Raw genomic sequence first — 57671 nt, 5'->3', positions numbered from 1 at the left:
AAGGGATCATACGTAGCAAGTTGGAATTGTATAATTTTTTAAAAAAAAAAAATAAATTAGTATTTATCAATGGAGATGATCCTATACAATTATCTAATAGTATAGGAATGAATAGATATATTTTTTCAGGAAAAAAAAAAAAGACGGATATAAATGTTGAATATTTATGGGAAAAAAATAGTATAAAATCTACTTTATATATTAAAAATGTAAAAATTATTTCTTCTTTAATAGGAAATTACAATTTATATAATATAGCTTCTGCTATAACTATTGGAACATATTTCAAAATTTCTTTAAAAAAAATGAAAGAAGCGATAGAAGAATACGTCCCCAATAATTATCGTTCTCAAATTTTAGTGAAAAAAAATATCCAAATTATTATAGATTGTTATAATGCAAATCCAACTAGTATGATAGAAGCTCTTATTTTTTTTAACAATATAAAAGGAAACAAAATGGTAATATTAGGAGATATGTTAGAATTAGGATCATTTTCCAATAGTGAACATGAAAAAATTATTTCTTTTATAAAAAAAAGTAATATAAGCATTGCTTTTTTAATTGGAAACATTTTTTTTAATACCAAAAATACTTCCTGTAAAATAAAAAAATTTATCTCAAAAAAAAATTTCGTTGAGTGGATTAAAAAATATTCTATTCAAAAAACGGATTATCTTCTCATTAAAGGATCAAGAAATATTGCATTAGAAAGTCTTATTTCCTTAATTTGATAGAAATTCTTTTTCTTGGTATATTGGATCTTAAAGATTAAATTTGTATACAATGATTTCATAAAATTTTTCTTCATGAAAGAAATTACCAAAGAAACTTATCTTAAGTGGTTTAAAGATATGTCTTTTTGGAGAAAGTTTGAGGACAAATGCCGTTCCCTATACTTAAAACAAAAAATTAGAGGATTTTTACATTTGTACAATGGACAAGAAGCAATTCCTGCTGGTTTAACCCATGCAATGGATTTATCTAAAGATAAAATAATAACCGCTTATAGATGTCATATCTTACCTATTTCTATGGGAGTGGATCCTAAAAGAATAATGGCTGAACTTTTAGGGAAAATAACAGGAACATCTCATGGGATGGGAGGGTCTATGCATATTTTTAGTAGAAAACATCGTTTTTATGGGGGACATGGAATTGTAGGGGGACAAATTCCATTAGGAGCTGGAATCGCTTTTGCCGATAAATATTTTAATAGAGAATCTGTAACTATCACTATTATGGGAGATGGTGCTGTAAGACAAGGATCTTTACATGAAACATTTAATATGGCTATGTTATGGAAACTTCCTGTTGTCTTTATATGTGAAAATAATAAATATGCTATGGGGACTTCCATAAAAAGAAGTAGTAATATAGAAGAAATTTATAAAATAGGAAAGGCATATGGAATGTATTCTTATCCTGTAGATGGAATGGATCCTGAAAAAATAGCACAAGCCGCTTCTATTGCTATAGAAAAAGCGAGAAAAGGAGAAGGTGCTACTTTTTTAGATATTAAAACATATAGATATAGGGGACATTCTATGTCTGATTCTGAATTATATCGTAACAAAGAAGAAGTTAATTGGTATAAAAAAAAAGATCCTATTTTAAAATTAAAAAATATGATTTTACAGAATCAATGGGAAACTGTAGAAAATTTGAATGTAATAGAACATGAAGTTAAAAAAAAAATAGAATGTTGTGTGGAATTCGCAGAACAATCAGATTTTCCTTCTGTAGAAAAAATGTATAATGTAGTTTATTATGAGAATAATTATCCTTTTTTAGATAAAGTTTAACTTTCATAAAAATATATTAAAATAATGGCAGAAATAATATATATGCCCCAATTAAGTGATACAATGAAAGAGGGGACTGTAATCAAATGGAACAAAAAAATAGGAGATAAAGTTTCAGAAGGCGATATTCTAGCTGAAATAGAAACCGATAAAGCTACTCAAGATTTTGAAATAGATGTTAGTGGAGTTTTGCTTTTTATTGGAATTAAAGAAGGGGAAACTACACGTGTTAATGATGTATTAGCGATCATAGGTTATGAAGGAGAAGATATAAATCATATTATTTCAGAATTACATAAAAATAAAGAAGAAAAAAATCAAAAAATATTTATCTCTCCTATAGCAAAAAAAATGGCTAAAAAAATAGGAATTTCTATAGAAAATGTTCAAGGAAGTGGAGAATATGGTAGAATTGTTAAAAAAGATATAGAATCTTATGAAAAAATTAACCTTAAGGAAAAGAAAGGAAAAAATCAAAAAACGATTGTTCATTCTTCCATCAGAAAAAAAATAGCAGAGCATTTAACTTATTCTAAATTTTCAGCTCCACATTATTATTTATTTAGTGAAATTTACGCGGATAAATTAATTGAATTTAGAAAAAATTTAAATCATAAACTTTCTTTAGAAGAAAAAATATCATTCAATGATATTATTATCAAAGCAGTAGCTCAATCTTTAAAAAAACATCCTGATATAAATGTATCATGGAACGATGAAAAAATCATAATACATCCACATATTCATATTGGAGTAGCTGTAGCTATACAAGATGGATTGATAGTTCCAGTTATTAAAAATGCAGATCAAAAATCATTATTACAAATTTCCAAAGAAATTAGAGATAAAGTATTACGTTCAAAATCGAAAAAAATACAACCGGAAGAAATAGAAAATAGTACTTTCACTGTTTCAAATTTAGGAATGTATGAAATAGAATCTTTTACTTCTATCATTAATACTCCCAATACATCCATATTATCTGTAGGATCTATTATGGTACGTCCTGTCGTAAAAAATTATAAAATTGAAATAGGAAATATAATGAAAATTACATTGTCTTGTGATCATAGAATTATAGATGGAGTTAAAGGAAGTCAATATATTCATTCTCTTAAAAATTTTTTAGAAGATCCTATTACCATATTATTTTAATTTTTATTAATTACTTTTTTTATCCATGATAAAAAAATAGGGGACATAAATATTAAAAAAGTTAATAAAGAAAATATTTTTTCTGAAAAAAAAAATAATACAAAATCAGGAACATATTTTTTTGAAAAAAAAATAAGTTTAATTCCAAGAATAATGATTACAAAAAAAGTAGAATGTTTTAATTCTGGAAATTTTTCCATTAATCGAACAAAAAATTGTAAAATCAATCTCATAGAAAAAATTCCTATACATACACCCAAAAAAATTAATATAAAATTATCAGATAATGCAACAGATGCAAAAATATTATCAATAGAAAAAGCTAAATCCATTATTTCTATAATAAAAACAACTTTCCAAAAAGAATCTTTTGTTTTTTCATTTTTTAAATTATTTGATATAAAATTTTTATTGAAAAAAAAATGTTTTAATCCTAAAAAAATCAAGTAAATTCCTCCTAATGGTTTCAACCACCATATTTTGATCAATATAGAAGCAAATAATAGACATAAACATCGAAAAAAATAAGCACCAATAATTCCATATTTTATGGCTCTTTTTCTATCTTCTTTTTTAAGATTCAGAATCATAGAAGATAACATGGCTGCATTATCTATAGATAAAATACTTTCTAATAAAAATAAATTTCCTATAATAGAAATAGATAGAATAGGATGATGAATAATTTGTATTATACATTTTTCAATATTCATTTTTAAAAGCTTTATAAAGCCATTAATTTACTATAAGTTCCCTTATTTGATATTAAAGTATCATGTTTTCCTTGTTCTATAATTTTTCCTTTTTCTAATACAATAATATGATCTGCATTTTGTATAATAGTAGAAGATAATTTATGTGCTATTACAAGAGATGTTCTATTTTTCATTATTTTATTTAATGCTTTTTGAATTGTAATTTCAGATTCTGTATCTAATGAAGAAGTTGCTTCATCTAAAATCATAATTGGAGGATCTTTAAATACAGCTCTAGCTATGCTAATTCTTTGTTTTTGACCTAAGGATAATTTATTTCCATTATATCCTATAATAGTATCATACCCTTTTGGAAGTTTTTCTATAAAACAATGTGCATTAGCAATTTCAGCTGCTTGTATTACAGAATTTATAGATACTTTTTTTTCTGATCCTAATGCTATATTATTAAAAATAGAATCATTAAAAAGAACTGGTTCTTGAGTAACAATTCCTAATAATTTTCTATAATCTTTAATTTTCAAATATTTAATGTTAATTCCATCTATAGTAATTTCTCCAGATGTAACATCATAAAATCTGGCTAATAAATTAGCAAGGGTAGATTTTCCACTGCCGGATCTCCCCACTAAAACTACAGTTTTTCCTTTTTTTAAAGAGAAACTTAAATCTTGAATTAAGATCAATTTATTATAAGTAAATGATACATTATGAAATAAAATTTCATTTTCGAAATGAAAAATGGATTTATATCTAAATTTTTCATTTGATGTACATTTGGTATTCAATATTTCTACAATACGTTCTGCAGCTGCTCTTCCTTTTTGAATATTAGATATAGAATTAACTAAACTTTTCGCGGGATTGATAATTTGAAAAAATAACCCTATGAAAGGAAAAAGTATTTCTGGCCCCATTCCTTTTTTTTCTAAAAAAAGTTTTCCTCCATACCAAATGATTAAAATCATTGTAATGGAACCAAAAAATTCACTCATAGGAGAAGCTAATTCTTTTTTTCTATTAACACGAGCAGAAAGTATTTTCTGATATTCAGATACTTGTTCAAAACGTTTTTGCATTTGATTTTCAGCACTGAAAATATTTATAATTTTAATAGAGTTTAAAGTTTCTTCTATAACAGAAAATAATTTTCCTAATTGGTTTTGAGCTCCTCTTGCATCTTTTTTTAAACTAATTCCTATAACAGATAAAAAAACCCCCATTAAAGGAACCAATAAAAAAGTAAATAAGGTAAGCTTATAACTAATTAAAAATAAGGTTAATAAATGAAAAATAAACATAATAGGAGAACTAATCAAATTAGCCAAAGAACTAACAATAGATATTTCTATTTCATTAATATCATTAGACAATCTAGATATTAAATCTCCATTTCTTTTATTTGAAAAAAAAATTATAGGTAAAGAAAGTATTTTTTTGTGAAAATCATTTCTAATATTTCTAACTATGGAAGTTTTTATTCCTATTAAGAAATATTCCGCTAAATATCGAAATATATTTCGAATTAAGAAAAGAAGAATAATGAAAAAACAAAATATAGCTAAAGTATTTATTTTTCCATATTTGAATAATGATATTTTTATATAGTCATGAAAATATTTTAAAATAAAATCAAAATATATATTGAAAGAATTAAAAAATGTCGTTTTATTTTTGTATTCAGAAGGTTCAAATAAAATACTTAATACAGGTGAAATAGATATTATGGATATAACTGAAAATAAAGAATATAAAAAATTGCATGATATGTTAATGATATAATAATATTTATAGGGCTTCGAATAAGCTAAAATTTTTTCAAGTGCATTCATTTAATTTTATTAATCCCAATAAAGATAGCTATAAAAATTTTTTAATTTATTAATAATATAATAATTTCATAAGAAAAATAAGATGCGTGTAAGAAACTTTTTTACGATTTTTGTAACTATAATATTGACTATAATTTGCTTATATTATATTACATCATCTAGCGTAGATTCTATAAAGAATAACAAAAAAACTTTAAATCTGGGATTAGACTTAAAAGGAGGAATCAGTATGATTTTAGATATTTCTGAAAAAGATTTATTAAAAAAATTTTCTGACAATTCTCAAAATTTTATTTTTTTAAAAGCATTGGAGAATACAGATAAGAAAAAAAAAGAAAATCCAAATACAGATTATTTATCATATTTTATAAATTCTTTTAATCAAGAAGTAAAAAATAAAAAATTAAATATCAGTTTATCCTCTTCAAATTTATTTGGAAATAAATCGAATAATGAATCCATTGATTCTAATAGTTCTGATTCAGAGGTAAAAAAATTTTTAAAAAAAAAAATAGAATCATCTATAATTTCCATTCAAAATATTTTGAGATCCAGAATAGATAGATTTGGGATTATACAACCCAATATCCAAAGAATCAAAAATTCAAATCGAATTTTAATTGAATTGTCTGGAATACAAAATGTAGATAGAATAAAAAATATTTTAGAAAAAAAAGCGGAATTACATTTTTTTGAAACTTTTAATGTTCAAGAAGTGATTCCATATTTTAATACAATAAATAAATTTTATCAAAAACATTATAAAATAAAAAAATCTTTTATAGATATTTTGAATATTCCACTTATTAAATCTTCAAATACAGTTGGATTAGTTCACATGAAATATAAAAAAATCATTTCCGATTTTTTAAATTCTACGGAAGCTATGAATTATTTACCATATCATTTACATAATACAAAATTTTTGTGGGGATATAAAAATTCAAATAATTTTTTACAATTATTTGCTATAAAAATAAGTGATGAAAAAACATCTCATTTTTTAAATGGAAATATGATAACTGATGCTTACAAAACTTTTGGACCTTTAAATGAAATATATATAAATATTAAAATGAATCAAGAAGGAACTAAAAAATGGAAAATATTCACAGAAAAAAATATAGGAAAAAACATTGCAATAGTACTTGATGATTTAGTATATGCAGTTCCTGTAGTAAAATCAGTTATTCCAAATGGAATGTCTCAAATATATGGACACTTTTCAATACAAGAATCTAATGATTTAATAAATGTATTAAATACAGGAGAATTACCAACCTCTGTAAAAATTATTCAAACAAACATAATTGGTTCTTACTTGGGAAAAGAATCTATTCGAAAAGGAATTATATCTTTTTTAATAGCTTTATTTTTTGTATTTATTTGGATGTTTTTTTATTATTCAATTCCAGGATTGTATGCTAATATTATTTTATTTTTCAATATTATATTTGTTTTTGGAATTCTTATTTCTATGAATGCAGTATTAACTTTTCCGGGTATTGCTGGAATTATACTTACATTAGCAATGTCTATGGACGCAAATATAATAATATACGAGAAAATCAAAGAAAATATAAAAAATAAAATTCATTTATCAACATCTATTAATAATAGTTATACTTTACAAGGAGCTTTATCTTCTATTATAGATGGACAAATTACCACTCTATTATGTGGAATTATTTTATTTTATTTTGGAATAGGGCCAATACGAGGATTTGCTACTACTTTGATTATTGGAATTATAATATCTATGTTTACTTCCATTTGTTTAGGAAGATTATTTTTAGAATGGCATTTTAGAAAATATAAAAAAATTTATTTTAAAACTTTTTTTCTGAATAAAATTCAAAATATGCAATATGATTTTTTATCTAAAAGAAAATGGGTTTATATGATTTCTTCTATTTTTATAATTGTGAGTATACTTTCTTTTTTTTTAAAAGGGTTTAATCTGGGATTAGATTTTGTAGGAGGACGTTCTTACATAATTCTTTTTGATCGTAAAGTAGTTCCTGAAAAAATTTCAGAAATTTTATCAAAAACATTTATGGAAAATGGAAAACCTACTTTTCCTAGGGTTCAAACATTTGGAGATAAAAATCAACTTAAAATAGTAACTAAATATAAAATACGGGAAGAAAATAACCAAGTGGACGAAGTAATTTTAAAAAAGATATTTATAGCTTTAAAAGCTTTTTTTCCTATAAATTTTGATAATTTTAAAAAAATAAAAAAAAATAAATCATTAGGTATTTTATCTGTAGAAAAAATAGGACCAACAGTAGTTATAGACATGATTTATAAAGCTTGTATTTCTATTGCAATTTCTTTAGTAGGAATTTTTATATATATCTTTATAAGATTCAAAAAATGGCAATTTGGATTAGGAGCAATAATCTCTTTAATTCATGATTCAATTATCGTACTTGGAATTTTTTCTTTTTTACACAAAAAATTTCCTATTTTGGAAATAGATCAAACTTTTATAGCTGCTTTATTAACAATAATAGGATATTCAATTAATGATACCGTAATAGTTTATGATAAAATTAGAAAAATTTCAAAAAAAACATCTTTTTTGATGAAAGAGATTATAAATAAAGGCATTTATAGTTCTCTCTCTAGAACCATAAATACTTCTTTTATTACTTTATTAGTAGTTTTAATTATTTTTCTATTTGGAGGAAAAGTTCTTCATAGTTTTATGTTGGCTCTATTCATTGGAATCAGTGTAGGTACTTATTCCTCTATATTTATTGCTCCATCCATAGTATATGATTGTTGTAAAAAAATATAAATGAAAAATTTATTATTTATTAGTATAGAAGAAAGCTTTTTTATCATTTTTATAGCCGTACTTGTTTTTGGTCCTAAAAAAATACCAGATATAGCTAGGGGATTAGGAGAAGGCATCCGATATTTAAGAGATGCAAAAATGAAAATTAAAAATGAAATTATTCGGAATAATAATAATGTAGATAAATCTATTAATAAAAAAGAAATTGACAAAGAAAAAAAAATAAAAAAATGCGTACCTACATATTCTATAAAACGGAATAAGTAATTTATATATTTTTTCTATAATATTTAATATTAGATTTTTCTATTAATACATTTCCTATTTTTTCTAAAACATTTTCTCTTAAACTAGCATTTAAAGATTCTATTTCAGAAGAAAAATAAGAAAGTTTTTTAGATGTGTTAAAACGTTTTAAGGTTCTTACAAAAAAAAGCCCCTTTTCTCCTAGTATTGGTTTAGAAGTCTTATATAATTTTGAAGAAAAAGCATATCCCACTACTTTAGGCTCTGTATGATTTTCAATCATCGACTGATAAAAATTAATTTTATAAGATTTATTTATTTTTTTAGAGAAACGAACAGCTATTTTTTCTAGATTTATATTTTTTTTTATTATATTATATAAATAACGATTTATTTTTTTCTTAAATAGAAAAGGAATTAGATTATTTTTTATTTCTTCAATGGGATATCCTTTTTTTTGAATGTTAGATAACAAAACCATAATATAATCTTTATTTGAAGTAGAAAAAATTTTTAAATCTCCCTTTTTTCTATTTTTTTCATAAGACCAATTAATGATTTCTTTGTCCAATTCAGTGTTTAAATCATGAATATTCCATTGATTACTCTTTATTTCTTTCAAAAAAAGAGTTTCATATCTTTTTTTTCTTGCATTATTAATAAATGTATTTAAACTTGAACTTTTATTTTCTTTCATAAATTGAACAACTTTTTGATAAAGGATTTCTTCCGTTTTTTTTGACGGAATCAATGTTTTAATTATTATGGCAAATTGATAAACTGGTTTTATATCTTTTATATTATCAATTCTTATAATATGGTATCCAAATTTAGTTTCAATTAAACCTATTGTTCCTTTTTTATTATTTAAAGAAAAAAAATCAAATGATCCTTTTCCTTTAAAAGTTTCATTTTGTTCTTCATATTTTAACCATCCTAAATTTCCTTTATTTTTTTTTGCATTGATAACATCGTCAGATTTTTCCACTATTAAAGAATTAAATCGATTAGGATTTTTTATAACAATATCATATATTTTTTTTGCTATTTTTTCAGCTTTTTCTTTAGTCCTATTTTTAGAAAAACGTATAGCTTCTTTATGAGAAATCAATATATGACTGGATAAAACAGAATTATATACCATTTTTTTCCCCGTTAATTTAGCCATAATATAAATATTATTATCTTTAACAGGACCGTACATACTTCCAATTTTATTGTTTTTTTCTACAAAATGTTGCAAAGTAATAGGAAGATTTTTTTTCAAATAAAAATTTGAATCAAAAGGTTTTTCAGATTGGTTAGAAACAATTATGGAATTGTGATTATAATTTTTAAATTTATTAAATAATTTTTTTATTTCAGAATTCATATTTTTTTCATCATCCAATGATGGATAAGAATGAAAAATTACAAAATTTAGGGTTCTTAAATTTTCTTTCTTATAAAGAAATTTATTTTTTTTAATAAAATTATAAATTTCATAATTTTTAATTTCACGGTATTTTTTTTCTATTTCTGAATAAGGAATAAATATATAATCAATTATGGAGAATTGATTTTTATCTTTATAATTCAATTGAGCTTCTATAAAAGATGTATTTAATCCATACATCAACATTTCTACATATTTTTTTGCAATAATTCTTTTTGGAATACTATTTTTTTCATAAAACCAAATATTTTTTTCTGCTTCTATTTTAGGATCTAAAGACGAAGGGATTTTTTCTAAATTTTTTAAATATGATCTAAATTTTTTCATATTCATTTTACCCTTTTCATTTTGAAAATCAATTATTTTACTGTATATAGATTGTTTTTCTATTGCTTTCCAAAAATCTTCTTTTGTACTTTGTATCCCTAATTTTTTTGCTTGTTGATTTAATACTTTTTCATGAACTAATAATTTCCAAGTATCATTTTTCAAATAATGATCCGGTTCATTTTCACGAAATCGTTTCAAAAATTGAAAACAATTAAGATATTCTTTTAAAGAAATATTATCTCCATTCACTTTTCCAATAATAGTGGAATTTTTAGTAAAAAATTTCAATATTATATTAGGGTCCAATATAAAAAATATCAAAGATATACTAATGAAAAAAAAAACTAACCATGTATTTTTTCTAATTTTTTCTAAAAAACTCATTTTAAAAAATTTTTTTTAAGAAAAACTTCTTCTATTTTATTTTTAGATACTTTTTTAATTTCAATATAAAAATTTTTGTTAATAACAATTTTTTCTCCATATTTTGGAATATCTCCTATATATGTTACAATTAAACCTCCTAAAGTTTCATATTTATCAGATTGAGGAAGATCTAAATTATATTTAGAATTAATAAAATCAATTTCTAAACGTGCAGAAAATAAAAATTCATTGTCATTTAATTTATTATCTAATAATAAATTTCCATCATGTTCATCCTTAATATCTCCAAGAAACTCTTCTAAAATATCTTCCATAGTTATCATTCCTGCAGTCCCTCCATATTCATCTAAAACTATAGCAATACTTCTTTTTTTTTTAATTAACAGATCCATAATTTCTCTTACAGGAGTTGTTACATATACTAATTCCACCGATCTAATTATAGATTCAATATTTTTTGGTTTTTTAAGTAATTCTAAATAATGAATATAACCTATAATGTTATCTATATTATTTTTATAAATTACGATTTTAGATAATCCACTTCCAGTCAAAATATTTTGAATTTTTTCTATAGAAGAAAAAACTAAATTAGAAGAAACAATCTCCTTTCTAGGAACCATACATTCTCGCGCTTTTTTTTCTGAAAAATCCAAAGCTTTATGAAAAATTTCAATTTCAGATTCGACAATATTTTTTCCTTTTAGATTTTTTTCTATATTTTCTGATAAAAAATAAATCAAATCTTCCTTATCAAAAATTTTTTTTTTATCATTTTCTTGTTCTCCTAAAATTTTTAGAAAAACATTAGAAATACAAATTATAGAGTTTGTAATAGGGGAAAATATTTTATATATCACATATGCAGGAACAATAAATAAACTCAACAATTCATTTGAATACACACTAAATATTATTTTTGGAACAAATTCTCCAATAATTAAAATAATAGTAGCAGAAAAAATGGTTTCTAAAAAAATCATCCATAAAGAATTATCCAAAAATTCTTTTGGAAAGATATATAAAAATATTTTTCCCATATAAATACCATATATAACTAAAGATATAGTATTTCCAATTACCATTGTAGTAATAAATTTTTTAGAATTACTAATACTTTTTGAAAGAAGTTTAGAATGAAAAGATCCTTTTTTATTTTCTTTTTCTAATTCTATTTGGAATAAACTAGAAGAAATTATAGCCATTTCCATTCCAGAAAAAAAAGCAGATACAAGTATGGTGATAAAAACTATACTAACATGAAAAATTATATTATTTAATTGGTAAAATTCCACTAATTTTTTTTAATCTAATTTTTTTTAAATCTTCAGAAGCATCAATTCCATTTATGGCATGTAATACAGTTCCATCTGAATTAGATATGATTGTTGTATATTTTTTATTAAAAATTTTTTTCTTTTTTCTATCCCAGAAAATTTCATCAGTTTTCAAAAAATATCCTGTATAACTCATAATTATTATATTTCCTTTGATGTGATAAAATATTTTATTAATTGATTTAACCCAATCCGCTTTAAGATAAGTGTATTTATTCGTTTTTTGATCATAAATAAATAAATTCAATCCATTTGGAAATAATGTATAAGAAGTATATTCTTTAATAACGGAAGAATAAATGATAAATTTTAATAAACCTTTTTCTTTATAGAAAATATTTGTTTTAACAAATATATTATGAGGTATTTCATTTCTATTTTTTATAGATTTTCTCTTATTTATTACAGATTCTCTATTCACACAAGAAAATATAATAAAAAATAACAAAAAAATATGATAATAGAATTTATTACTAATTATTTTATTGTACTTTTGTTTTTCTTTGGTATCTTAGCTCAGTAGGTAGAGCAAAGGACTGAAAATCCTTGTGTCCCCGGTTCGATTCCGGGAGGTACCACTCTTAATTTACTTTAGGCCTAATTCTTTTTTAACGGATTCAGTAATATCCTCACCTTTATTAACTAAAACACCTTTTCCGGGACTACAATCATCAACTCTTATAATATTTTTATCTTTATTGATTACTTTATGGATCGCATTCTCTATTTTCTTGTATATAGGATTTAATAGTTTATTTTGTTTTTTAGTTAAATCATCTGAAGCTATTTTTTGATAAGCATGAGCCTTTGCTTGTAAAATTTCTAATTCTTTTTTAAGAATTGGATTTTTATTTTTCTGAAATTTTTCCGCTTTTTTATGAAATTCTTTTGCTAATTTATTTAAAATATTTTCATGAATTTTACTAATTCTATCTAATTCTTTTTGAGCAGTAGAAAATTCTGGCATTTTTTCTATCAATCCCATACTATTAAGACAAACTATTTTATTATGACATTCTTTAATACATTCAGAATTCCTAGAATATGAATGATATCCAAATAAAAATAGAAATAATAAAAAATAAAAAATTGTATTTTTTCTCATATGATTTTTTTGTTTTTATTTGTGTTATTTTACAAATTTTTTCCTATTATAAAATGTGTTTTCCATTTTGATTTATTTAACCCATGAATTATATTATTATCTATAGGATATCCGAAATCCACTCCTAAAAAACCTATTGGTTCCCAAAATAAACGGAATCCAAATCCAAAAGATTTATTCATTCTTAATGGATTAAATTTTTGATAAGAATTACTAATATTTCCTCCTTCCATAAAACAAGTTGTCCAAATTTTTAAATTTGATAAATTTTTAATTAAATAACGTATTTCCAAAATAAATTTATCATAAATTCTCCCTCCATTATTGAATATTTGATCTTTATAAGAATATCCTCTTAATGGAATATGATCTTTATTATATAAATTTGATCCTGATAAACTATTATGGACTCCTCCCATATAAAATTTTTGATAGGAAAATAATTCTTTTTCATTATTGTATTGTCCTAAATAACCTAATTCTCCTCCTGTTTTTAGTATTATATTATCTACGATTTTATGATACCAAAATAAAATTATTTTTAATTTAAAATACTCCATCCACTCCTTATTTTTATTATTCGTAAAAATTACGGAATATGGAATAGTAAACATACTATTTAATTCTATTTCTGATCCTTGAAATGGAAAAATAAAATTGGGTTCTGTTGTTAATCTTTGTAATGAAATTAAATAACTTAGATCATTAAATCCATGTTTTTGATATGAATTAGAAAATATTTCTTTTTTATAAATAATTTTTTCGTAATCTACAGACGTCAAAATTTTAGAATAAGGATCCAAAAAAGTTAAATACTTATTAAAGTGAATAGAACCTCCTATTTTTTCTAAAAATTGTTTTTCTTCATTTTTGGGATTTTTATTATATTTTTGATGCAAAAAAGATAAATCCTCTTCGTTTTCAATTCTTTTTATCGAATATTGACTTTTAAAAGTAAAAGAAGTAGGATTTTTTCTTTCAAGCCAAGGCTCTGTAAAAGAAAAACCATAAGATATAAAATCTTTTCCCAACTGACTATGAATAGTGAGTTTCTGTCCGTCCCCTTGAGGAATAGGATTCCATGAACTCCAATTAAGAATATTTCTAATAGAAAAATTTCCGAAATTTAATTTAAAATTTCCAATAACTTTCTTAAAATTTTTTCCTCCAAAACCTCCATGAAATTGAAATTCATTAGTATTCTTTTCTACAACATGCCATTCTATATTTATCAATCCATTTTTTTTGTTGGGTTTAATTTCATAATATACCTTATCAAAAAGATTTAAATTATACAAATGTAATAAACTATACTTTATATTTTCTATAGAGAAAAGATCTCCAGGATAAGTTTTTAATTCTCTTCTAATAACATAATCTTTAGTAATTGAATTTCCTAATATAATAACTTGATTTATATAAACAGGTTGATTTTCTTTTATTTGTATTTCTAAATCTACTTTATGATATAAAATTTTTTTTTCTATAAAAGTAATATCAACAAATAAATAACCTGAATTTAAATAAGCATATAGAAGACTATTAGGATAAGAAGGATTTAAAATATTTTTTTCAATTCCAATTGGATTATATATGTCTCCCTTTTTGTACGAGAAAATTTTTTTCAAAAAATCTGTTTTTAATTTTTCATTTCCTAATATATGAACGTTTTCTAACGTATATTTTTCTCCTTCTATAATTTTAATCTTTATTCCATAATCTCCGGATTTTTTTTTCCATACAGAATCTAAAAATACTTGAATATCAATAAATCCCATAGATTTATATTTACGGATAATATTTTTTAAATATTTTTTTACATTTTCTTGAACAAAAAGGGGCTTTTTAATTATAGAAATTATAGATAATAAATTTTTATTATTTTGATTTATTAAACTAAGTAATTCTTTATTTTTAAGAATTTTATTTCCATCAAACAATATTTCTTCTATTTCAATTTTTTTTCCTTTATCTATATAAAAGTATAATACGTTTTTATTATTTTTTTTATCTTTTTTTATTTCATGTTTTATATTAATTTCATGATATCCATCTTTCATATAATATTCTTGTATATCATTTTTTATAGATTGAATTAAATCACCAGAAATTTTTTCTCCAATTTTAATTTTTCTTATTTTGGTAAATTGATCTTTTTTAATTCCTTCTACTTTTATTTCATGAATTTCTTCTAAATCATCTAACTCAAAAAATAAATCAATTTCATTTTTATATATATTTTTTCTGTAAATAGATATGTTTTTAAAAAGATTACTTTTCCACAATTTTTTTATGATATTATCCGTTGTTATTCCATACATATCAATTCTATCTCCTGTAGAAATCCCTGATAATTCAGAAATAAAACGATCGTCATATTTAGTTTTTCCTACAACATGTATTTTTTTTACAATAAAGAAAGTATCTTTATGAGTATAAAAATTATTATAATTACTAACAGTAGATGAATATGCTTGTTGAAATTGTATTATTATTAATAAATAAAAAATGCTGCTGATAAAAATATTTTTTTTCATGAAAAATTATTCTACGTTTCCAAAACGACGTTTTCTTTTTTGATAACTGATTATAGCCTCGAAAAAATCTTTTTTTCTAAAATCGGGCCATAAAATATTTGTAAAATATAACTCTGCATAAGCAGATTGCCAAAGTAAAAAATTACTAATACGTTGTTCTCCGCTTGTTCTAATAATTAAATCTACATCTGGTAAATCTTTAGTATACAAATGATTTTGAAAAAAAGAAGAATCTATATCTTTTTCCGAAAACAATCCATTACATACTTTTTTAGTAATATTTTTTGTTGCTCTTATAATTTCTTCTCTAGCTCCATAATTCAATGCTAAAATTAAAGTTCCAGATGTATTATATTTTGTTTTTTTCATGAAGAAAAATAGTTCTTCTTGAATCACTTTAGAAAATTTTTCTATTTTTCCTATAGTGATAATTTTAACATTTTTTTCATGAATTTCTTTTAAATGAATTTTTAAATTAGTTTGAAATAAATGCATTAAATTATCTATTTCTTTTTTTGGTCTATTCCAATTCTCTGAAGAAAATACATACAAAGTTATATAAGGAATTCCTAATTCTTTACATCCGTTAATCGTATCTCTTACAGATTGTATTGATTTTTCATGACCAAATGTTCTATTTTTTCCTCTTTTTTCAGCCCACCGACCATTACCATCCATAATAATAGCTACATGATGAGGAATATTATTGTAATCTATTTTTTCTAATAATTTTTTCATAGAAAATCATAAGTACACCTTTTATAATATAAATAAAAATAAAGATTTTTCATATTCAATTTCGTTGATCCATTCCCCATAAAAGTTTTTCTCTTAATGTTTTATAATATGTATTTTTTCCTTCTTGAAGGATATATATATAAAAAGGAGCTTTTCGAATATATAATTCATTTTCTTGATTCAAGGAAATTAATCTAGTATCCATAGATAAAGAATAAGACTTAACACGACTATGTATTTTTAAATAAACTTTTTGATCGTCTGATATGATTAATGGCCGTGAAAATAAATTATGTGGAGATATAGGAGTCAAAACAAAATTTTGATTTTCAGGGCTAATAATAGGACCTCCACAACTTAAAGAATATCCAGTAGAACCAGTAGGAGTAGAAATAATCAATCCATCTGCCCAATAAGAAGTTAAAAATTCATTATCTATATAAGCATCTATAGTGATCATAGAAACCATTTCTTTTCTAAGAATCACGATTTCATTTAATGCAAAATTAAAAAATTTCTGATGATTCGTTATAGAAGTTTCTAACGACAATAAACTTCTAGGCATTATATAAAATTTTCGATTAAAAATTTGATCTATTTTTTTTATAAAAACGTCTTTATTAAAAGTTGCTAAAAAACCTAAATTACCCGTATTAACTCCCACTATAGGAATTCCAGAATCTCTAATTAATGTTATAGCAGATAAAATCGTTCCGTCTCCTCCAAAAGTAAACATTAAACTAAAATTTTTAGTAGTTAATTCTTTATAATGAGAAAATACAGGAAAATCTAAATTTTTGAATTCTTCAAAAGAAGATAAAATGTTGAAAAACGATTTTTCAATATATATTTCTATTGAATTACTAGATGCATAGCCTATGAACTGATTAAAATATGATATATTTTTTTCACAAAATTTTTGTCCATACACGGCTACTTTCATTTGAAAATTTTCTTAAAATTATTAAAAATTACGAAATTAATTATTTCATTATATTAAATTTATACAAAGTTTTTTATTAAATTTGTGTTTGTTTTGAAAACAACAAAGCCTAAAATGAAGGAATCGTTATTTCCGGCAAAAATATTGTTATTTGGAGAATATGGAATTTTGAAGAATTATAGTGGACTTTCTATTCCTCATGATATTTACAAAGGGACTTTGAAAGTACATTCTGAATTCAATAAAGATATTTTATATTCTAATTATGAAATTAGAAAATTTTATAATTTTTTATCCATTTTAGAAAAAAAAAACAAATTCCAACAAAATTAGATTTAAATAAGTTACATAGAGATATACAAAAAGGAATATTTTTTCATTCAAATATTCCTAAAGGATATGGATTGGGAAGCTCTGGAGCATTAGTAGCTGCAATTTATGATAAATATGCAAAGCATAAAATAAAAGGATATTTAAAAAAACATATTATAGTATTAAAAAATATTTTTAGCAAAATGGAATCTTTTTTTCATGGAATAAGTTCTGGAATAGATCCTTTGATTTGCTATTTAAATAAACCTTTACTTATTCGATCTAAAACAGATATTTCTATAACAAAGATTCCTAATAATAATAAGGGAAAAGGAGCTATTTTCTTATTAAATTCTGGAATTCCTCGCAAAACTAATTCTATGATGAAATTTTTTTTAAAAAAATTAAAACATGATAAATTCAGAAAAATTTTTTTTGTAGAATTTATAAAATATAATGAAAAATGTATTGAAGCTTTTTTAAAAAAAGATTTTAAAATTTTGTTGAAAAATGTAAAACTTCTATCTACTTGGATTTTTAATCATTTTCGTCCCATGATTTCCAAAAATTTTTATAAAATATGGAAAGATGGTATATTTAATAACATGTATTATTTGAAGCTATGTGGTTCTGGAGGAGGAGGATTTTTTTTAGGTTTTACACAAAATTATGATTTATCTCAAAAAAAATTGAAAAAATACACCATAAAAGTACTTTTTCGTTTTTAATTCTTTTTTTTATGAAAATAAGATTAAATCATTACTTGTCCAATGCAGGAATTTCTTCTAGGAGAAAAGCAGATCAACTTATTCAATCTGGAGTAATAGAAGTAAATGGAAAACCTGTTTTTAAATTAGGCACGATTATTCATACTAATGATATTGTTAAATTTCATGGATCAAAAATTAAATCTAAAAATAAAATTTATATATTACTAAATAAACCTAAAGGTTTTATCACTACGACACGAGATCAATTCAACAGAAGAACAGTAATGAATTTAATTTCTTGTTTATCTGAATATAGAATTTTTCCTGTAGGAAGATTAGATTGTTCTACTACAGGAGTTTTACTTTTAACAAATGACGGATATATAGCTGAAAAATTAACTCATCCTAAATATCATATAAAAAAAATATATCATGTATCATTAAATAAGAATATTATAAATGAAGATTTAGATAAAATAAGAAAAGGAAAAATTTCTTTAAAAGAAGGAAAAGTTAAAGTCATTTTTATAAAAAAAAATGATAAAAATAAAATAGAAATAGGATTGTCTATAGGATGGAATAGAGTCATTAAACGAGTATTTAAAAAACTGAATTATAAAGTTATTCGATTAGACCGAATTAATTTTGGAGGGATAACCAAAAAAAATCTTAAAATAGGAAACTGGTGTTTCTTAAATAAAAAAGAAATAGAAAATATTACTAAATAGATATTTTTTTATGAAAAAAATCACCATTATTAATGGCCCTAACTTAAATCTTTTAGGAATAAGAGAACCTGAGTTATATGGAAATGAAAATTTTTTAGATTATTTTAATAAATTAAAAATAAAACTACATTCTAATAATATAGAAATTGATTATTATCAAAACAATAGTGAAGGAAAAATTATAGATATTTTACATTCTATAGGATTTAAATCGGATGGGATTCTGTTAAATGCAGGAGCATATACTCACACTTCTATAGGAATTGCTGATGCTATAAAATCTATTTTATCTCCTGTTGTAGAAGTTCACATATCTAACATTTATTCTAGAGAATCTTTTAGAAAAAAATCGTTTATTTCTCCTGTTTGTAAGGGAACCATTTTTGGTTTTGGATTCAAGTCCTATGAATTGGGGATAATGAGTTTTTGTTTATAAGATTGATAAAAATCATTTAATTTTTTAATATGTTGAATAATGTTATCAATTCCATATTTATTTTTTACGGATACTTTAAACCATATAGGTATAGTAAAATCATTTTTTTTAATTGTATTAATATAAGAAGAAATATTTTCATCAATACATTTATGATTTCTTAATTTATCTGTTTTTGTGAAAACAATACAAAAATGGATCCTTGCATTGTTTAATTTTTGTATAAAATTTAAATCTATTTCTTGCATGATCAATCTACAGTCTATCAATAAAAATAAAAAAACGATGTTTTTTTTATGAAAAATATAATCTGTAATTAATTTTTGCGTTTCTTTTTTATTTTTTTTTATATAAAAAAATCCATAACCTGGTAAATCTACCAAATACCATTGATGATTTATTAAAAAATAATTAATACATTGTGTTCTTCCAGGAGAAGAAGAAACCCGGGCTATTTTTTTTTTAACTATACTATTGATTAAACTAGATTTTCCTACATTCGAACGTCCAACAAATGCATATTCAGGAAAGGAATGATGAATTGAAAACTGATTAATATTTTTATAACTTCCTTCAAATTTTACAGAAAAAATTTTCATGATTAAAATCAAATTTAGAAAGCCATTCCTCTAATATATTTATAAATATTTCAGGATGTTCCATCATCGGAACATGTCCACATTTATCTATCCAATGTAATTCCGAATGAGGCAATAGTCTATGAAATTCTTTTGCAACTCCTGGAGGAGTTACATGATCTTGCTTTCCCCAAATTAAACAAATAGGTTGTTGAATTACAGATAAATCTTTAGACATATTATATTTCATAGCACTTTTTGCAAGATATAAAATTTTAATTCCTTTTTTTTTATCATTTACAATATGAAAAACTTCATCGACTAATTCTTTAGTTGCTATATTAGGATCATAGAATACTTCTTGTGATTTTTTTCTAATATACTCATAATTTTCTCTTTTAGGAAAAGCATCTCCAAAAGCTTTTTCAAATAAACCTGAACTTCCTGTCAAAACAACGGAATGAACCAAATCTATTCTTTTTTTTGCTATGATTAAAGCTATATGTCCTCCAAGAGAATTTCCTATTAAAGTAGCTTTTTTAATTCCTATTTCCATTAAAAATTGAATAACATATTTAGAAATGTTAAAAATATTAGTCAAAAATAATGGCATGTTATAAAGAGGTAATGAAGGAATGATTACTTGATAACCTTTTTTTGGAAAAAAATCTAAAAGAGCTTTGAAATTACTCAATCCTCCCATTAAACCATGAAGTAAAATCAAAGGATGACCTTTCCCTTTTTTTATATGAGGAAACTTTTTTTCTTTATTAATAATATGAAGCATACATACGATTTCTATTGATTTTATGTTTTTAAGTCTTAAGTATTTTTTTTACATTGTTTTTGAACAATAAAGTAAGCTTCTTTAGCTGCCATTTCTTCTGATTTTTTTTTCGAAGGACCTGTTCCTTGAGTTATAATTCCACATTCTGATATTGTAAATTCAGATAAATAAATAATTTTATTTTTGTTTTTATTTTTTTTAAAAGTTTTAAAATTTATAAAAAATTTATTTTTTTGAGACCATTCTATTATCCATACTTTATAACTGAAAATTTCATTCTGTAATTTTTCAAGATTTATATGAATATGTAATATTTTGTTATATATAAATTTTTTACAGCTTTGATATCCCACTTCCAAATAAATAAATCCTATTAAAGCTTCAAGTGTGTTTCCTAGTATATTATCAGATATCATAGATTTATCATTTCCTAGTATGTTATCAGATATCATAGATTTATCAAAAAAAATATCTGTAAGAGTTAATTTTTGAGAAATTTTATTTAAATTTTTTCTGCATACAATTTTAGATCGTATCTGAGTTAATTCTCCTTCTTTTTTTTCAGGAAATTTTTCACATAAAAAATGTGATATAATAGAATTCAATACAGCATCTCCTAAAAATTCCAATCTTTGAAAATTAAGAGAATAATTTTGATGAAAATTTTTTTTAGAAAAATTATATATAAATACTTCTTTTAAAAGTTTTGTATTTTTTGGATAAAAACCCAATATTTTTATCAACTTACTAACTAAAATGGAATAATCATTTTTAATAGTATTATTTTCAGATACCATTTATTCTTTTAAATAAAATACAAACATTATGTCCTCCAAAACCAAAAGTATTGCATATACTAATTTTTACTTCTTTTTTTATTGCTTTATTTGGAGTTAAATTAATTTTGGGATCTATATTTTTATCTATATGGAACAAGTTTATAGTGGGAGGAATAATTCCCTTTGTTAAAGGAAGAATAGAAGCTATTGCTTCTATGGCTCCAGCTGCACCTAACAAATGTCCTGTCATAGATTTTGTGGAATTAATATTGATATTATATATATTTTCATGAAATACTTTTTGAATTGCTTTTATCTCTGCAATATCTCCTAATCTGGTAGATGTTCCATGAGAATTAATATGATCTACTTCTTCACATTCAATACCTGCATCTTTAATTGCAGATTTCATAGCTAAAATAATTCCTTTTCCTTCTGGATGAGGAGCTGTAATATGGTAAGCATCTCCAGACATTCCCACTCCCACTATTTCAGCATATATTTTTGCTCCTCTTTCTTGAGCATGTTTATATTCTTCAAGAACAAGACATCCTGCTCCTTCTCCTAATACAAAACCATCTCTATTTTCATCAAAAGGTCGTGACGCCGTTTTATAATCTTCATTTCTGGTAGATAATGCATGTAAAGCATTAAACCCACCTACCCCACTTTGCGTGATAGCAGCTTCAGAGCCCCCAGTTACCATTATATCAGCTTTTCCTAAACATATTAAATGATAAGCATCTACAATAGCATTAGAAGATGAAGCACAAGCAGATACTGTTGCATAATTTGGACCATGAAGACCATAATTCATAGAAATAAAACCAGCCGTAATATCTATTAACATTTTTGGAATGAAAAAAGGACTAAATCTAGGATATTTTCCTCCATATACATAATCAGAAATAGACTCTTCTAGATTTAAAAGCCCTCCAATTCCAGATGACCAAATTACTCCTACTCTTTCTTTTTTTTCTTTTGAAAAATTTATTCTACTACTTTTTATAGCTTCTTCAGAAGCAATAATCCCGTATTGTGCACAAGGATCTAATTTTCGTTTTTCTTTTTTATTAAAAAAAACACTTGAATCATAATTTTTTAATTCACAAGCAAATTTAGTTTTATATTTTTTGGTATCGAAATAAGTAATGGGACCACAACCATTTTTTCCGTTTACAAGAGAAATCCAATACTCCTCTGCAGTATTTCCTATAGGAGTAATAGAACCAATCCCAGTTACCACTACTTTTTTTAAGTATTCCATATCATCCATACATAAATATCTAATCTGTTTTTTTTTTTTCTACATTATTTTTTTCCATCAAAAGATTTTCTATAGCCTGTATGGCTTCACCTACTGTTGTTATTTTTTCTGCTTTTTCATCAGAAATACTAATATTAAATTCTTTCTCAAACTCCATAATGAGTTCGACTATATCTAGGGAATCTGCTCCTAAATCATTGGTAAAACTAGCAGTAGGAGTAATCTCACTTTCTTCTACGCTTAATTTTTCTACAATGAGAGCATTTACTTTGGATGCTATATCAGACATAGATTCATAATTTTTTTATGATACAAAATTAGTAAACTTTTGTAAATCATATATAAATTTGCTTGATGCATAAATAGTACATGATATATGATTTTTTTTTCTCTAGAAAGTTATGGAATTTTGAATTCTTCATGTAATTGGCAATTGACGCCTAATGAACTACAAAAAATTATTATTCAAAAAAAAATGGGAATTGAAACGAAATCAGGAGTTTTAGCTATAAATACGGGCCCTTTTACGGGAAGGTCACCAAAAGATCGATTTATTGTAAAAGATAGTATTACAGAAAAAAAAGTATGGTGGGATGAAAAATTTAATCAATCTTTTGATTCAAAAAAATTTGATCATTTATATCAAAAAGTAGTACAATATTTATCGGGAAAGACATTATATATACGAGATGGATATCTTTGTTCCGATAAACGTTATCAATTAAATATTCGTTCGATCAGTGAATATCCATGGTCTGATCTATTTATTTATAATCTTTTTTTAAGATTTTCAAAATTAGAAAGAATTATCCCCGATTGGTTATTATTGTGTGCTCCAGGATTTTATGCTAATCCCATCGAAGATGGAACACGAAATAAAAATTTTTCCATATTAAATTTTTCTAAAAGAATAATACTTATTGGAGGATCAGGATATACAGGAGAAATTAAAAAATCTGTATTTTCTGTTCTAAATTTTATACTTCCTATGTATAAAAATGTTTTTCCTATGCATTGTGCCGCAAATGTAGGAAAAAAAGAAAAAGATACGGCTCTTTTTTTTGGATTATCTGGAACAGGAAAAACTACTATTTCTAATGATGTAAATAGAAATTTAGTGGGAGATGATGAACACGGATGGACTTATGATAATATTATATTTAACTTTGAAGGAGGATGTTATGCCAAAATATTGGGAATTTCTCCAAAAAATGAACCTATGATTTATCATGCTATCAGAAAAGGAGCTATGCTAGAAAATGTAATTTTTAAAAAAAAAACTAGAGAAGTTGATTTTTCAAATGATACAATTACTCAAAATATAAGAATGAGTTATCCTATTTATTTTATAAAAAATATTGAAGAAAAATTATTATCTTCTAACATAAAAAATATTTTTTTTCTAACATATGACGCTTTTGGTGTTTTACCACCTATATCTCAACTAAATAAAGCACAGTCTTCTTACTATTTTTTATTAGGATATACATCTAAAGTAGCTGGTACTGAATTAAATATAAAAAAACCGAAAGCAACTTTTTCTTTTTGTTTTGGAGCTCCATTTATGCCATTACATCCCGTTCAGTATACAAAAATGTTAATGAAAAAATTAGAGAATACTGAAATTAATGTTTGGATGCTCAATACGGGATTAATATCTGGGGGGGATTTGTTGGGATATCGTATTAAATTAGATGATACGCGTAAAATTGTACAAAATGTTTTAAATGGTTCTTTATTAAAAGTACCTTTCGAAAAATATCCTATTTTTAATTTTCAAATACCAAAATATTGTCCTGGAGTCTCTTCCAACATATTGAATCCTAAAAATTCATGGAAAAATAAGAAAATATATCAAAATCAAGTAAAAATACTTGCTAAAAAATTTATTAAAAATTTTGATATATATAGAGGATTTATAGACAAAAATATTTTGTCTGGAGAACCTGTTTTATAACAAATATTACATTTTTTTTTTACATTCTTGTATATGTTTATTCATATATTTTCCTATGATATCAAATTCTACATTGACAATATCACCAATCTTCATCATATGAAGGTTGGTTTTTCTATAAGTGTAAGGAATAATAGATACATTAAATATATATTGATTATATGTTACTATAGTAAGACTTATTCCATTAATAGTAATAGAACCTTTTTCTACAACTACATGATCCAATTTTTTTTTAGACCTAAAAAAAAATAGCCAACTTCCATTCCTATTTTCAATATTAACAATCGTAGCAATCGTATCTACATGTCCTTGAACTATATGTCCATTTAATCTTTCATGCAACATCATACTCCTTTCTAAATTTACTTTATCTTTAAGTTTTAAAAAATTTAAATTAGTACATAATAAAGTTTCTTCAGAAGCCAGAACTGAATAAGTTTTTTGATTGATATTCATAATGCTTAAACATATTCCATTATGAGAAATGCTTTGATTAATTTGAATTTCTTTATTTAAAAATGGATTTATAAAAGTTAGACAAAGATTGTTTTGATCTCGACTTAATTGATGTACTTTTGCAGTGTATTCTACGATACCAGTAAACATATTTATAATTTTTTTAAAATTAATTAAATATTTTATTATGAAAAAAAAAATTAAAGTAGGATTTACCACAGGCGATATAAACGGAATAGGAATAGAGATTTTTTTGAAAGTATGTTGTAAAAAAAAACTTTTAGATTTTTTTACTCCGATATTATTTGGATCTACCAAATTATGTTTTTATTATAAAAAAATTTTAAACATAGAAATCAATAACATACGAGAAGTAAAAAGTTTTCAAGAAGTTGTTGATTATAAAATCAATATATTCAATATATGGAAAGAAGACATTCAATTTGAATCTATAAAAATAAATCATCCTGAATCAGGAAAATATCCTATTTTATCTTTAAAAAAAGCCGTAAAAGCTTTGAAAGAAGGAAAAATAGATGTCCTTGTAACAGCTCCGGTTAATAAAAAATATATGAATTTTTCAAATTTTTCATTTGTAGGTCACACTGAATATCTTCAAAATATTTTAGAAGGAGAATCTTTAATGTTTATGATTCACGACATTTTAAAAATAGCTTTAGTAACTAATCATTTGCCTTTAAAAAAGGTAAGTTCAGAATTAAATACAAAAAAAATAATAAAATCAATTAAAATTTTACGTCAATCTCTTATCATGGATTTTTCTGTAGAAAAACCTAAAATTGCAGTATTGGGATGTAATCCACATTTAAGTGATAATGGATTAATAGGAAATGAGGAAAAAATACAAATTAAACCAGCTATTGATAATTTATTTCAAAAACAAGGATGGTTAGTTTTTGGCCCTTATCCTTCAGATAGCTTTTTTGGGAATCAAAGCTATCGAAATTTTGATGCTGTTTTAGCTATGTATCATGATCAAGGATTAATTCCTTTTAAAATACTAACCTCTAATCAAGGTGTCAATTTTACAGCTGGTCTGTCTCACATACGAACATCTCCTGATCATGGAGTGGCCTATGATATAGCTAAAAGAGGAATTGCTAATGAAAATTCATTTGAAGAAGCAATATTCAATGCTATAAAAATATTTAAAAATAGAAAAGAATACATGAAATTCGGTTCATTAAAATTATCATAAAATAACAATAATCCAATTTTCTTTTACTTGTAAAATTCCACCTTCTATTTTAATTTCTTTTTTTATATTTTCTGATTCTAATTTTAAAAAACCATTTTTTAATATAGATATAAATGGAGCATGATTTTTTAATATTTGAAAAGATCCATAAAAGCCAGGAGCTATAATAGAATTTATATTTTCTTCATACAAAATTTTATGAAAGCTAATGATTTTTATTTTCATAAATAAATTTATTTATATCGATAACATTTTTTTTCCACTTTTGATAACTTGTTCTATCGTTCCTTTTAAATTGAAAGCTGCTTCTGGAATTTCATCTAATTCTCCATCTATTATCATATTGAATCCTTTTATAGTATCTTCAATTTTTACAAATTCTCCCTCTATTCCCGTAAATTGTTTTGCCACATGAAATGGTTGAGATAAAAAACGTTGAACACGTCTAGCTCTAAAAACGGTTAATTGATCTTCTTCACTTAATTCTTCGATACCCAGAATAGCTATAATATCTTGTAAAGAATTATATTTTTGTAATATCTCCTTTACTCTTTGTGCACAATCATAATGATTTTTATCAATTATATCTGGAGATAAAATACGTGAAGTGGAATCTAAAGGATCTACTGCAGGATAAATTCCTAAAGATGCTATTTTTCTGGAAAGAACGGTAGTTGCATCCAAATGCGAAAATGTAATAGCAGGAGCAGGATCAGTAAGGTCATCTGCAGGAACATAAACAGCTTGTACTGAAGTAATAGACCCTGTTCTAGTAGAAGTGATTCTTTCTTGCATAGCACCCATTTCAGAAGATAAAGTAGGTTGATATCCAACTGATGATGGAATTCTTCCTAATAATGCTGAAACTTCTGATCCAGCTTGAGTAAAACGAAATATATTATCTATAAAAAACAATACATCTTGTCCTTTTTTTCCATCTAAATATTGATCTCTATAATATTCAGCCAATGTTAATCCTGATAAAGCTACTCTTGCTCTTGCTCCAGGAGATTCGTTCATTTGACCAAAAACAAAAGTTGCTTTAGATTTCTTTAAAGATTCTTTATCTACCTTAGAAATATCCCAATATCCTTTTTTCATTGATTCCATAAAAGACTTTCCATATTTTATAATTCCAGATTCTAACATTTCTCTTAATAAATCGTTTCCTTCTCTAGATCTTTCTCCAACTCCTGCAAAAACAGATTGTCCTCCATGTCCTTTCGCTACATTATTAATTAATTCCTGTATCAATACAGTCTTTCCTACTCCTGCTCCCCCAAATAATCCAATTTTTCCTCCTTTAGGATAAGGTTCTATTAAATCTATAACTTTAATTCCCGTATACAAAATTTCTGTATCAGTCGATAAATCTACAAATGCAGGAGATGCACTATGAATAGGTTTAACTTTAGATCTATCTACATCTCCTAATCCATCTATACAATCTCCTAAAACATTAAAAACTCTACCATTAATATATTCTCCAATAGGAACACAAATTGGTTTATCTAATGCATAAACTTCTTGTCCTCTTTGTAGTCCATCTGTTACTTCCATAGATATACAACGAACATTACTATCTCCCATATGTTGTTGAACTTCTAATACAATTTTATTGTCTTTAGATAAGCATACTTCCAAAGCATCATAAATTTTAGGAAGATAAGATCCTTTATTAAAAGAAACATCAATTACTGGTCCTATAATTTTAGTAATTATTCCTTTAAATTTTTTTTTGTGCATCATGCAATTCCTTTTTTTTAAACATTTATACAATTATATTTGTAATTGTAAATGTAAGAGAAAAAGATAAAAATCTTGAAAATTTATTCATTAATTGATGAATTTTCTTCTAATTATCCATGTGTATTTACACTTGGAGTTTTTGATGGGGTTCATATAGGTCATAAAAAAATTATTCAAAATTTAATTTTGAGATCTAAAAAAAAATATTGTTCCGTTCTGCTTACTTTCCATCCACATCCAAAAGAAATTTTAAATTCAGACAAAAACTTTTTTTATTTAAACACACTTTCTGAAAGAATATATAAATTAAAGAAAACTGGAATAGAACACTTGATTATTCATCCTTTTACTATAAATTTTTCAAGATTAAAAACAAAAGATTTTTTGAAAAAAATTTTACATCCTAAATATAAAATTAAAAAAATCGTTACTGGATATGATTCTCATATTGGAAAAAATAGAGACAATTCTTACGAAGAATTAAAAAAAATATCTCATATTTATGGAGTAAGAGTTTATCAGGTTCATCCCCAAAAATTTAAAAAAAAAATAGTTAGTTCTACTCACATACGTAAATCTCTTTTATTAGGAAATATCCAGTGGGCAAATCAAGCTTTAGGATATTTTTATACATTATCTGGTAATGTGATACAAGGAAAAGGAATAGGAAAAAAGATTAATTTTCCCACAGCAAATATACAAGTAGACTCTAAAAAATTAATCCCTAAAAAGGGAGTTTATGCTGTAAAAATTAATTATTTAAATAATATGTATTTAGGAATGTTAAATATAGGAATAAATCCTACGATAGAGAGAGAAAATAAAAAAATAAAAATAGAAGTGCATATATTCGATTTTTTTGAGAATATATATGGAAAAAAAATAGATGTTTTAATGATTCATATCATCCGTGAAGAAAAAAAATTCAACTCTATACAAGAGTTAATAACTCAAATATATATAGATAAAATCAATGTAAAAAAATTTTTTTCTCGTGAAAAAAAAAATTGACAATATTATCGAATTTATAGTAAAAAACTTTAATCAGAAAATTTTTTTCATATCAAAATCTCATTCTATTATAGAATATATAAAAAATAAACACAGTTCAAAATTTAATTCAAAAATTAGATTTTTCATAATGGAAGAATTTTTAGAAAATGTTTCTGGACTAAAAATTTTGGATAATTATTCAATATTATTTTACTTTTTTTCTCTTTTAAAAAAAGATGATTTTATGGAAAAAAATTTTCATTATTTTTTTAATTGGGCGCCTAAAATATTAAATAATTTTCAAAATATAGATTTAAATATGGTTGATGTTGAACATTTTTTCTCTTCTATTATTTCTACAGAAAAGATAAGTAAATGGAATCTTGATTTTGTAGAAAAAAAAAAATTTTTTTTTGGGAAAATATTCATGAATATTATTATATTTTGAGATCTCAACTCCTAAAGAAAGGAATTGCTTATTATGGAATGCTTTTCAAAACATCAATTTCTCATTTAGATTCTTTTTTATATAAAAATTCAGACACAAAAATAGTATTATTCCTTGTTGATTCTGTTGCATTTAACGAATGTGAAAAAATTTTTATTAGAAAAATAAGTAAACAAGGACTAGTTTATGATTTATGTGAAAAAAAATTTTTCAGTTCAAAAACACGTTTACAATATGATAATTTAAAAGTTATTGGTGTTTCAAAAGAAATAGAACAAGTGAAAACTGTGGAAAAAATTATATGTAAATTTATAAAAAAGAATAAAATCCCTCCTAATAAAATACTTGTAATACCAGGAGATAATTCTTTGACGATTCCACTAGTACATTCTATAAAAAAATTAGGAGTTGATGTATCTATCAATATAGATTATCCATTAAATGATCTTCCTATTTATTATACTTTTTATTCTATATTTCAATTACTGTTAAAAAAAAAGAAATTCAAAAAATTCACTAAAAAAGATGTTGTACAAGTATTATCCAATGGATATATTCAAAAATTTTTTTTAAAAAGAAATTCAGTATTGAAAAAATTGAATATAGAAAATGATTCAGATTATGTTTTCGAAAACGAAATAAAAAAATACTTATATAAAAATAATTTGTGGATTATTTTTAATATTCCAATTAATAACATCAAAATAATTCTTATAAGTCTTATTAGTTTTATTAGAAAATTCAAAAAGTTGCTCATTACAAATGTTAGAAAACATTTTTTGGAATTGAAATTTATTTTTAAACTAGAAGTTTATATACAAAAATTAAGAATAATAGTTAGAAAAAATAAAAATTTTTCTATAGGAATTAATGATATATTTAACATATATGAACAATTTCCTCATATAGAAAATATACGATATATACATAAAAATCAAAAAGGATTATATGTGACAGGTTTTATGGATTTATTTTTTGAAAATTTTGATGTTGGAATTATTACTTCTTTTAATGAAGGAGTAATTCCAAAAAATCATAAAGAAAATAGTTCTTTTATTTCATTTGATATATATCAAAAATTAGAAATGGATAAATTCGACGAAAATTTTTATTTTCATCATTTAACAAGGATTTTTCAATTTTCAAATCAAACATATTTAATATATAAAAATCAACCAGATGAAATTAATTCTGGAGAAAAAAGTCGTTTTATTCACAGAATAGAAATAAATTCTAAAATTTCAACAGAAAAAATAAAAAAGCCATTTTTTCCTATAATTTTTAAAAAAATCCCTATTGTAATTAATAAAAAAAAATCTATAATTCAATGTTTAGATGAATTAATAAAAAAAGGATTATCTCCTTCTTCTATTCATTTATACAATTATAATCCTCTTTTATTTTATTATAAAAAAGTTCTTAAGTTAAAGGATAAAGAAGAAATCTCCTATAAAAGAAAAATAGGTGAAGTTATTCATAAAATATTAAAAATTTTATATGATCCCATAAAAAAAAATTTTATAACTATTGATTATATTCATACAATGAAACAAAATTATGAATGTACTATAAAAAGAGTTTTTTTTGAAAAGAAAGAAATGATTGAAGGACATAACATGTTTCTTTATTATGTTATAAAAAATTATATAGAAAATTTTATTTCATGGGAAGAGAAATTTATTAAAAATGGACATAAAATTTTTATAAAAGAAATAGAAAAAAAAGTGTCTGCAATATTAAATGTAGGAACAAAAAAAGTAAATTTACATGGAATTATAGATAGGATAGATGAATATGATGGAACAACTCGTATTCTTGATTATAAAATAGGATTTTCAAAAATTAAAAAAATCAATGTTTCTTCAAAAAATATTGAAAATATTTTTTATGATATAAATTATGCAAATACTATGCAATTACTGATTTATGTTTATTTATGGTTTGAATCTTACATATTTAAAGAAAATAAAAAAAAATCTCCTATCATAGGAAATGTTTCCCCAGAAATGAATGGAAACATATTACTAGTTCCTATAACTATTTTTAATTCTCCAAAAAATAACATAACATATGCAAATTATAAAATAAATGTTCTTCCATTTCTTATTAAAAGAATTTCTGATTTACTAGATCCTAGTATTCCTCTCGTAGAAAAATTTATTGACTTATAATATATTTTTCTATATAATCACCTACTTCTTCCGTAGTGGAAGATAATTTGGAATCGATAATATCTGGAGTACATATTTTTTTTTCTATAGAATTTTTAACTGCTTTTTCTAAAATATTTTTTTCTTGATACATTCCAAAATATTCTAACATCATAGAACCTGAAAGAATACATCCCAAAGGATTTGCTATATTTTTTCCTTTTGCTTGGGGAAAAGATCCATGAATAGGTTCAAACATACATTTACAATTACCTATAGAAGCTGAAGGAAGTAACCCTAAAGAACTCGTTAAAACACTAGATTCGTCTGAAAGAATATCTCCAAACATGTTATCTGTTAAAATGATATCAAATTTTTTAGGATTCATAATAATTTGCATAGATGCGTGATCTACATATAAAAAATCTAGATGCACGTCGGGATAATCCAATGATATTTTTTTAATAACTTCTCTCCACAATCTAGAAGTTTCTAGTACATTCGCTTTATCCACTAATGTTACTTTTTTTTTACGATGAAGAGAAGCTTTAAAAGCCATTTCTCCAATTCTCTCGATTTCTGTTTTAGAATAAGTACAATAATCATAAGCTTCTTCTCCATTTTTATAACGACCTTTTTTTCCAAAATAAATTCCTCCCGTTAATTCACGATATATAATAAAATCAACTTTATTTAACAATTTTTTTTTTATAGGAGATTTATTTAATTTAGGAAAAACTACTACAGGACGAATATTACAATATAAATTCATTTTTTTTCTAAGTTTCAATAATCCGTCTTCGGGTCTCATACCTATTGGATTATGATCATATTTTGGATCTCCAACACAACCAAATAAAACAGCATCTGATTTTAAACAATTATCTATGGTTTCTTTTGGCATCGGATCTCCTAATTTTTCTATAGCTTTGGATCCCGCTAAAATATTTTTATAATGGAAATCATGACCATATTTTATAGCTATGGAATTTAAAACTTTTATGGTTTGTTTGATCACCTCAGGTCCTACTCCATCTCCTTCTATTACAGAAATATTTTTTTTCATAATTAAAAAAATCTTTTATTTTTTTCAAAATTATACACATCATCCTTAATGGAAATTAAAAAATCTATATCATCATATCCATGGATAAAACAATTTTTTTTATATGGGTGGATATGAAATGGATCAAATTCTCCTGTTTTTAAAATTGTAATCTTTTGATGAATTAAATCAACTTTTATTTTAATTTTGGGATTTTTTTCAACTGTTTGAAATAATTTTTTTAAAAAATATTCGGATACTTCTACAGTTAATAATCCATTGTTGAATGCATTTTCTTTAAAAATATCAGCAAAAAAACTAGATATTATCACTCTAAATCCATAATCTAAAATAGCCCATACGGCATGTTCTCGACTAGATCCACAACCAAAATTCCTTCCTGATAAAAGAATTTTTCCATAAAAATTAGAATCATTTAAAATAAAATCTTTATTTAAGGTTCCATTTTTGTGATAACGCCAATCTATAAAAAGATTTTTTCCACATTCCTCACGTTTAATCGCTTTTAAAAAACGAGCAGGAATGATTTGATCCGTATCTATATCCTCTATAGCTAATGGAATTGCTTGACTAATTAAAATCGTAAATTTTTTCATGAATATATTTATTAATATCTACAATTTTACCTTCAATAGCTATAATAGCTGCAGTCAAAGGACTCGCAAGTAAGGTGCGAGATCCGGGGCCTTGTCTTCCTTCAAAATTTCTATTAGATGTAGAAATACAATATTCTCCTGAAGGAATTTTATCTTCATTCATTCCTAAACAAGCAGAACATCCTGGTTGACGAAAATCAAATCCAGATTCTTTAAAAATTTTATCTAATCCTTCTTTTTTAGCTTGTTTTACAACCAAATTTGATCCAGGTACAATCATTGCGTGTACATGACTAGCTTTTTTTTTCCCTTTTATTAGGGTAGCTACCAATCTTAAATCTTCTATCCTAGAATTTGTGCAACTTCCAATAAAAATGTAATTAATTATTTTTCCTATCAAAGATTCACCTGGTGAAAATCCCATGTATTTCAAAGACTTATGATCTATATTCAATTTTGGAATTTTTTCAGATATTTTTATTGCCATTCCAGGATTTGTTCCATACGTTATCATAGGTTCAATATATTCAGCATTGAATTCATATTCCTTATCAAATGTTGTATTGTCATCTGATCTTAAAGATTTCCAATATTCCATGAATTCTTTTTCTTTTCTTTTCAATTCTTGAAATCTCTTACATTTTTTTACATAATCAAAAGTGATTTGATCTGGAGCTATTAATCCCCCTTTTGCTCCCATTTCAATGCTCATATTGCAAACGGTCATTCTTCCTTCCATACTCATTTTTTTAATGGTAGAACCCATATATTCTACAAAATATCCTACACCAGCATCCACTCCTAATTTTGATATAATATATAAAATTACATCCTTTGGCGTCACTCCTTTTCTTAAATTTCCATTTAACTGTATTTTCATTTGTTTAGGTTTAGATAACAATAAACATTGACTAGCCATAACCATAGTAACTTGACTGGTTCCAATTCCAAAAGCTATACATCCAAAAGCTCCATGAGTAGAAGTATGACTGTCACCACAAACTATTGTCATTCCAGGTAATGTATAGCCTAATTCCGGTCCAATCACATGAACTATTCCATTATTTTTATTTCCTAATTCATATAATGTAATTCCAAACTTATTACAATTATCTGTTAATAAGTTTATTTGTTTTCTCGATAAAGAATCTGAAATAGATAAGTGTTGATTAATCGTCGGAACGTTATGATCTGCTGTTGCTATAATTTGATTTGGTCTAAAAACAGGTAAATTTCTTTTTTTTAACTCAATAAAAGCTTGGGGACTTGTTACTTCATGTATATAATGTCTATCTATGTAAAGAACATAAATTTCGTTTTCCAATTTTTTAATAATATGCCCCCCCCAAATTTTATCAAATAATGATTTTGACATTTTTATACAACATTTATTCTTATCCTATTATTTGTATTAGCTGTATGCAATATTTGATTATTTTTTATATTATTCAAATTTGCTTTTTTTAATATTGTCTTTAGTTCTATATCAGTAATTTCTTTTTTTTCATCCGCATATTTTAAAAAAATAGAATAAACTAAATCTAAAGAATTTTTATTTAATAAATAACCTAATTTTTTATAACGATAAGCTAAAGCCGCTCTTCCACTCCTAGCTGTAAGAATTATTGAAGATTGATCAATTCCAACATCTTTTGGATTAATACTTTCATAAGTTTCCCTTTTTTTGATAATTCCATCTTGATGAATTCCAGAAGAATGAGAAAAAGCGTTAATTCCTACTATAGCTTTATTCGCATGTACTTTCATTCCAGTACATTCCGATACTAAATTACTTGTTGAAAAAATTAATTTTGTATTAATATTAGTAAATAAATTTAAATGGGAATTTTGCTTAATAATCATAACAATTTCTTCTAAAGAAGTATTTCCTGCTCTTTCTCCAATCCCGTTTATAGTACATTCTACTTGTTCCGCTCCATTCATGATACCAGCTAAAGAATTAGCTGTAGCTAATCCTAAATCATTATGACAGTGAGTAGACAATATAATTTTGTGAATTCCTTTTACATTTTCCTTTAAAAAACGGATTTTATCTCCATATTCTTTCGGTAAACAATATCCTGTTGTATCAGGGATATTAATAACCGTAGCTCCATATTTAATCACATTTTCACATATTTTTGCTAAAAATTTATTTTCTGTCCGTCCTGCATCTTCAGCATAAAATTCTACATCTTCTACGAATTTTTTTGCATATTTAACTGCATGTATCGCTCTTTCTATAATTTTTTCTGGAGTACTGTTAAATTTATAACGAATATGACAATTTGAAGTCCCTATTCCAGTGTGTATTCTGGGTCTTTTAGCATATTTTAATGCTAAACCTGCTATTTCTATATCCTTTTCTACGGCTCTAGATAATGCACAAACTACCGTATGCGAAATTGATTTACAAATCTCTTGAACAGATTGATAATCTCCTGGACTAGAAGTGGGAAATCCAGCTTCTATCACATCTACTCCTAAATAGTCCAATTTCTTAGCTATTCTTACTTTTTCTTTTACATTCAATTTACATCCTGGAACCTGTTCTCCATCTCGCAAAGTGGTGTCAAAAATTTGTATTCTTTTTTTTTCCATATCATTGGATTGTTTTCATCAAAACTATTTTTTACCAATAGAAAATAGAAATAAATTATTATAATATTTACAATATCTAATCATTAAAAGATTTTTATATTTTTCTATGAATCAAATTAAATGTCACCACAATATTACAATGTCTAACTATAAATCAGAACATCTTTTTTTATTAATTAAAACTTTATCAAAATCAGAAAAAAGAAATTTTAGACTTTATGCTAATCGCATAAAAAAAAATAAATATGCCAAGTTCATGAAACTATTCGAAATCATAAATAAAATAAATTATTATAACGAACAAAAAATACTTAAAAATGTTCCTATAAAAAAAAAACAATTATCTAATATTAAAGCTCATTTGTATAAACAAATTTTGATTAGTCTTAAACAACTACAACATACTGTAGAAAATCATGATATACAAATACGTGAATATTTAGATTTTGCAAAAATTTTATATAATAAAGGATTATATATACAAAGTTTAAAATTATTAGGAAAAGCAAAAATTATTGCTAAATATTATGAATCTAATACCATTCTTTTAGAACTAGTAGAATTCGAAAAAATGATAGAATCTCAACATATAACCAGAAGTATTTATTCTAGATCTGGAGAATTATCCACAGAATCAAAAGAATTAATTGAAAAAATTCAATGCAATAATGCATTATCTAGCCTTTCTTTGGAACTATATGGTTTATATCTAAAGGTAGGATATGTAAGAAACAAGAAAGATAAAATATTTATAGAAACATATTTTCGTACAAATTTTCCAAAATTTGACATTAATAAACTTAGTTTTTACGAAAAGTTATTTTTATATCAAGCTCAAGTATGGTATCATTATATACGACAAGATTTCATAATGTGTTATAGGTCTTCTTATAAATGGATAGAATTATTTCAAAATTATACAAAATCTAAAAAAATAGCTCCTGTAAGCTATTTAAAAGGATATCATTACTTGTTAGATACTTTATTTTATTTGAATCATTATTCAAAATTTATTCATGTATTTAAAAAATTTGAAGAAGAAGTGAAAAATGGGGAAATACTGATCAATGGAAATACCAAAATATTAATTTTTATGTATACATATACAAATCGTATTAATAAACATTATATGGAAGGAAGTTTTTCGGAAGGGGTTAAAAAAGTAATTCCATCATTATTTGTAAAATTTAATCAAATTTATAATCGTTTAGATTCTCATTACATTATGATTCTTTATTATAAAATTGCTTGTTTATATTTTGGAAGTGGAGATAATGAAAATACTATTTTGTATTTATCAAAAATTATGGAAAGTAAAAAAAAAAATATACGACAAGATTTACAATGTTTTGCAAGACTTCTATATTTAATTGCCTGCTACGAAAGTGGTCTAGATGAAAATATGGATCAAAAAATTAAATCTACATATAAATTCTTTATTCAAATGGATGATTGGTATATTGTACAAAAAAAAATTATTCATTTTTTTCAAAATTTAGGAAATGTGTATCCACATCAAATTAAAAATCAATTTAAGAAATTAAAAGATAAATTAATCAAATATTATAATCATCCTTATGAAAAAAGAACTTTTCTATATTTAGATATTATTTCTTGGATAGATTCAAAAATAGAGAATAAATCTGTAGAATTGATTATAAAAGAAAAATTTTTAAAAAATAATCAAAAATAACGAAAATTATTTAATTAAAAATGAAACTCTGAAAAAAAGAATTACAAAATATGAAAAAATAAAATGAATCAAAGCTTTCGATAATAAAAAAGAAGGAAAACAATCAGTGATTAAATAAAAAAAAATAAAAATACTGTAAAGTAATTGTAGTACACTACATAACATATAAATATATGTATATATAGTGTATTTATATTTATTTTTCATAAATAAACAAACAAAAAAAAAAAAATTATTTACAGGAAACAAAAAAACATATATTTTTAATACAAAAAAAAAATTATTTTTAGAAAAAAAAGAAGTGAAAATAATGTGAATTAAACTAAAAAAAAAAGTAAGTAAATTATATGCTGCGATTTTTTTTATCATAATTGAATAGTTTCTATTATTTTTTTCTTATGCAAGATATTATTGATGAACTCTCATGGAGATATTTAATTAAAAATAAAGTTACCGGTATAGAAAATCAATTAAAAAAACCTACTACTATGTACATAGGTTTTGATCCTACATCTGATTCTTTACATATAGGAAATCTTTTGCCTATTATTATATTAATTCATTTTCAAAGAAAGGGACACAAATCTTTAGCATTGATTGGAGGAGCTACAGGTTTTATAGGAGATCCCTCAGAAAAAGAAGATCAAAGAATCTTATTAAGTAAAGAAATTTTGCAAAAAAATACGGAATCTATAAAAAATCAAATATTAAAACTTTTGAAGTTTTATTCAGAAAAAATAGAATTATTAAATAATTTAGATTGGATTCAAAATATTTCTTTTATAGATTTTATCCGTGAAATAGGAAAATATTTTACTGTAAATCATATGATCTCTAGAGATTCTGTAAAAAAAAGAATTAATAATAAAAACGGAATATCCTTCACTGAATTTTCTTATTCTCTTATACAAGGATATGATTTCTTATATTTAAATCAAGCAAAAAATTGTCAATTGCAAGTTGGAGGATCTGATCAATGGGGAAATATTATGTCAGGTATAGAATTAATACGAAAAAAAACAGGAAAAAAAGCGTATGGAATTACCTTTCCTTTAATTATTAAACCTAATGGAATTAAATTTGGTAAAAGCGAGAAAGGAGAAAATATATGGCTAGATGGAAAAAAAACATCTCCATATAAATTTTATCAATTTTGGATAAATATTTCTGATTTTGAAGTAGAAAAATATATAAGAATATATACTTTTTTTTCTAAAGAAAAAATCGAAAATTTAATTTGCGAACATAGAAAATATCCAAATAAAAGATTATTACAAAAAAAATTAGCTAATAAAATTACTGAATGGGTTCATGGAAATGGAATTTCCAAAAAAATGATAGAAATCACGAATATATTATTTGAAAAAAAAAGTGAATCCTTTCAATTGTTGGATGATAAAACTTATATTTCTATATATAATCATATTCCACACATGTTAATATCTTGTGAGGAATTTGAAAAAGGAATTTTTTTATTGGATCTTTTAAAAAAAAGTGGGTTTTTTTATTCCAAAAGTGAAGCAAATCGTGCTTTAAAAGCAAATTCAATTTATTTAAACAAAATTCTTGTAAAAGAAAATATTTTGATAAAAAAAGAAAATATAATAGGAAAAAAATATATTTTGTTTCGATTTGGAAAAAAAGAATTTTTTATTATAAAAATTGAATAAATTTAATATCCAAAATATTTTAATATTTTATAATCATATCGCCAATTTTTACAAACTTTTACATAAAATTTTAATTTTATCTTTTTTTTTAAAAAAAATTCTATGCTTTTTATAGAAATAAATTTCAATTTATTAATAGCATTTCCTTTTTTTCCTATTAATATTCCTTTTTGAGAATCTTTTTCTACATATATGTATGACAATATATATATAAAAGCATTTTGGATTTTAAAAAGTTTTGTATGTACTTCTACGGAATAAGGAATTTCTTTTTTATATAGAAAAAATATTTTTTCTCTGATTATTTCATTTACGAAGAAACGTTCAGATTTATCACTTAAATAAGTTTTGGGATAATAAGGTGGATGTTCAGATAATAAAGATATAATTTTATTCATTAATAGATCTTGATTCATTTTTTTTAATGCAGATATTGGTAATATTTCTGAAAAAGGGAATAATTTATGCCAATAATTCACTGCATCATATAATGTGTTTTCTATGTATAGGGAACCTATTTTATCTATTTTGTTAATTAAAATAATGATAGGAACATTCTTATTTTTTTTTTTAATATAATTAAATATTGAAATATCTTCTATTTTTCCTATTTCTGTTGTGAGCAAAATAATATCTGCATCTTCTAATGATTTTTCTATATATTGCATCATAATTTTTTGCATGGGATAAACAGGATCAATCATACCTGGAGTATCCGAAAATATAATTTGAAAATTAGATCTATTAATGATTCCCAATATTCTATGACGAGTTGTTTGTGGCTTTTTTGTTATGATAGAAAGTTTTTCTCCCACAAGAGAATTCATAAGAGTAGATTTTCCTACATTAGGAGATCCTATTATATTAACAAAACCGGATTTATGATTCACTATTATTATATTGACATTTTAAATTCTTTCTGATTGTCTAAATACAATTCCTTGTTCTTTGAAAAAATCTATTAAAATTTTATGATTTTTTTGTATTTTGTCTTTTATGATTTCTTTAGATAGATTATTTAGAATATCATGTTGAATTACTCTTTTTAAAGGTCTTGCTCCAAAATGTGGATCGTATCCTTTTTCTGATAGATATTCTATAGCTTCATTAGTCGATTCTATATAAATATTTTTTTTATTGTATAGCAATTCTCCTAATTTTTTCATTTGTAATTTAACTATATCTTTTATTTCTTTTCTAGAAAGAGGTTTAAATAAAATGATTTCGTCTATACGGTTAACAAATTCAGGTCTTACAATATTTTTTAATAAATCTATTAAAGCTTTTTTTGTAGTCTCTATTCTATTATAAGAAATTTCCTGATATAAATTTTCCTGAACAATATCTGATCCTATATTGGAAGTCATAATAATAATAGTATTTGTGAAATTAACTGTTCTTCCTTTATTATCAGTTAATCTTCCATCATCTAAAATTTGCAAAAGTATGTTAAAAACATCTGAATGAGCTTTTTCTATTTCGTCTAGTAAAATAACACTATAAGGACGTCTACGTATGGATTCTGTTAATTGACCACTTTCATCATAACCTATATATCCGGGGGGAGCCCCTATAAATTTACTTACAGAATGACGTTCTTGATATTCGCTCATATCTATACGAACCATATTATTCTCATCATCAAACAAATATTCTGCTAAAGTTTTAGCTAATTCTGTTTTTCCGACTCCTGTACTTCCCATAAAAAGAAAAGATCCTATAGGTCTTTTTTCGTCCTGTAATCCTGCTCTGGAACGTCGTATCGCATCTGCTATAGATTGAATAGCATCATTTTGTCCTACAACTCTTTTATGTAATTCTTTTTCTAAAAATAATAATTTTTCTTTTTCACTCTGCAACATTTTAGTTACCGGAATCCCAGTCCATTTAGAGACTACTTGAGCTATATCTTCTCTATAAACTTCTTCTTGTATCATTTTTTTACCCTTATCTTCTTGTTTTTTTAATTCATTTTCAAATGTTTTTACCTTATTTTCTTCTTCTTTAATTTTTCCATATCTTAATTCAGCTACTCTTCCATAATCACCCGATCTTTCTGCTTGTTCTGCTTCAAATTTATAACTCTCTATTTTATCTTTAGTTTTTTGTATTCCTTCCACTAAATCTTTTTCATTTTGCCACTGAGTTTGTAATTGCATTTTTTTTTCATTCAATTTATGCAACTCCTTTTTTAAAGGGATTAATTGTTTTTCATCATTTTCTTTTTTTAAAGCTTCTATTTGTATTTCCATATGCATAATTTTTCTATGCAAAACATCTAATTCTTCAGGTTTTGAATTTATTTCCATTCTTAATTTAGAAGCCGCTTCATCTATAAGATCAATTGCTTTATCTGGCAAAAAACGTTCATTAATATAACGTTTAGATAATTCTACAGCAGCTATTATAGATTCATCTTTTATTTTTACTTTATGATGACTTTCATATTTATCTTTAATTCCACGTAATATGGATATTGCATCTGCAATAGAAGGTTCATCTACGTATACCTGTTGAAATCTTCTTTCTAAAGCTTTATCTATTTTGAAATATTTTTGATATTCATTTAAAGTAGTAGCTCCTATAGCTCTAAGTTCTCCTCTAGCTAATGCTGGTTTTAAAATATTTGCGGCATCCATAGCTCCTTCTCCTCCTCCTGCCCCAACCAAAGTATGAATTTCATCAATAAACAATATAATTTCTCCATCTGAAGATGTTACTTCTTTTACTACAGCTTTAAGACGTTCTTCAAATTCTCCTTTATATTTAGCTCCTGCAATTAATGCAGCCATATCTAAAGAAAAAACTTGTTTATTTTTTAAATTATCTGGAATATCTCCACTAATAATACGATGTGCTAACCCTTCAGCAATAGCTGTTTTACCAACTCCTGCTTCTCCAATTAAAATGGGATTGTTTTTTGTTCTTCTAGATAAAATTTGCAAAACTCTACGGATTTCTTCATCACGTCCAATAACAGGATCCAACTTACCTTTATAGGCCCATTCATTCAGATTTTTCGCATATTTTTCTAAAGAATTGTATATATTTTCTACTGTAGAAGAAATTACTTTTCCGCTTTTTTTTCTTATATCTTCAATAATTTCTTTTATATTTTTTTCTGTAATCCCCTGATCTATCAATAATTGCGAAGTAGAATCGAAACTTATAAAAATTCCATAAAAAATATGTTCTACAGAAATAAATTCATCTTGTAATGTATTAGCATAGTTTTCTGCAATATTCAACATTTTTGTTACATGGGAACTAAGATGTTGTATAAAAGACCCACTAAGCATTTTTGGATAAGAGGAAATAATACGGTCTAATCCAATTATTATTGATAGAGAATTCACTTTTAATTTTTTTAACATAAAAGGAATTATATTTTTTTCAATTTTTAATATCGATTTTAAAATATGTGCATTTTCAATAGATTGTTGCCTATTTTTTAATGCAATATGTTGTGCCTCTTGTATTGCTTCTTGTGATTTGATTGTAAACTTATTATAATTCATATAAAAATGAAATTTATATTCTTATAAGATAAAAAATTTGTGATTAACATAGTTATTAAAATTAATTATTTCAAAATATTTATTTTCGCACTATGATAAAAAAAGATGAAATCCAATCCATTTCAGAAAGAATTCATAAAATTTATGATATTCTCAAAATAGATCAAATAAAGGAGCATATAAGTAAAAAACAAAAAAAAACATCAAATCCCAATTTTTGGAAAAATTATAGAAAACATAAAAATTATGTAAAAGAAATACATGATATGAAAGCATGTATAAAAGATTTTACGAAATTAAAAAATGCTTTTGAAGAACTAAAAATAATATTTTCTTTTTCAAAAGAAGAAAATGTAGAAAAAGAATTTGGAATTCAATTGAATAAAACCAAAGAATTACTTTCAAATATAGAATTAAAAAATATTTTTTCAGAGAAAGAAGATTCTTTCAATGCTATATTACAAATATCTTCTGGAGCTGGAGGAACTGAAAGTTGTGATTGGACTTCCATGTTAACGAGAATGTATTTTATGTGGGCAGAAAAAAAAAATTTTGGAGTAAAAAAAATACATCATGTATCTGGAGACATTACTGGGATTAAATCTGTTACTTTAGAAATTGATGGACTTTATGCTTTTGGATATTTAAAAGGAGAAAATGGAGTACATAGACTAATTCGAATTTCTCCATTTGATAGTAATTCAAAACGTCATACTTCTTTTTCTTCTGTATATGTTTATCCTATGATAAATGATTCTATTAATATAGATATTAAAATATCAGATATACAATGGGAAACTTTTCGTTCTAGTGGAGCAGGAGGTCAAAATGTAAATAAAGTCGAAACAGGAGTAAGATTACGTCATAATCCTACAGGAATTACTATAGAAAATACAGAATCTCGTTCTCAAACACAAAATAGGCAAAAAGCTTTACAAATATTGAAATCCAGGTTATTTGAAATAGAAATGATTAAAAGAAATGAGAAAAAAGAAAAAATAAAATCCAAAAAAAAGAAAATAGAATGGGGATCTCAAATTCGAAATTATATAATGCATCCTTACAAATTGGTGAAGGATTTAAGAACTGGATATGAAACTACGAAAATTCAATCGGTAATGAATGGAGAAATAGACATTTTTTTAAAAAAATTTTTAATCTATAATAGAGAAAATACAAATTAATTTTATTTTTCAATGAAAGTTCGTTACGCTGATCTTATAGATCAAACTTTTGATTTTCCCACTGAGGAATTTTCCATAAAAAATAATTTTTTAGAATTTCACGGAATTCCATTAATGGATCTTATAAACAGGTATGGAACTCCATTAAAGTTTACATATTTACCAAAAATATCTCAAAATATACAAAAAGCAAAAAAATGGTTTGAAAAGGCTATTCATTCTAACCAATACAATAATAAATATACTTATTGCTATTGTACAAAAAGTTCTCATTTTTCTTTTGTATTAGAAGAAGCTTTGAAAAATAATATTAGTATTGAAACTTCATATGCATATGACATAGAAATTGTTAAAAATCTTTATAGGAAAGGAAAAACTACTAAAAATATAGAAGTTATATGTAATGGATTTAAAACTAAAAATTATATTGAAAATATATCAGAGCTTATTAATAATGGATTCTATAATACAATACCAATATTAGATAATTCAGATGAATTAGAAAAATTAAATTTAGTTATCAATTCTCCTTTTAAATTAGGAATACGCATAGCTTCTGAAGAAGAACCTAAATTTGAATTTTATACTTCTAGATTAGGAATTGGATATAAAGATATTATTGTTTTTTATATAAACAAAATAAAAAATAATCCGAAAGTAGAATTAAAAATGTTGCATTTTTTTATAAACACAGGAATCAAAGATACTGCTTATTATTGGAATGAACTTTTCAAGTGCTTACACATTTATGCTAAATTAAAAAAAATTGCACCAGAATTAGAAATTTTAAATATAGGAGGAGGTTTTCCTATTAAAACATCCATGTCTTTTAACTATGATTATGAATATATGACTAATGAGATAGTTTATCAAATAAAAAAATTTTGTCAAAAAGAAAAAATATCAGAACCTCATATTTACACAGAGTTTGGAGCTTATACAGTAGGAGAAAGTGGGGGAATTTTATATCAAATACTGAATCAAAAACGTCAAAATGATAGGGAAAAATGGAATATGATAGATAGTTCTTTCATGACTACACTTCCTGATACTTGGGCAATCAGTCGTAGATTTATTATGATGGCGATAAATCGGTGGAACGATTCTTATGAAAGAGTTTTTTTAGGAGGGTTAACATGTGATAGTGATGATTATTATAATTCGGAGCAACATATGAATGCAATATATCTACCTTGTTTTCATCAAAAAATTCCGCTTTATATTGGCTTCTTTAATACTGGAGCTTATCAAGATACAATTAGTGGATATGGTGGAGTACATCATTGTTTAATTCCCCAACCCATTCATATATTGATAAATGATGATGAAAAAAAAAATTTTGTATATAAAATTTTCCGTAAATCACAAAGTCCAGAAGAAATTTTAAAAATATTAGGTTATTGAAATTGAATTATAAAAAAAAAACTTTTGCGGGAATCCCTAAAAAGTATGCAACACTTGATAAATCTAAAACGGTACTTATTCCAGTTCCATATGATTATACTCAAACATGGAAAAAAGGGTCGAAAAAAGCTCCTAAAGCTTTTTTATCTGCAGCAAAACACATAGAATTATATGATATTGAAACTAATTCAGAAGTGTATAGAAAAGGAATATTTATTGTTCCTGATGTCATAAATCCTTCAATATCTATAAAAAAAATGATTGAAAAAGTATATCATATTACAAAAAAATATCTTTCTAAAGAAAAATTCATAACACTTATAGGAGGAGATCATTCAATATCAATTGGCAGTATTAGAGCAATAGGGGAAAAATATACAAATTTAAGTATTCTTCATATGGATGCACATACAGATTTACGTCCTATATATAAAGGAAGTCCTTATAATCATGCTTGTTCTATGTACGAAGCTTCACAAAAATATCCTTTAATACAAATAGGAATTCGTAGCATGGATATAGTAGAGAAAAAATATATTCAAAAAGGAAATATATTTTATATGCATAAAATTTATAAAAATGATTTATGGATGCAAAATGCTATTCATAAATTATCTGAAAATGTATTTATCAGTATAGATATAGATGTTTTTGATCCCAGTATAGCTCCTTCAACAGGTACTCCAGAGCCAGGAGGTTTATTCTGGTATACTACCTTAAAATTTTTGAAAAAAGTTTTTAAAAATAAAAATGTAATAGGATTTGATATTGTAGAACTTTTACCTAATAAAAAGGAATCTTCTACAGATTTTCTAGCTGTAAAACTTTATTATAAATTACTATCATACAAATATATAAAAATATGAATTCATCAATATGAATAAAAAAATTATTATAGCTATAGATGGATATTCTTCATCAGGAAAAAGTACTTTGGGAAAAGCTATTTCTGAAAAACTAAAATATAAGTATATAGATAGTGGGGCATTGTATAGAAGTGTAACTTTATTTGCTATTCGAAAAAAAATTTTTGATAGTGATTTGTGGGATATAAAAAATTTTATTCCTCTTTTAAAAGATATGAATTTAAAATTTCAATGGAACAAAAAATATAATAAAACAGATATTTTTTTAAATAAAGAAAATATTCAAGATAAAATTAGATCAGAAAAAGTAGCGACTAAAGTAAGTTTTATTGCTCAAATTCCTGAAATTCGAGAAAAGTTAACATCTATACAAAGAAATATTGGAAAAAATAAAGGAATCGTGATAGAAGGAAGAGATGTAGGAAATTATGTATTTCCTAAATCCGAATTAAAAATATTTATAAAAGGATCTGTAGAAATTCGTTCTTACAGAAGATATAAAGATCTAAAAAAAAGAGGAGAAAAAGTTTCTTATGAAGAAGTAAGAAAAAATATAGTTCATAGAGATATGATGGATATTTCACGAAATATTTCTCCGCTCAAAAAATCTAGAGACTCTATAGAAATAGATAATACGTATTTAAGTATAGAAGAACAATTGAATATTATTTTTCAATTAATTAATAAAATAAAAAAATAACTATATGAAATTATTAAATGGGAAACTAGCTATAGTTACAGGAGGTTCAGGAGATATAGGACGATCTATAGTAAAAACTTTTGTACAACATGGAGCTAATGTTGTTTTCACATTTTTTTCTTCAAAAAAAGAAGCAAAAAAATTAGAATTTGAATTAAAAAATTTAGTAGAAGCATATAAAATAGATCTTTCTGATTTTTATTCATCAGGAAATTTGGTGCTAAAAGTAATTGAAAAATACGGTAGAATAGATATATTAGTGAACAATGCAGGAATCATAAAAGATAATTTTTTGCTTAAAATATCAAAAAATGATTGGGATGATGTTATTAAAACTAATCTATATTCTATATTTAATTTAACTAAGCATGCTATTCATCCTATGATGAAACAAAAAAAAGGAAGCATTATTAATATGAGTTCTGTTGTAGGATTAACGGGAAATATTGGACAATCTAATTATGCGACATCTAAAGCAGGAATTATCGGATTTACAAAATCAATAGCTAGAGAATTAGGAAAAAAAAATATTCGTTGTAATGCTATAGCTCCAGGGTTTATTGTAACAAAAATGAATTCTCATCTTAAATATAAAATTAAAGAAGATTGGATTAAAAACATTCCATTAAAAAGACCAGGAAGTCCTCAAGATATAGCCAATTCTACTTTGTTTCTTGCTTCAGATTTATCAAATTATATTACCGGTACTGTATTAAATGTAAATGGAGGATTAATTTAAATTGTAATGTATTCTAGTAAAAAAATTGTACAAAGTTTAGGAGAAATATTAAAAGCAAAATCTATATTCAATATAATCATATCTCCAGGATCTAGAAATGCTCCGATTATTATACATTTTACTCAACATAAAGACTTTAAAACTTACAGTATTGTAGATGAACGATGTGCAGGTTTTTTTGCATTAGGAATCGCTCAACAAATAAGAAAACCTGTGGTCATGAGTTGTACTTCTGGGTCTTCTGTAGTGAATTATTATCCTGCAATAACGGAAGCTTTCTATCAAAATATACCCCTTATTTTGGTTACTGCAGATAGACCAAAAGAAAGTATAAATATATTTGAAGGACAATCTATTCATCAGGAAAATATTTTTCAAAAACATGTAGAAACATCTATTCAACTAACGGAAGATGAATCTGAATTAGGAATATGGTATAATGATCGTTTGATTAATGAATCGATAAACAAATGTATATCCAAAAGAAAACCTATACATATTAATATTCCATTTTCAGAACCTCTTTATAATACAACAAATCATTTACAAGTAAAACCTAAAATTATAAAAACTATACCTGTTCAAAATTATATTGAAACATATAATTATAAAAAAGAGCAACACATATGGAGAATACATGAAAAAAAAATGATCCTATTAGGATTATATTATCCAGAAAAAAATATGGAAAAAATTTTAAGAAAATTAAGCTTAGATCCTTCCATTGTTATTTTTACAGAAACGACATCTCATGTATATGGAAAATTTTTTTTTTCAAATATAGATCAACTTATTTTCAATATGAATTCTAAAAAATGGATAAGTTTGAAACCTAATATTTTATTAACTATTGGAATTAATATTATATCCAAAAGAATAAAATTTTTTTTAAGAAAATATCCCCCAAAATACCATTGGCATATAGGAAAACATTACGAAAATTATCCAGATACTTATTATAAGTTAACAACTTATTGGCCTATAAATCCTGAATTATTTTTTAAGATTTTTATTTTTGATAATTCTAATAACATATCTATTTCAAATTACAGAAAAAAATGGGAGAAATTAAGAAAAGAAAAAGTAAAAAAACATAAGTTTTTTTTAAAAACAGAAAAAAGTTTTTCCGATTTAAAAGTATTATTTTATGTATTCAAAGCGATACCTAATTATACTATTTTACAATTAGGAAATAGTATGATTGTACGATACTATCAACTTTTTTATGAAAAAAAATATTCTATCAAATCTTATTGCAATCGTGGAACTTCAGGAATAGATGGATGTGTTTCAACTGCAGTAGGTTCTGCTATTGCTACAACTAAAAAAAAAACTGTAACATTAATCGTTGGAGATATTAGTTTTTTTTACGACAGTAACGCTTTATGGAATAATTATATTCCTGAAAGTTTTCGTATTATACTTATTAATAATGGAGGAGGAAATATTTTTAGATTTATTTCAGAAAAAAAGTTTTCCAAAAAAATATTCAATTTTTTCGAAACAAAACATTTTTTTTCTGCAAAAAAAATATGCGAAATGTATCATTGGAAATATGAAAAAGTATCCGATCAAAATACTTTAAAAAAAAGCTTATCATGTTTTTGGAAAAAATCAAATCATCCTTGTTTATTGGAAATCAATACTCAAAAATCTGATAATGATAAAATTTTAAAAAAATATTTTTCTCATTTATCCTGAAAAGATAGAACAATATCCCACAAGGCTTTAATTCTTGCAAAAATTTCTCTCAATTGTATTTTACTATCAAAAGAAAGGCTTTTAGCATTAAATCCAATGACATCTAACCCCAAACAATTCCCAATAAAAATAGCTCTCTCATTATGAAATTTTTGAGATATAATTGTAAATTTATTTTGGTGAAAAATTTTATGAACTCTAATAATAGAATATAAAGTGCTAATTCCATAAAAATCTTCATATATCAAATGAGAAGGAATCCCTTTTTTAATTAATTCTTTTTTCATCATTTTTGGTTCATTATAGTTTTTTTCTCTATTATCTCCACTGACAATGATATAACGTATTTTTTTATGACAAAAAAGAAAATAAGCTGCATCTATTCTATACTTAAAATAAGCGTTAATTCCTCCTCCATGCAAATATTTAGAAGTACCTAAAACAACGCCAAATGTGTTATATGGAATATAATTAATAGAATCATAACTCTTTTTTATTGACCAAAAACTTATTCCAAGATAACAAAATATAAAAAATGAAATAATAAGAAAAAATATACGTTTTATTTCTAATTAACATATTCTAAAAAGAATCATCCTCTATAACCCATTCTCCTTTTTCTAAAAAAAATTCGATTTGTTTAAATTTAATATTTTTTGTTTCTCCCGTAATTAAATGACGAATATTAATTCTATTGTTTCTCCCTAATTTTTTTTTATCTTTTCCTTTCATCAAAAGATTTGTTTTAAAATTATTTTTATTTTTTTTAGGAAAATATAAAATATCTCCTCTTATAATAACGGATTTAAGTAAAAAAGAAATAATTCTTTTGTTTATATCATAAACTTTCTCTTGGAACAAATTAAAAGCATTTTGTTTATAAACAATAAGAGGATCTTTTTGTTCAAAAACAGCATTTTGCACAGAATATCGCAAACTATCCATTTCACGTAAATGTTCTTTCCATTTATCATCCATAAAACATAATATAGTTTTTTTTTCAAACATGGATAAAAAAGACTTTCCTTTTGTACTATAAAATTCTTTCAAATTTGATATAGAAACTATACTTTGATATCCATCAGTTAAAATCACTCGTATTTGATAAAATTCATGATTATTTTTATCTAAAATATTATCTATAATAATAGATTTAATATCATGATCAATCATTTTTACTTTCTTTTTTTCATAAAAATTTATAATTATATCATGAAGTTTGTTGATACAATCACGTTCTTTATAGGATAAAAATTCGTCTTCTTGTATCGGAAAATTTATACCAAAAATTTGAAAAAACTCATACTCTAAATTTTTAAAATCATGAAAAGATTGATTCACAGTAATCATACTATCCAATAAAATATAAACCATGTTAGAAATATCTAAACTTAATTCAGTTCCACATAATGCATTTTTTCGTTTTTTATAAATAAATTCTCTTTGTTTATTAATAACATCATCATAATCTAACAAACGTTTTCGTATACTAAAATTGTTATCTTCTATTTTTTTTTGTGCTTTTTCAATAGATTTTGTCAATAAAGGATGTTGTATTATGTCTCCTTCTTTATGTCCAAATCTATCCATTAATTTAGAGAGTCTTTCCGAATCAAGAAATAAACGAATTAAGTTATCTTCTAAGGAAACATAAAATTGAGAACTTCCTGGATCTCCTTGACGACCTGATCTTCCTCTTAATTGATTATCCACTCTTCTAGAATCATGTCTTTCAGTTCCTAAAACAGCTAATCCTCCATTCTTAATAACTTCTTTTGATAATTTAATATCAGTACCACGACCAGCCATATTGGTTGCTATAGTTACAGCCCCAGGAAATCCTGCTTTCGCTATGATTTCCGCTTCTTTTTCATGTAATTTAGCATTCAATACATTATGTGGTATTTTCATAAATTTTAAAGCTCTACTTAGAAATTCTGATACTTCAACAGAAGTTGTTCCAACAAGAACAGGACGTTTTTCATTTTTAGATAAAAAAATAATTTTTTCAATAATCGCATTATATTTTTCTCGTTGGGTTTTAAAAACAAAATCTTGCAAATCTTTTCTTTGGATCTTTTTATGTGTAGGAATTACTACTACATCTAATTTATAAATATGCCAAAATTCTCCAGATTCTGTTTCTGCTGTTCCCGTCATTCCAGAAATTTTCCTATACATTCTAAAATAATTTTGCAAAGTTATTGTAGCAAAAGTCTGACTGGAAGATTCTATTTGTACATTTTCTTTTGCTTCTATAGCTTGATGTAATCCATCAGAATAACGTCTACCTTCCATTATACGACCTGTTTGTTCATCTACTATTTTCACTTTACCCTCTAAAACAACATAATCAACATCTCTTTCAAATAAAGTAAAGGATTTAAGTAACTGATTTATAGTATGAATTCTTTGTGATTTGATAGAAAAATTTTTCAAAAGTTTTTCTTTTTCTTTTGTTTCTTTTTCCTTAGAAAAATTTTTTTTCTCGACTTCAGTTAGTTCAAGATTTATATCTGGTAAAACAAAGAAACCTATATCTTCCACATTTTTTGATAAAAATTCAATTCCTTTATCTGTTAATTCTACAGTATTATTTTTTTCATCAATAACAAAATAAAGATCTTTATCTACTTTGTACATTTCTCTTCCATAATCTTGTAAATATTGACTTTCAGTTTTTTGTAAAATCAAACGAATATTATCTTCACTCAAAAATTTTATAAGAGATTTTTTTTTGGGTAATCCCCGATATGTTTGAAACAATTTAAATCCCCCTAATTTTTTTTCTCCATTTTTAATTAAATTCTTTGCTTCATGCAAAAAATTATTAACTATCACGTTTTGTTTATTGACTAAAGTTTTTACTTTTTTTTTAAATAACTCAAATTCTTCTTTATTATCTTTTTTAGGATCTACAGGCCCTGATATGATCAGAGGAGTTCTTGCTTCATCTATTAATACAGAATCTATTTCATCTATAATAGCATAATTCAATTCTCTCTGAACTAGCTCTTCTTTAGAAGAAGCCATATTATCACGTAAATAATCAAAACCAAATTCATTGTTCGTTCCATAAGTAATATCAGCCTGATAAGCTTTTTTACGCATAATTACATCAGAAGATGAATAATAATCAATACAATCAACTTTTAATCCATGAAATTCCATTAAAGGAGACATCCAACTTGTATCTCTTCTAGATAAATAACTATTTACTGTGACAACATGTACTCCTCTTCCAGATAAAGCATTTAAATAAGTAGATAAAGTTGCTACAAAAGTTTTTCCTTCTCCTGTCGCCATTTCTGCTATTTTTCCCTGATGTAACACGACCCCTCCCATAAGCTGTTCATCATAATGAACCATGTCCCAAATTATGCTTTTACCATATGCATCCCACTCATTTTTCCAAATAGCTTTATTTCCGTTCAAATGGACATAAGATTTTATTTTTGATAATTTTTCATCAAAGTCAGTAGATGCAACAACTAATTGTTTATTTTCTTTTAAACGTTTAGCCGTTTCTTTAATTACAGCAAAAGCTTTTGGTAAAATATCTATTAATACTTTTTGTTCTATTTTGTAACATTCTTCTTGAAGATTTTCTATATTAGAATATATTTTTTCTAAAACACTAATAGAACAAAATTTATTTTGTATTTTTTTCAATAATTCTTTATTCTTATTATGAAACTTTTTTGTAGATTTTTGTATAATATTTTTTAAATCTTGAGTTTTATTTCTTAATTCATCATCAGATAATAAAAATATTTTTTTTTCTTCTTCTTTGATTTTAACCAAAAATTGTCTAACCTCTTTAAGGTCTCTTTCATTCTTATTTACCAATAATTTATTTAAAATCTTTTTAATAAAACTCATTAAATTAAAAATATAGATCAATCAATAGATCATACAAAAAAAATAAACAAACAATTTAAAGTTCATATTCATCTCTATTCCAATAAAAATCTTCATCATCACGTGGATAATCTGCCCATATATCTTCTATAGATTCAAAAACTTCTCCTTCTCCATTTTCTAATTGTTGAAGATTCTCTACTACTTCTAAAGGAGCTCCAGTTCGAATAGCAAAATCAATCAATTCTTCTTTTGTTGCAGGCCAAGGTGCATCTTCTAAATGAGAGGCTAATTCTAAAGTCCAATACATATATTGATATTTTTAATTATGTAAAAAATCAAAAAAATGATATTTTATTTTATATATTTGATTCTCAAAAATTGATGAACTTTTTCATAAAAATTACAAGATAAAATTAGTGAATTTAAATTACAAATAAATTATATGAAAAAGTTTCCAAAAATTGTATTTATAGGTTCAACCCATTTTTCTCTTTATACTTTAAAAAAATTATATATCAAACAATATAACATAGTAGGAATCATCACAAGTCCTGATAACCCTTTATTCAAAAATAAAGGAGAAAAAGCTTTTTCTCCTGTAAAAATATACGCATTAGAAAATAATATCCCTTTTTTACAACCTAAAAATCTTGTAAATCATTCTTTTTTGGAAAATTTAAAAGCATGGAAAGCAGATATACAAGTTGTTGTTTCTTTTCGAATCTTACCTAAAAAAGTGTGGAATTTACCTAAAATGGGATCTATTAATTTACATGCATCTCTTCTTCCACAATATAGAGGAGCGGCTCCTATAAATTGGGCAATTATTAATGGAGAAAATAAAACAGGGGTGACAACTTTTTTTATAGAAGAAAAAATAGATTCTGGAAAAATACTTATACAAAAAGAAATTAATATAGAAAAAGAAGAAACTGCAGGAGAACTGGAAAAAAAATTAAAAAAAATTAGCGCTCCTATAGTAATTCGAACTTTAGAAAACATTATAAAAAAGAAAATTAAATCTATACCCCAAAAAAATATTGATTTTTCTTTATTGAAATATGCCCCAAAAATATATACAAAGGATTGTAAGATACAATGGGACAATCCATCTATAGAATTGATTTATAACAAAATAAGAGGATTAAGTCCTTCTCCTACTGCATGGACTTTTCTCTTTTTTAATGAAAAAAAATTTGTTAGATTTAATATTTTTCTAGTTAAGAAAATACGTGAAATACATACTTATCCAATAGGGGTAATTGTTTTTTCGAATGAAATGAAAATTTCTGTTAAAGAAGGTTTTATATCTATTATAGAAGGACAGATAGAGGGAAAAAAAAGAATGTATATTAAAAATTTAATTAATGGATTGAAAATAAAAGAAAATCTTTTCGTTCAATAAAAATTTTAGTTATTTATCCTTTATATATTATATATTTGCTATTGCTATTGCTATTGCTATTGCTATTGTTAATTATAAGATTATTTTTTATACTAAAATCAAATTCATTATTCATGAACAAAACAGAATTGGTTAATTCAATAGCTGAAAAAACTGGAATAACAAAAATAAAAGCAAAAAACGTTACGGATGCATTTATAGAAACAGTGATTGAATCTTTAAAAAGAGGGGATAAGGTAACTCTAGTAGGATTCGGTACCTTTTCTGTAGTTAAAAGAAATCCTAGAAATGGAGTGAATCCTAGAACAGGAGAAAAAATATATATTCCAGGAAAAAAAGTAGCTAAATTTAAAATAGGAGCAGAATTAACAAAATTGTAATTTAATAAAAGATAAAGTTTGTTATTTACAAGCTTTATCTTTTTATTTTCTCATGGAGATAATCTATATAAAATCCATTTTTTTTTTTCTTCTAAAATATAAATAAGTCGATCATGAAGTCTATTAGGTTGTCCCTGCCAAAATTCCATTTTATATGGGGTTACAATATATCCTCCCCAATCAAAAGGACGTTTTATAATTTTTTTATCAAAAAAATTATCCCATTTTTCATACTGTTCTAATAAATATTCTTTAGACGAAATAATCATACTTTGTCTAGATGCCCAACTTCCAATTTGATTTTCTCTAGGTCTTTTGTTAAAATATTCATCTGATTTTTTTCTTTTAATTTTTGATGTAATTCCTTTAATAATAATTTGTCTTTTCATTCTATTCCAGTAAAAAGAAATGCATATTTTTGGTACATTTTGAATAGCTCTTCCTTTAAAACTATAATAATTTGTATAAAAAATGAATCCATTTTCTGAATATCCTTTTAATAAAACCACTCTAGTTTCTGGTCCCCCATCTTCTCCAATAGTAGAAATAGACATAGCATTAATTTCTTCGTTATCTTTTTGATAGAATTTTTCTTCTTGAAACCAAGAATCAAATAACCAAAAAGGGTCTTTTGGTACTTCAGATTCTAATAAAGAATTCTTTCTATAATTTTTTCTTAAATCACTCAAATCAACATACATAATATTATAATATTAATATAAAACAAAAATATATTAACTTTATCGAGTTATAATGTGCGCCCAAAAATATATAAATTGGCGTGATAGCTCAGTTGGTTTTAGAGCGTTGGATTCATAACCCAGAGGTCGGGGGTTCAAATCCCCCTCACGCTACCAAAAATGAGTCATCATTAGTTTTTTTTAATACAACATAATATGTATTTTTCTGTTTATAACTATTATATTTTAAGAAAATTACATACTTTATATAAAATTATAAATATTAATAATTTATCTAATTCTATTACTTTTGTAATTTCAAAAAAAAATCAATTAAAGATTATATGGGGATTAGATCCTAGAAATTTAATTCATACATATATAAGGATATTTGTTCAAAAATATACTGAGGAAAAAGTGACTGTGTCTATCAAATTTATGATAGATCTTCTAACTACGTTTTCAAATGAAAAACTTTTTATAGAAAAGAAAAAAAAAACGCTGTTTATTTATTCTAAACAGGGTGTTTATGAAGTCCCTACTTATTATGATAATTTTAATTATCATAATAATAAATTAAAAAAATCTTCTTTTGTAAGAATTCCTTTGTTATCAAGTACTCTTTTAAAAATATTAAACAAAACTTTATTTGCTACTGGAGATAAAGAAATGAAATCTATATTTAATGGAGTTTTTTTTCAATTTAATACTAATGAAGCAAATTTTGTAGCAACAGATACTTACAAACTTGTAAAATATACTATAAAAAATTTTAAAACAAATCAAAATGTAGAATTTACTATATCTAAAAAATATCTTAACATAGTTAAAGAAATTGTAAAAAATGAAAATAAAAATAACATTGTTATTAAATATTTTGAAAAAAATAATGTTCTTTTTGATTTTGAAGATCATACTTTTATATGTCAACTAATAAATGAAAAATATCCAGATTATCATTCTTTTATTCCTCATAATAAATGTCATATATCTTTTATTTTTAACAAATTTTTATTGTTAAATACTCTGAAAAGAATTTCCATTTTTTCCAAAAAAAGAAAAAATTTTATAGATTTTCATTTTTATCATAACAAATTAAAAATTTGTGATCAAAATACAATTTCCAAAAATCATTTTATTTCAGAAATAGAGTATAAAGTTGTTGTTACAAATATAAAAAATTTGAAAATAGGTTTTAACTCTCAATTTTTGATTGAAATTTTATCTTCTTTGAATGAAGATTTTGTCTATTTTGAACTATATCATAAAATGGGAATTTTGAAACCCATACATAAAAAAAAAGAAGAATCAATTTTTATATTGATTATGTCTACAATAAAAATATGAAAATATCGTTGAATTGGATTAAAAAATATGTATTTCCTCTTAATATGAGTGAAGACGAAATATCCAACATATTGACTAATATTGGCCTAACAGTCAAAAGCATCAATCATATAAATAAGGATTTTGTTTTAGATATTGAAATAACACCTAATCGTACGGATGCTATGAGTCATTATGGAATTGCTCGTGATTTATATGCTGTTTTAAAATTTCGGGGATACAAAGTTCATTTATTAAAACCAGTAATCAATGAAGAAATTAATAGGAATGATAGTAAATCTCATTTTCAAAATTTTCAAATTATTTTGAAAAT

Annotated in this window: 51 protein-coding genes, 2 tRNA genes and 1 pseudogene (2 of these 54 running past the window's edge); 27 read left to right on the top strand and 27 right to left on the bottom strand. The window is 24.2% G+C overall.

The annotated features are described in order from the left end of the window. The 3 genes from G9C01_RS00805 to G9C01_RS00795 form a co-directional block, all read left to right on the top strand. Positions 1-734, top strand: the 3' portion of a protein-coding gene (locus tag G9C01_RS00805; RefSeq protein WP_166265177.1) for a UDP-N-acetylmuramoyl-tripeptide--D-alanyl-D-alanine ligase. 562 nt of this gene lie to the left of the window's left edge; only the last 734 of its 1296 coding nucleotides appear in the window; the start codon falls outside the window, past its left edge; its stop codon occupies positions 732-734. A gap of 75 nt (positions 735-809) precedes the next feature. Then, positions 810-1805 carry a pyruvate dehydrogenase (acetyl-transferring) E1 component subunit alpha gene (pdhA, locus tag G9C01_RS00800; RefSeq protein ID WP_166265174.1) on the top strand — a complete coding sequence of 332 codons (996 nt, stop codon included), beginning with the start codon at positions 810-812 and terminating at the stop codon, positions 1803-1805. Positions 1806-1829: 24 nt separating this feature from the next. Next, positions 1830-2960 carry a dihydrolipoamide acetyltransferase family protein gene (locus G9C01_RS00795; RefSeq protein WP_166265171.1) on the top strand — a complete coding sequence of 377 codons (1131 nt, stop codon included), beginning with the start codon at positions 1830-1832 and terminating at the stop codon, positions 2958-2960. Here the strand turns inward: G9C01_RS00795 and G9C01_RS00790 are convergent. Both G9C01_RS00790 and G9C01_RS00785 read right to left on the bottom strand, forming a co-directional pair. After that, positions 2957-3673: a TerC family protein gene (locus tag G9C01_RS00790; protein ID WP_166265168.1), complete on the bottom strand. Its 717-nt coding sequence runs from the start codon at positions 3671-3673 to the stop codon at positions 2957-2959. The two genes, G9C01_RS00795 and G9C01_RS00790, sit on opposite strands and share 4 nt — an antisense overlap. Positions 3674-3684: 11 nt before the next feature. Beyond that, the gene (locus tag G9C01_RS00785) at positions 3685-5508 is read right to left on the bottom strand and encodes an ABC transporter ATP-binding protein (RefSeq protein ID WP_166265165.1); all 1824 of its coding nucleotides are present in this window, start codon (positions 5506-5508) and stop codon (positions 3685-3687) included. An 82-nt stretch (positions 5509-5590) separates the two neighbouring features. Between G9C01_RS00785 and secD the strand changes: the two genes are divergently transcribed. Together secD and G9C01_RS00775 are read left to right on the top strand one after the other, a co-directional pair. Further along, positions 5591-8314: a protein translocase subunit SecD gene (secD, locus tag G9C01_RS00780; RefSeq protein WP_166265162.1), complete on the top strand. Its 2724-nt coding sequence runs from the start codon at positions 5591-5593 to the stop codon at positions 8312-8314. Next, the gene (locus G9C01_RS00775) at positions 8315-8581 is read left to right on the top strand and encodes a Sec-independent protein translocase subunit TatA/TatB (protein WP_166265159.1); all 267 of its coding nucleotides are present in this window, start codon (positions 8315-8317) and stop codon (positions 8579-8581) included. 1 nt (position 8582) lies between these two features. Here the strand turns inward: G9C01_RS00775 and G9C01_RS00770 are convergent, their stop codons facing one another. From G9C01_RS00770 to G9C01_RS00760, 3 genes are read right to left on the bottom strand one after another with little or no spacing between them, the layout of a single operon-like run. After that, positions 8583-10709, bottom strand: coding sequence for a SurA N-terminal domain-containing protein (locus G9C01_RS00770; protein ID WP_166265156.1), 2127 nt, complete (start codon positions 10707-10709; stop codon positions 8583-8585). Beyond that, positions 10706-11983 (bottom strand): hemolysin family protein, encoded by a 1278-nt coding sequence (locus tag G9C01_RS00765; protein ID WP_166266356.1) that lies wholly within the window; start codon positions 11981-11983, stop codon positions 10706-10708. The genes G9C01_RS00770 and G9C01_RS00765 overlap by 4 nt, the downstream gene beginning before the upstream one ends. A 1-nt stretch (position 11984) precedes the next feature. Continuing rightward, on the bottom strand, positions 11985-12470 hold the full coding sequence (locus G9C01_RS00760) for a hypothetical protein (protein ID WP_242673951.1): 486 nt from the start codon (positions 12468-12470) through the stop codon (positions 11985-11987). An 84-nt stretch (positions 12471-12554) separates the two neighbouring features. Between G9C01_RS00760 and G9C01_RS00755 the strand changes: the two genes are divergently transcribed. Beyond that, positions 12555-12627: transfer RNA gene (locus G9C01_RS00755), tRNA-Phe, on the top strand. Positions 12628-12635: 8 nt separating this feature from the next. On the opposite strand, the gene G9C01_RS00750 is transcribed toward G9C01_RS00755, so the two are convergent. Genes G9C01_RS00750 through G9C01_RS00735 form a run of 4 tightly spaced genes read right to left on the bottom strand, consistent with a single transcriptional unit; the run spans position 12636 to position 17372 of the window. After that, positions 12636-13154, bottom strand: a complete 519-nt coding sequence (locus G9C01_RS00750; protein WP_166265153.1) for an OmpH family outer membrane protein — start codon at positions 13152-13154, stop codon at positions 12636-12638. Between the two features lie 29 nt (positions 13155-13183). After that, positions 13184-15691 carry a BamA/OMP85 family outer membrane protein gene (locus tag G9C01_RS00745; RefSeq protein ID WP_166265150.1) on the bottom strand — a complete coding sequence of 836 codons (2508 nt, stop codon included), beginning with the start codon at positions 15689-15691 and terminating at the stop codon, positions 13184-13186. Positions 15692-15697: 6 nt separating this feature from the next. Then, positions 15698-16429: an isoprenyl transferase gene (locus tag G9C01_RS00740; RefSeq protein WP_166265147.1), complete on the bottom strand. Its 732-nt coding sequence runs from the start codon at positions 16427-16429 to the stop codon at positions 15698-15700. A gap of 55 nt (positions 16430-16484) precedes the next feature. Continuing rightward, positions 16485-17372, bottom strand: coding sequence for an NAD kinase (locus G9C01_RS00735; protein ID WP_166265144.1), 888 nt, complete (start codon positions 17370-17372; stop codon positions 16485-16487). A gap of 114 nt (positions 17373-17486) precedes the next feature. On the opposite strand from G9C01_RS00735, the pseudogene G9C01_RS00730 reads away from it, so the two are divergent. From G9C01_RS00730 to aroQ, 3 genes and pseudogenes are all read left to right on the top strand, one after another. Further along, positions 17487-18412 (top strand): annotated as a pseudogene (locus G9C01_RS00730) (mevalonate kinase family protein). A gap of 11 nt (positions 18413-18423) precedes the next feature. Continuing rightward, entirely contained in the window at positions 18424-19122 is a 699-nt protein-coding gene (locus G9C01_RS00725; protein ID WP_166265141.1) for a pseudouridine synthase, read from the top strand. Positions 19123-19132: 10 nt separating this feature from the next. After that, positions 19133-19558 (top strand): type II 3-dehydroquinate dehydratase, encoded by a 426-nt coding sequence (aroQ, locus tag G9C01_RS00720; protein ID WP_166265138.1) that lies wholly within the window; start codon positions 19133-19135, stop codon positions 19556-19558. Here the strand turns inward: aroQ and yihA are convergent. From yihA to G9C01_RS00695, 5 genes are read right to left on the bottom strand one after another with little or no spacing between them, the layout of a single operon-like run. Beyond that, positions 19525-20157, bottom strand: a complete 633-nt coding sequence (gene yihA, locus G9C01_RS00715) for a ribosome biogenesis GTP-binding protein YihA/YsxC (protein ID WP_166265135.1) — start codon at positions 20155-20157, stop codon at positions 19525-19527. The two genes, aroQ and yihA, sit on opposite strands and share 34 nt — an antisense overlap. Further along, positions 20132-20923 (bottom strand): alpha/beta fold hydrolase, encoded by a 792-nt coding sequence (locus G9C01_RS00710; protein ID WP_166265132.1) that lies wholly within the window; start codon positions 20921-20923, stop codon positions 20132-20134. Before G9C01_RS00710 ends, yihA begins: the two co-directional genes overlap by 26 nt. Before the next feature lie 35 nt (positions 20924-20958). Continuing rightward, positions 20959-21720, bottom strand: coding sequence for a ribonuclease III family protein (locus G9C01_RS00705; protein ID WP_166265129.1), 762 nt, complete (start codon positions 21718-21720; stop codon positions 20959-20961). After that, on the bottom strand, positions 21710-22969 hold the full coding sequence (fabF, locus tag G9C01_RS00700; protein ID WP_166266353.1) for a beta-ketoacyl-ACP synthase II: 1260 nt from the start codon (positions 22967-22969) through the stop codon (positions 21710-21712). The genes G9C01_RS00705 and fabF overlap by 11 nt, the downstream gene beginning before the upstream one ends. A gap of 19 nt (positions 22970-22988) precedes the next feature. After that, positions 22989-23258, bottom strand: a complete 270-nt coding sequence (locus G9C01_RS00695) for an acyl carrier protein (RefSeq protein WP_166265126.1) — start codon at positions 23256-23258, stop codon at positions 22989-22991. A gap of 87 nt (positions 23259-23345) precedes the next feature. Here G9C01_RS00695 and G9C01_RS00690 point away from each other — a divergent pair, with 87 nt between their 5' ends. After that, positions 23346-24926 (top strand): phosphoenolpyruvate carboxykinase (ATP), encoded by a 1581-nt coding sequence (locus G9C01_RS00690; protein ID WP_166265123.1) that lies wholly within the window; start codon positions 23346-23348, stop codon positions 24924-24926. 6 nt (positions 24927-24932) lie between these two features. Here G9C01_RS00690 and G9C01_RS00685 read toward each other — a convergent pair whose 3' ends face one another. Next, positions 24933-25535 (bottom strand): riboflavin synthase, encoded by a 603-nt coding sequence (locus G9C01_RS00685; protein ID WP_166265120.1) that lies wholly within the window; start codon positions 25533-25535, stop codon positions 24933-24935. A 37-nt stretch (positions 25536-25572) separates the two neighbouring features. On the opposite strand from G9C01_RS00685, the gene pdxA reads away from it, so the two are divergent. Next, complete coding sequence (pdxA, locus tag G9C01_RS00680; protein WP_166265117.1) at positions 25573-26604, top strand: 4-hydroxythreonine-4-phosphate dehydrogenase PdxA; 1032 nt, start codon at positions 25573-25575, stop codon at positions 26602-26604. On the opposite strand, the gene G9C01_RS00675 is transcribed toward pdxA, so the two are convergent. Together G9C01_RS00675 and atpD are read right to left on the bottom strand one after the other, a co-directional pair. Then, on the bottom strand, positions 26599-26829 hold the full coding sequence (locus tag G9C01_RS00675; protein WP_166265114.1) for a F0F1 ATP synthase subunit epsilon: 231 nt from the start codon (positions 26827-26829) through the stop codon (positions 26599-26601). The two genes, pdxA and G9C01_RS00675, sit on opposite strands and share 6 nt — an antisense overlap. Before the next feature lie 12 nt (positions 26830-26841). Further along, positions 26842-28350 carry a F0F1 ATP synthase subunit beta gene (atpD, locus tag G9C01_RS00670; protein ID WP_166266350.1) on the bottom strand — a complete coding sequence of 503 codons (1509 nt, stop codon included), beginning with the start codon at positions 28348-28350 and terminating at the stop codon, positions 26842-26844. 75 nt (positions 28351-28425) lie between these two features. Here atpD and G9C01_RS00665 point away from each other — a divergent pair, with 75 nt between their 5' ends. From G9C01_RS00665 to G9C01_RS00660, 3 genes are read left to right on the top strand one after another with little or no spacing between them, the layout of a single operon-like run. After that, on the top strand, positions 28426-29364 hold the full coding sequence (locus tag G9C01_RS00665; protein ID WP_166265111.1) for a bifunctional riboflavin kinase/FAD synthetase: 939 nt from the start codon (positions 28426-28428) through the stop codon (positions 29362-29364). Further along, entirely contained in the window at positions 29348-29794 is a 447-nt protein-coding gene (locus G9C01_RS03090; protein WP_242673950.1) for a hypothetical protein, read from the top strand. Before G9C01_RS00665 ends, G9C01_RS03090 begins: the two co-directional genes overlap by 17 nt. Further along, positions 29791-31965 carry a PD-(D/E)XK nuclease family protein gene (locus tag G9C01_RS00660; protein ID WP_242673949.1) on the top strand — a complete coding sequence of 725 codons (2175 nt, stop codon included), beginning with the start codon at positions 29791-29793 and terminating at the stop codon, positions 31963-31965. Before G9C01_RS03090 ends, G9C01_RS00660 begins: the two co-directional genes overlap by 4 nt. On the opposite strand, the gene leuB is transcribed toward G9C01_RS00660, so the two are convergent. The 4 genes from leuB to G9C01_RS00640 are packed head-to-tail and all read right to left on the bottom strand — an operon-like array spanning position 31952 to position 36207. Then, positions 31952-33010 carry a 3-isopropylmalate dehydrogenase gene (gene leuB, locus G9C01_RS00655; RefSeq protein ID WP_166265108.1) on the bottom strand — a complete coding sequence of 353 codons (1059 nt, stop codon included), beginning with the start codon at positions 33008-33010 and terminating at the stop codon, positions 31952-31954. The two genes, G9C01_RS00660 and leuB, sit on opposite strands and share 14 nt — an antisense overlap. Before the next feature lie 2 nt (positions 33011-33012). After that, a complete protein-coding gene (gene leuD / locus G9C01_RS00650) occupies positions 33013-33606 on the bottom strand; it encodes a 3-isopropylmalate dehydratase small subunit (protein ID WP_207573363.1) in 594 nt (197 codons plus the stop codon). Beyond that, positions 33581-34981: a 3-isopropylmalate dehydratase large subunit gene (gene leuC, locus G9C01_RS00645; protein WP_166265105.1), complete on the bottom strand. Its 1401-nt coding sequence runs from the start codon at positions 34979-34981 to the stop codon at positions 33581-33583. The genes leuD and leuC overlap by 26 nt, the downstream gene beginning before the upstream one ends. A 2-nt stretch (positions 34982-34983) precedes the next feature. Next, the gene (locus tag G9C01_RS00640) at positions 34984-36207 is read right to left on the bottom strand and encodes a 2-isopropylmalate synthase (protein WP_166265102.1); all 1224 of its coding nucleotides are present in this window, start codon (positions 36205-36207) and stop codon (positions 34984-34986) included. 139 nt (positions 36208-36346) lie between these two features. Here G9C01_RS00640 and G9C01_RS00635 point away from each other — a divergent pair, with 139 nt between their 5' ends. Both G9C01_RS00635 and tyrS read left to right on the top strand, forming a co-directional pair. After that, positions 36347-37900, top strand: a complete 1554-nt coding sequence (locus tag G9C01_RS00635; protein WP_166266344.1) for a hypothetical protein — start codon at positions 36347-36349, stop codon at positions 37898-37900. A 398-nt stretch (positions 37901-38298) separates the two neighbouring features. Further along, positions 38299-39570, top strand: a complete 1272-nt coding sequence (gene tyrS, locus G9C01_RS00630; protein WP_166265099.1) for a tyrosine--tRNA ligase — start codon at positions 38299-38301, stop codon at positions 39568-39570. 2 nt (positions 39571-39572) lie between these two features. Here tyrS and era read toward each other — a convergent pair whose 3' ends face one another. Further along, positions 39573-40460 carry a GTPase Era gene (era, locus tag G9C01_RS00625; protein WP_166265096.1) on the bottom strand — a complete coding sequence of 296 codons (888 nt, stop codon included), beginning with the start codon at positions 40458-40460 and terminating at the stop codon, positions 39573-39575. Positions 40461-40478: 18 nt separating this feature from the next. Beyond that, complete coding sequence (gene clpB, locus G9C01_RS00620) at positions 40479-43088, bottom strand: ATP-dependent chaperone ClpB (protein ID WP_166265093.1); 2610 nt, start codon at positions 43086-43088, stop codon at positions 40479-40481. A gap of 92 nt (positions 43089-43180) precedes the next feature. Between clpB and prfB the strand changes: the two genes are divergently transcribed. The 6 genes from prfB to menD are packed head-to-tail and all read left to right on the top strand — an operon-like array spanning position 43181 to position 49682. After that, positions 43181-44272, top strand: a complete 1092-nt coding sequence (gene prfB / locus G9C01_RS00615; protein ID WP_166265090.1) for a peptide chain release factor 2 — start codon at positions 43181-43183, stop codon at positions 44270-44272. Between the two features lie 12 nt (positions 44273-44284). Next, the gene (locus G9C01_RS00610; protein ID WP_166265087.1) at positions 44285-45676 is read left to right on the top strand and encodes an arginine decarboxylase; all 1392 of its coding nucleotides are present in this window, start codon (positions 44285-44287) and stop codon (positions 45674-45676) included. After that, positions 45673-46542, top strand: a complete 870-nt coding sequence (gene speB, locus G9C01_RS00605) for an agmatinase (RefSeq protein ID WP_166265084.1) — start codon at positions 45673-45675, stop codon at positions 46540-46542. Before G9C01_RS00610 ends, speB begins: the two co-directional genes overlap by 4 nt. 10 nt (positions 46543-46552) lie before the next feature. After that, on the top strand, positions 46553-47242 hold the full coding sequence (cmk, locus tag G9C01_RS00600) for a (d)CMP kinase (RefSeq protein ID WP_166265081.1): 690 nt from the start codon (positions 46553-46555) through the stop codon (positions 47240-47242). A 4-nt stretch (positions 47243-47246) separates the two neighbouring features. Beyond that, complete coding sequence (gene fabG, locus G9C01_RS00595; RefSeq protein ID WP_166265078.1) at positions 47247-47981, top strand: 3-oxoacyl-[acyl-carrier-protein] reductase; 735 nt, start codon at positions 47247-47249, stop codon at positions 47979-47981. A 6-nt stretch (positions 47982-47987) separates the two neighbouring features. Then, a complete protein-coding gene (gene menD / locus G9C01_RS00590) occupies positions 47988-49682 on the top strand; it encodes a 2-succinyl-5-enolpyruvyl-6-hydroxy-3-cyclohexene-1-carboxylic-acid synthase (protein ID WP_166265075.1) in 1695 nt (564 codons plus the stop codon). Here menD and G9C01_RS00585 read toward each other — a convergent pair. From G9C01_RS00585 to G9C01_RS00575, 3 genes are all read right to left on the bottom strand, one after another. Next, positions 49670-50104 carry a SanA/YdcF family protein gene (locus G9C01_RS00585; protein WP_242673948.1) on the bottom strand — a complete coding sequence of 145 codons (435 nt, stop codon included), beginning with the start codon at positions 50102-50104 and terminating at the stop codon, positions 49670-49672. The genes menD and G9C01_RS00585 overlap by 13 nt on opposite strands. A gap of 160 nt (positions 50105-50264) precedes the next feature. Then, positions 50265-53564 (bottom strand): preprotein translocase subunit SecA, encoded by a 3300-nt coding sequence (gene secA / locus G9C01_RS00580; protein WP_166265072.1) that lies wholly within the window; start codon positions 53562-53564, stop codon positions 50265-50267. Positions 53565-53619: 55 nt separating this feature from the next. Next, entirely contained in the window at positions 53620-53853 is a 234-nt protein-coding gene (locus G9C01_RS00575; RefSeq protein WP_012821710.1) for a DUF2795 domain-containing protein, read from the bottom strand. A 135-nt stretch (positions 53854-53988) separates the two neighbouring features. On the opposite strand from G9C01_RS00575, the gene fmt reads away from it, so the two are divergent. Together fmt and G9C01_RS00565 are read left to right on the top strand one after the other, a co-directional pair. Beyond that, positions 53989-54951, top strand: coding sequence for a methionyl-tRNA formyltransferase (gene fmt / locus G9C01_RS00570; protein ID WP_166265069.1), 963 nt, complete (start codon positions 53989-53991; stop codon positions 54949-54951). Positions 54952-55064: 113 nt separating this feature from the next. Next, a complete protein-coding gene (locus tag G9C01_RS00565) occupies positions 55065-55331 on the top strand; it encodes an HU family DNA-binding protein (protein ID WP_166265066.1) in 267 nt (88 codons plus the stop codon). A 50-nt stretch (positions 55332-55381) separates the two neighbouring features. On the opposite strand, the gene pdxH is transcribed toward G9C01_RS00565, so the two are convergent. After that, positions 55382-56032: a pyridoxamine 5'-phosphate oxidase gene (gene pdxH, locus G9C01_RS00560; protein ID WP_166265063.1), complete on the bottom strand. Its 651-nt coding sequence runs from the start codon at positions 56030-56032 to the stop codon at positions 55382-55384. A 77-nt stretch (positions 56033-56109) separates the two neighbouring features. On the opposite strand from pdxH, the gene G9C01_RS00555 reads away from it, so the two are divergent. The 3 genes from G9C01_RS00555 to pheT all read left to right on the top strand — a co-directional run. Further along, positions 56110-56188: transfer RNA gene (locus tag G9C01_RS00555), tRNA-Met, on the top strand. A gap of 39 nt (positions 56189-56227) precedes the next feature. Continuing rightward, positions 56228-57358 (top strand): DNA polymerase III subunit beta, encoded by a 1131-nt coding sequence (locus G9C01_RS00550; RefSeq protein WP_166265060.1) that lies wholly within the window; start codon positions 56228-56230, stop codon positions 57356-57358. Next, positions 57355-57671, top strand: partial view of a phenylalanine--tRNA ligase subunit beta gene (gene pheT / locus G9C01_RS00545; protein ID WP_166265057.1) — the start only. Its footprint extends 1768 nt past the window's final position; 317 of the gene's 2085 nt are visible here — the first part of the coding sequence; the start codon lies at positions 57355-57357; its stop codon lies beyond the right edge, outside the window. Before G9C01_RS00550 ends, pheT begins: the two co-directional genes overlap by 4 nt.

Source organism: Blattabacterium sp. DPU, assembly GCF_011290385.1.
Lineage (GTDB): Bacteria > Bacteroidota > Bacteroidia > Flavobacteriales > Blattabacteriaceae > Blattabacterium.
Note: the sequence above shows the minus strand (reverse complement) of the source record. Positions and strands in the feature narration are given on the sequence as shown.

What these genes read in the sequence shown, in the direction of transcription:
- pdhA (WP_166265174.1), top strand. Translation starts at nt 810, where the DNA reads ATGAAAGAAATTACCAAAGAAACTTATCTTAAGTGGTTTAAAGATATG.
- G9C01_RS00795 (WP_166265171.1), top strand. Translation starts at nt 1,830, where the DNA reads ATGGCAGAAATAATATATATGCCCCAATTAAGTGATACAATGAAAGAG.
- G9C01_RS00790 (WP_166265168.1), bottom strand. Translation starts at nt 3,673, where the DNA reads ATGAATATTGAAAAATGTATAATACAAATTATTCATCATCCTATTCTA.
- G9C01_RS00785 (WP_166265165.1), bottom strand. Translation starts at nt 5,508, where the DNA reads ATGAATGCACTTGAAAAAATTTTAGCTTATTCGAAGCCCTATAAATAT.
- secD (WP_166265162.1), top strand. Translation starts at nt 5,591, where the DNA reads ATGCGTGTAAGAAACTTTTTTACGATTTTTGTAACTATAATATTGACT.
- G9C01_RS00775 (WP_166265159.1), top strand. Translation starts at nt 8,315, where the DNA reads ATGAAAAATTTATTATTTATTAGTATAGAAGAAAGCTTTTTTATCATT.
- G9C01_RS00770 (WP_166265156.1), bottom strand. Translation starts at nt 10,709, where the DNA reads ATGAGTTTTTTAGAAAAAATTAGAAAAAATACATGGTTAGTTTTTTTT.
- G9C01_RS00750 (WP_166265153.1), bottom strand. Translation starts at nt 13,154, where the DNA reads ATGAGAAAAAATACAATTTTTTATTTTTTATTATTTCTATTTTTATTT.
- G9C01_RS00745 (WP_166265150.1), bottom strand. Translation starts at nt 15,691, where the DNA reads ATGAAAAAAAATATTTTTATCAGCAGCATTTTTTATTTATTAATAATA.
- G9C01_RS00740 (WP_166265147.1), bottom strand. Translation starts at nt 16,429, where the DNA reads ATGAAAAAATTATTAGAAAAAATAGATTACAATAATATTCCTCATCAT.
- G9C01_RS00735 (WP_166265144.1), bottom strand. Translation starts at nt 17,372, where the DNA reads ATGAAAGTAGCCGTGTATGGACAAAAATTTTGTGAAAAAAATATATCA.
- G9C01_RS00725 (WP_166265141.1), top strand. Translation starts at nt 18,424, where the DNA reads ATGAAAATAAGATTAAATCATTACTTGTCCAATGCAGGAATTTCTTCT.
- aroQ (WP_166265138.1), top strand. Translation starts at nt 19,133, where the DNA reads ATGAAAAAAATCACCATTATTAATGGCCCTAACTTAAATCTTTTAGGA.
- yihA (WP_166265135.1), bottom strand. Translation starts at nt 20,157, where the DNA reads ATGAAAATTTTTTCTGTAAAATTTGAAGGAAGTTATAAAAATATTAAT.
- G9C01_RS00710 (WP_166265132.1), bottom strand. Translation starts at nt 20,923, where the DNA reads ATGCTTCATATTATTAATAAAGAAAAAAAGTTTCCTCATATAAAAAAA.
- G9C01_RS00705 (WP_166265129.1), bottom strand. Translation starts at nt 21,720, where the DNA reads ATGGTATCTGAAAATAATACTATTAAAAATGATTATTCCATTTTAGTT.
- fabF (WP_166266353.1), bottom strand. Translation starts at nt 22,969, where the DNA reads ATGGAATACTTAAAAAAAGTAGTGGTAACTGGGATTGGTTCTATTACT.
- G9C01_RS00695 (WP_166265126.1), bottom strand. Translation starts at nt 23,258, where the DNA reads ATGTCTGATATAGCATCCAAAGTAAATGCTCTCATTGTAGAAAAATTA.
- G9C01_RS00690 (WP_166265123.1), top strand. Translation starts at nt 23,346, where the DNA reads ATGATTTTTTTTTCTCTAGAAAGTTATGGAATTTTGAATTCTTCATGT.
- G9C01_RS00685 (WP_166265120.1), bottom strand. Translation starts at nt 25,535, where the DNA reads ATGTTTACTGGTATCGTAGAATACACTGCAAAAGTACATCAATTAAGT.
- pdxA (WP_166265117.1), top strand. Translation starts at nt 25,573, where the DNA reads ATGAAAAAAAAAATTAAAGTAGGATTTACCACAGGCGATATAAACGGA.
- G9C01_RS00675 (WP_166265114.1), bottom strand. Translation starts at nt 26,829, where the DNA reads ATGAAAATAAAAATCATTAGCTTTCATAAAATTTTGTATGAAGAAAAT.
- atpD (WP_166266350.1), bottom strand. Translation starts at nt 28,350, where the DNA reads ATGCACAAAAAAAAATTTAAAGGAATAATTACTAAAATTATAGGACCA.
- leuB (WP_166265108.1), bottom strand. Translation starts at nt 33,010, where the DNA reads ATGAAAAAAAATATTTCTGTAATAGAAGGAGATGGAGTAGGACCTGAG.
- leuD (WP_207573363.1), bottom strand. Translation starts at nt 33,606, where the DNA reads ATGAAAAAATTTACGATTTTAATTAGTCAAGCAATTCCATTAGCTATA.
- leuC (WP_166265105.1), bottom strand. Translation starts at nt 34,981, where the DNA reads ATGTCAAAATCATTATTTGATAAAATTTGGGGGGGGCATATTATTAAA.
- G9C01_RS00640 (WP_166265102.1), bottom strand. Translation starts at nt 36,207, where the DNA reads ATGGAAAAAAAAAGAATACAAATTTTTGACACCACTTTGCGAGATGGA.
- G9C01_RS00635 (WP_166266344.1), top strand. Translation starts at nt 36,347, where the DNA reads ATGTCTAACTATAAATCAGAACATCTTTTTTTATTAATTAAAACTTTA.
- tyrS (WP_166265099.1), top strand. Translation starts at nt 38,299, where the DNA reads ATGCAAGATATTATTGATGAACTCTCATGGAGATATTTAATTAAAAAT.
- clpB (WP_166265093.1), bottom strand. Translation starts at nt 43,088, where the DNA reads ATGAATTATAATAAGTTTACAATCAAATCACAAGAAGCAATACAAGAG.
- prfB (WP_166265090.1), top strand. Translation starts at nt 43,181, where the DNA reads ATGATAAAAAAAGATGAAATCCAATCCATTTCAGAAAGAATTCATAAA.
- G9C01_RS00610 (WP_166265087.1), top strand. Translation starts at nt 44,285, where the DNA reads ATGAAAGTTCGTTACGCTGATCTTATAGATCAAACTTTTGATTTTCCC.
- cmk (WP_166265081.1), top strand. Translation starts at nt 46,553, where the DNA reads ATGAATAAAAAAATTATTATAGCTATAGATGGATATTCTTCATCAGGA.
- fabG (WP_166265078.1), top strand. Translation starts at nt 47,247, where the DNA reads ATGAAATTATTAAATGGGAAACTAGCTATAGTTACAGGAGGTTCAGGA.
- menD (WP_166265075.1), top strand. Translation starts at nt 47,988, where the DNA reads ATGTATTCTAGTAAAAAAATTGTACAAAGTTTAGGAGAAATATTAAAA.
- secA (WP_166265072.1), bottom strand. Translation starts at nt 53,564, where the DNA reads ATGAGTTTTATTAAAAAGATTTTAAATAAATTATTGGTAAATAAGAAT.
- G9C01_RS00575 (WP_012821710.1), bottom strand. Translation starts at nt 53,853, where the DNA reads ATGTATTGGACTTTAGAATTAGCCTCTCATTTAGAAGATGCACCTTGG.
- fmt (WP_166265069.1), top strand. Translation starts at nt 53,989, where the DNA reads ATGAAAAAGTTTCCAAAAATTGTATTTATAGGTTCAACCCATTTTTCT.
- G9C01_RS00565 (WP_166265066.1), top strand. Translation starts at nt 55,065, where the DNA reads ATGAACAAAACAGAATTGGTTAATTCAATAGCTGAAAAAACTGGAATA.
- pdxH (WP_166265063.1), bottom strand. Translation starts at nt 56,032, where the DNA reads ATGTATGTTGATTTGAGTGATTTAAGAAAAAATTATAGAAAGAATTCT.
- G9C01_RS00550 (WP_166265060.1), top strand. Translation starts at nt 56,228, where the DNA reads ATGTATTTTTCTGTTTATAACTATTATATTTTAAGAAAATTACATACT.